The organism is Leifsonia sp. NPDC077715, from assembly GCF_040686855.1.
Taxonomy (GTDB): domain Bacteria; phylum Actinomycetota; class Actinomycetes; order Actinomycetales; family Microbacteriaceae; genus Leifsonia.
On the sequence record NZ_JBFBOG010000002.1, the window covers coordinates 812583 to 867602 of the forward strand.

Consider the following 55020-nt stretch of genomic DNA (forward strand, 5'->3'; position numbering starts at 1 on the left):
GAACCACAGTTCACTTAAGTGCAAGCGGCGCCAGGAGACCCATGACCAGCCAACAACGACCGATGAGGGCGGACGCGGTGCGCAACCGGGCCAGGATCCTCGACGCGGCGCGGTCGCAGATCGCCGAGCACGGACCGGACGCCGGAATGGACGAGATCGCCGCCGCTGCGGGCGTCGCCGTGGGGACCCTCTACCGGCACTTCCCGACCAAGACCGATCTGGTCGCCGCTGTCGTCGCCGAGTACACGGAACAGCTGACGGTCGAGGCGCAAGCGGCCCTCGCGCGCGCCAAGAGCCAGGGGCGCCCTCTGCACGAGCTCACGCGCTTCCTCCTCGAGGTCATCCGGGTCTCGGCCATGAACGAGGCCGTCAAGAGCGCCGCCCCTGCTCTGGGGACCGCGTCCGTCGGCGACGACACGCGTGCCGCTGCAGCACTGAGTGAGCTGATCGCCCTCGGCATCGACGCCGGGACCGTCCGCTCCGACCTCACCGTGGACGACATCTACGCGCTCGTTCTCGCGGCACCGCTCGACCAACCGGACGCCGTCCGCCAGCGATGGGCACAGCTCGTCCTTCCGGGACTGACGGCTATCGCGGCCACCATCGACCTGGATGCCGAATCACCTCTGTGACCCGCGTCAGCCGGCCTACTCCGCCTCGGCCAGGCTCGCCGAGATCCGCGCGTACGACTTCGCGATGTGGTCGAGCATCGCCTGCTCGGCGGAGGCCGGGTCACCGCTGCGCAGCGCCCTCAGCACGGCCTCGTGCTCGCCGGAGGTCTCATCCACCACTCCGTGCTTGAAGTAGATGCGGTACTGGTGCATGTGCGAGCGCAGCCGCGCGATGGCATCCGTGAGCAGCGCGTTGCCCGCGTGCTCGGCGATGAGGCGGTGGAACTCGGCGTCCTGGTTCGCGAAGTCCCGGTAGTCCTTGAAGCGGTCGTCGCCGGACTGCGACGCCTGCCCACTGCGGTGCATGGCCTCGCACAGGTCCTCCAGCTGCTGCAGCGTCTCCGCATCCAGCTCGCCTGCGGCCTTGCCGGTCGCGTACGGCTCCAGCAGACGCCGCATCTCGAACAGCTGGCGGAGGCCGTCGCTGTCGAGCAGTGGAGCGGCGGTGTAGCCCTTCAGCGCCTTCTTGACGACCAGCCCCTCCGACTCCAGCCGCGCGAGCGCTTCGCGCACCGGGGTCGGGGACACGTTCAGCTGGCGGGCGATGCCGTCGATGCTGGCGCGGCTGCCCGGCTCGATCACCTGGTCCATCAGCAGACCGAGCACGGCGTCGTACACGTCGTCCGCCAGGGCGCGCCGCGCCGGCAGGAAGTGCTCGCCGGAGGGGATCGTCATGTGCACATCCTAGGTCTGAGCGGGCCGCTCCAAGAGGATAGAGGATGCAGGATCGCCGTCACGCGAGCAGCCCCTCGGCGGCGAGCTCCGCCCAGACGGCCTCCGGCACGGTCGGCGCCGCCAGCCCCGCGTTCCGCTCGATCTGCTCGGGGGTGTCCGCACCGAGCACGATCGTGGAGACGGCCGGATGGCGGAGCGGGAACTGCACCGCGAGCTGCGGGACGCTCACGCCGTGACGCTCCGCCACCTCCGCGATGCGTTCGACCCGCGCGATCAGCTCGGGCGAGGCCGCGCCGTACTCGAACGTCGCGTCGGCGCGCGGGCGCTCGGTCGCCAGGATGCCCGAGTTGAACACGGCGGCGACCGCGACCGACACCCCGCGCTCCTGCGCCGCGGGCAGCAGGTCGCGCTCGGCGGACGGGTCGAGCAGCGTGTAGCGGTTGGCGCACATCACGATGTCGAGGTCGGTCTCGCGGACGAAGCGCGTCAGCATCCCGGTCTGGTTCATCCCGGCGCCGTAGGAGCGGATGACGCCCTGCGACCGCAACTCGTCGAGCGCCGGGAACGCGCCCTCCAGAGCCTCCCGCTCGAACTCGTCGGGATCGTGGACGAACAGCACGTCGATGCGGTCGACCCCCAGCCGCTCCAGCGAGTCCTCGACCGAGCGGAGGACGCCGTCGCGCGAGTAGTCGCGGCGGCGCCGGCGGATCGTGGGCACATCGAACAGGTTCGCGACGTCGGTCTCGCCCGGCCGGTGGTCCGGGTTCGGCTCGAGGACGCGGCCGACCTTGGTGGAGAGCACGTACTCGTCGCGCGGCACGTCGCGCAGCCCGGCGCCCAGTCGCTCCTCCGCCAGGCCAAGCCCGTAGTGCGGGGCCGTGTCGAAGTACCGGATGCCGGCCTGCCAGGCTGCGGGCACGATGCGCGGCCAGACGTCATCCGGGCGCGCGGCGAACAGGTTGCCCAGCGCCGCGGAGCCGTAGCCGATCGGTCCGACGGTCAGGCCGCCCCGTCCGAAGGGCCGCGTGGTCTGCTCCATCAGGCCACCCGCCGGTCGTCGACCGCGTCCAGGTCCCACTCGATGCCGAGCCCCGGCGTGGAAGGCGCGAGGGCCCGCCCGTCGCGGACCGCCATCTCTGAGCGCGTCACGGCGCGCAGCTGCGGGATGTGCTCCAGGTAGAGCGCGTTGGGCACCGCGCAGCACAGCGATACGTGCAGCTCCATGAGGAAGTGCGGAGCGATGGACACGTTGAACGCCTCAGCGAGGTGCGCCACTTTGAGCCAGGGCGTGATGCCGCCGACGCGGGCGACATCCACCTGGACGATGGACGCGGCCCCGGTCTGCAGGTACTCGCGGAAGTGGCCCACCGAGTAGATCGACTCGCCGACCGCGACCGGCACCGTCGTGGACGACGCCAGCCGCCGGTGCCCCGCGACGTCCTCGGCGGGCAGCGGCTCCTCGAACCAGAAGATGTCCAGCTTCTCGAACAGCGCCGCGCGCCGGATGGCCTCCGCCGCGGTCATCGACTGGTTCGCGTCGACCATGATGTCCATCCGGTCGCCGACGGCCTCGCGGACGGCGAGCAGCCGCTCGTAGTCCTCGTGCGCCCGCGGCTTGCCGACCTTGATCTTCACCCCGCTCAAGCCCCGAGCCTGCGACTCGAGCGCCTGTGCGACGAGCTCGTCCGTCCCGAAGTGCAGCCAGCCGCCCTCCGTGTCGTAGAGCGGGATGCTCGGCTGGGCGCCGCCCGCGGCCACCCAGAGCGGCAGCCCGGCGGCCTTGCATCGCGCGTCCCAGACGGCGGTGTCCACCGCGGCGAGGGCGAGCGACGTGATCAGCCCGACGGTCGTCGCCCGGGTGGAGGAGAACAGCGTGCGCCAGACGTCCTCGGGGCGGTTCACATCCAGTCCGATCAGCACATCGAGCAGCGTCTCACGGAGGAGGCTCAGGACGGCGGCGCCGCCGGTGCCGATCGTGTAGCTGTAGCCGATCCCCTCGACGCCGCCGGCGGTGCGGAGGCGGACGAAGATCGTCTCCTGCTTGAGGAACGACTGCACGGCGTCCGTGCGGACCGTCTCGACCTCCAGGTCGCTGAGCCACGCCTCGGCGCTGAGGATCGTGCCGTCGACGGGTGGGGTGAAGGTCATGGGTCGTCCTGTTTCGTTCGAGCGGGAAAGGGATGCTATTGGCTATAGGATATGGAAAGGGCCTCGCGGGTACAACGCCGCCCGCATGCGTTCGACGACGAAGGGGGACCAGGTGGCCACGATCGACGCGCACCTCCACCTGTGGGATCTGGGGCACGGCACGTACTCCTGGCTGTCCGACGCGGTCGCGCCGATCAACCGCACGTTCGCGTTCGCCGAGGTCGAGCCGCAGCTCGCCGCCGCCGGCGTCGACCGCGTGGTGCTGGTGCAGGCGGCGGATACCGCGGATGACACCGCGGCCATGCTCGCCGTGGCCGCCGCGCAGCCGCGGGTGGCCGGCGTGGTGGGCTGGATCGACCTCCTGCAACCGGACGCGGTCGCGGGCGCGCTGGACCGCTCGGCGGCCGAAGGGCCGCTGGTCGGAATCCGGCACCTCATCCACGACGAGGCGGATCCGGACTGGCTGACGCAGGACGCCGTCCACCGTTCGCTCGCCGTGCTCGCCTCCCGCGGGCTCGCCTTCGACGTGATCGGCGTGCTGCCGCGCCACCTCGAGCACGCGCTCGCGCTCGCCGACGAGCAGCCGGACCTCCGCCTCGTCGTGGACCATCTCGGTACGCCGCCGGTGGGTTCGGAGCCGGGGGAGTGGGCTCGCCTGATCGACGAGCTCGGCCGCCGACCGAACGTCTTCGTGAAGCTGTCCGGCCTCACGACGCTCGGGCCGTCCGGCCGTGCTACCGCGGCGGAGCTGAGCCCGTACGTCGACCGCGCGCTCGCCGCCTTCGGTCCCTCCCGGATGCTGTACGGCGGCGACTGGCCCGTCTCGACCCTCGCCGCCCCGTACGACGACACGATCGCGGTCGCCCGCGACCTCGTCGCGGCCCTCACCCCTGCCGAGCGCGACGACGTCTTCGGGGGCGCCGCCGCTCGCGCCTACCGCCTCCCCTGAGCAGGAGATTCAGGCGCCCGGCGCCCGAAAGTCCGGCACGACCGCCTCCCGTCGGAGTTTGGGCGCCCGATCTCCGACGCTGCGCTTCGCGGCCCCTCGCCCCGCTCCCGCGGGATTCCTGCTGAATGTGCGCTATTCGTGACGAATAGCGTCGATTCGGCACGAATGGCTAGGCACCGGCATGCTCCGCGGGCTCGGTGGCGGTGCTGCGGCGGAGGGGCTGCAGGCGGGTGAGTTGGGTGACGTGGTGCGGGCCGAGTTCGGCGAGGGTGCGCACCTGGAGGAGTTTCATGGTGCGGGTGATCTGGTCGGTGAGGATCTGGATGGTGCGGTCGACACCTTCCCGTCCGCCGGCCATGAGGCCGTAGAGGTAGGCGCGGCCGATGAGGGTGAACTTGGCGCCGAGGGCGTAGGCGGCGATGATGTCGGCGCCGTTCATGATGCCGGTGTCGATCGCGATCTCGGTGTGCTGGCCGACCTCTCGCGCCACCTCGGGGAGCAGGTGGAACGGGATCGGCGCCCGATCCAGTTGCCGGCCGCCGTGGTTCGACAGCACGATCCCATCCACCCCGAGGTCGGTCAGCTTCTTCGCATCGTCGAGGTTCTGCACCCCTTTGATGACCAGTTTCCCGGGCCAGAGGGCGCGGATCTCGGCGAGATCGTCATAGTCGATCGACGGATCCATCGCCGCGTTCAGCAGGTCCCCGACGGTCCCGCCGGTCGCAGAGAGGGACGCGAACTCCAGCTTGGGGGTGGTGAGGAAGTCGTACCACCACCACGGGCGCGGGATCGCGTTCACGATCGTTCCCAACGTGAGCTGGGGTGGGATGGAGAACCCGTTCTTCTTATCCCGCAACCGTGCCCCGGCGACCGGGGTGTCCACGGTGAAGAACAGGGTGTCGAACCCCGCAGCCGCCGCCCGTTCGACCAAGCCGTAGGAGATCTCCTTCTGCCGCATCACATACAGCTGGAACCAGTTCCGCCCGTGCGGGTTCGCCGCCTTCACCCCCTCGATCGAGGTCGTCCCCAGCGTGGACAGGGTGAACGGGATGCCAGCCGCCCCAGCCGCACCGGCACCCGCGGTCTCCCCTTCGGTCTGCATCAACCTCGTGAACCCGGTCGGGGCGATCCCGAACGGCAACGAAGATGGACCACCCCAGATCTCACACGACGTATCCACGGTCGACACGTCATGCAGGATCGACGGGTGGAACTCCACATCCTGGAACGCCTGCCTCGCCCGCGCGAGTGACAACTCGCCCTCCGCGGCCCCTTCGGTGTAGTCGAACGCCGCCTTCGGAGTCCGCCGCCTGGCGATCCGCGCCAGGTCCTCGATCGTCAGCGCCGACTCCAACCGCCGCTTCTTCAGATTCAGCTCCGGCTTCTTGAACTGCATCAACTCCAGCAGCTCGGCCGGGGGCGGCATTTGACGGTCAACCATGAGAACGTCTTACCTCCGCGGCCGCAGCGAGTACATCCCGCCGTCGACCGGCAGGATGACGCCGTTGCTCGACCCGGAGGTGGGCGACGCCAGATACGCGACTGCCTCGGCCACCTCCTCGGGCCGAACGAGGCGCCCGCTCGGCTGGCGAGCCTCGAGGGCGGCGCGCTCCGCGTCCGGGTCGGCCGCCGAGTCGAGCAGCCGGCCCACCCACGGCGTGTCCGCGGTTCCGGGCGCGACCGCGTTCACGCGGATCCCGAGTGGGAGGCAGTCGGCGGCGATGGCGAGCGTCATCGCCGAGATCGCGCCCTTCGACGCCGCGTACAGCACCCGCTGCGGCAGCCCCGCCCAGGCGACGATGGAGCTGGTGAGCACCACCGCGGGCGCGGGCGACTCCCGCAGGTGCGGCATCGCGTGCCGGACCGTACGCGCCGAGCCGATGACGTTCACGTTGAGCACGCGCATCCACTCGTCGTCGTCGTTCGCCTCGATGTCGCCCTGCGCGCCGATGCCCGCGTTCGCGATCACGATGTCGAGGCGGCCGGCCTGCTCCACGACGGACGCGATCGCGTCCCGCACGCTCGCGTCGTCGCCGATGTCGCAGCGGATTCCGGTGTGCGGCGCCGCCACGGCGTCCGGGGCGAGGTCGAGGGCGAACACGCGCGCGCCCTGCGCGGCGAGCTCGTCCGCGATCGCCTTGCCGAGGCCCGATGCGCCGCCCGTGACGGCGGCGACGAGCCCATCGAAGTGCGACATCCTTGTCTCCCTTGCGTTGCGTGAGTGGTCAGAGTGCGGGGCGTACCGTGGAGCGCTGCGCGCCGAGGCCGTCGATCTCGACCTCGACCACGTCGCCCGCCGCGACGTACGGGAAGCGCCCGGACAGGCCGACGCCCTCCGGGGTCCCGGTGTTGATCAGGTCGCCCGGCTCCAGCACGGTGAAACGGCTGAGCCGGTACACGATCTCGGCGACGGAGAAGATGAGGTCGCTCGTGGAGGAGTCCTGCCGGGGCTCGCCGTTGACCCGGGACCGGATGCCCAGTCCCGACCCGTCGCCCACCTCGGCGGCCGGGACCAGCCACGGGCCCAGCGGATTGAAGGTCTCGAAGCTCTTGCCCTTGCTCCACTGCCCGAGCGAGCGCTGCAGCTGGTACTCGCGCTCCGAGACGTCGTTCGCCACCGCGAACCCGGCGATGTGCTCCAGGGCCTGCTCCGGAGACTCCAGGTAGCGGGCGCGCGTGCCGATCACCGCTGCGAGCTCCACCTCCCAGTCGGTGGTGGTGGACCCGGGCGGCAGCAGGATGTCGTCCTCCGGACCCGCGACCGTGTTCGGGTGCTTGTAGAACACGACGATGTCGGTGGGCGGCTCGGAGCCGGACTCGCGCGCGTGCGCCGCGTAGTTCATCCCGATGCAGATGACCGCCTGCGGCCGGGCGATCGGGGCGCCGATGCGGAGGCCCGCGGTGTCCAGCTCGGGCAGCTCTCCCGCGGACGCAGCCGCCTCGGCGCGGTCGAGCCCGTCGGAGGCGAGGAACGCGCCGTCGATGTCGCTGGTCAGCGGGCGGAGATCCCAGGTCGTGGTGCCGTCTCCGACGGCGGGGATCTCGGCGCCGACGTCGCCGAGGCGCATGAATCGCATCGAGGGTCCTTTCGGTCGCGTACCGCGGTCGAGCTTATTGCTATTTCCTATAGGAATTCAATCCACCTCCAGACGCAAGGTGGTGAGTGTGCCTCTAACTGGGGTACAAACCTGTCCGCAAAAAAGGGGACAAACCCAGATTCGCGACGTATCGTGCAGGGAAATGAGCATTGCTCATTCGACTGCTCTGACGATGCGTCCCCGACCGGACGCGAAAGGGGGCGGGGATCGTGGTCTCCTTCGCCATTCATCACTCGGACCGCCCGGACGCGCCGCGCCGCCGCCATTCGCGGTGGTTCGTCGCGCTGGCCGTCTTCGTCGTCGTGCTCGCCGCAGTCGTCGTCACCGCCGTGGGCGGCGGCGCGATCTACGCCGGCTCGGTGGCGTCGACCTTCGACTCGCACGTGTCGCACCTGCAGAAGGCGTTCCCCGCCGACGCGACGCGCCCCGCGGTGTCGCAGACCGGCGCGATGAACATCCTGCTGCTCGGATCGGACTCCCGCGGCGCGCCGACGGGGATCGGCGCGGAAGGCGTGACCGACCAGCGGGCGGACACGATGATGCTCGTCCACATCGACGCCGACCGGCGCAACGTCTACATCATGTCGATCATGCGGGACCTCTGGGTGCCCATCCCGGGCAACGGATCCGCGAAGATCAACGCCGCTCTCGCGTGGGGTGGCACTCCGCTCGTGGTCCAGACGGTCGAGCAGCTGCTCGGCGCCCGCATCGACCATGTCGCCATCGTCGACTTCGGCGGCCTGAAGGCGATGACGAACGCCCTGGGCGGAGTGGATGTGGACAGCCCCGTCGGCTTCACCACCGTCAAGTCGCCCCACTACACGTTCGTGAAGGGGATGAATCACCTCGACGGCGACCAGGCCCTCGCGTTCGCGCGCGAGCGCTACGCCTTCGCGACTGCCGACTATCAGCGTGTCGCCGACCAGCAGGCGCTGATGCGCGCCTTCGGCGCGAAGCTGCTGAACCTCTCGGTGCTCACCGATCCCGGAAAACTAACCGCGTTCGCCTCCGCCGCGGGATGGTCCGTGAAGGTGGACCAGGGCTTCAACCTGCAGGCCATGATCGGGCTGGCGGCGAGCATGAAGGTCTCCGGCATGTCGAGCATCCACACCTTCACCATCCCGACCGCGGGGACCGGGACCTCGGCCGACGGGCAGTCGATCGTGAAGGTCGACCCCGCGGCGACGGCGCGGCTGCGGACAGCGCTGGCGAACGACGCGTTGGCGGGCTTCTCCGGGTAGCGATGTCGGTGGTTGACCCTAGTCTTGGGGACACGGAGAAAAAATCTCGAAAACACTACATGTAGTGGAATGACAATCGTGTCATTCGGGTTATATAGTGGGTGAACACCGCGGGAACCGCGGATCACCGACTTCTCAGGGGAGGCCATCATGGACTACGAAAACGACAGCGTTGGCGGCTACTCGGTTCCCGTCGACCCCATGGACCTGCTGCAGTGCGACAGCTGCCAGTAAGGCGCTAGCACCGAGCACGAAGACCCCGGAGGCCACCTGGCCTCCGGGGTCTTCTGTCTTCCCGGCCGCTTGTTTCGGCCGGTCGGTAGAATCGTCGGGTGCCAGTGAATCCAGAGCTGCAGGGGCGGGAGTTCCCGCCGACCCGGCCGTACCTGGTCGGACGCGAGAAGGTGCGCGAGTTCGCGCGGGCCGTCTTCGCCACCGACCCGGTCAGCTACGACCTCGACGCCGCGCGCGCCGCCGGCCACCGCGACCTGGTGGCGCCGCCCACCTTCCCGGTGGTGGTGCAGGAGTCGACGCTCGCGCAGCTGCTCGCAGAGCCGGACGCCGGCATCGACTTCAGCCGTGTCGTCCACGGCGACCAGCGGTTCTCGTTCAGCCGCCCGGTGTTCGCCGGCGACGAGCTGACCGCCACGCTGCGTGTCACGTCGGTCAAGTCGCTCGGCGCGCACTCGATGGTGACCGCCGAGTCCACGATCGTGGATGCGGACGGCGCCCACGTCGCGACCGCGATCTCCACCCTGGTCGTGCGAGGAGACGAGTGATGGCGTACTTCGAGGCCCCCGGCGCCCCAGAGACCCCCGACTTCGACGCGCTGACCGTCGGCGACGTCGTCGCCGAGCGCACGTTCGACGTGACCCGTGACTCGCTCGTCCGCTACGCGGGCGCGTCCGGCGACTTCAACCCGATCCACTACCGCGACGACATCGCGACGTCGGTCGGCCTCCCCGGCGTGATCGCGCACGGGATGCTCACCATGGGTCTCGCCGTGCAGCCGGTCGTCGAGTGGGCCGGCGACCCTGCGCTCGTCGTCGACTACCAGGTGCGCTTCACGCGTCCGGTCGTGGTCGACCCCTCCGAGGGCGCGACCGTCACCGTCAGCGCGAAGGTCGGCCAGCTGGATGCCGAGGCACGGATCGCCCGCATCGACCTGACGACGACGTTCGGCGGGGAGACGGTGCTCGGTAAGGCGCAGGTCCGCGTCCGGTTCGCATGACCGACGCCACCCCCGCTCTCGCCGACCTGACGACCATCCGCGTCGGAGGCGTGCCGGACGAGTACGTCGCCGCCGACGATCGCGACGCGCTGATCGCGGCGGTCCTCGACGCCCGCGCCTCGGGCGAGGACTGGCTCCTGCTGGGCGGCGGGTCCAACACCGTCGCGAGCGACGACGGGTTCGAGGGGACGGTCATCCACATCCGCACCCGCGGCGTCGAGCGGCTGCCCGCGCCGGAGGGGCGCGTCCGCATCCGGGTTCAGGCGGGGGAGCCGTGGGACGAGCTCGTCGCGCTGACCGTGAGCAACGGCTGGTCGGGCATCGAGGCGCTTTCCGGCATCCCCGGGTCGACCGGCGCGGCGCCGGTGCAGAACATCGGTGCGTACGGGCAGGAGATCGAGTCGTCGCTGGTGGGCGTCGAGTTCCTGGACGACGCGACGGGCGAGGTCGTCTTCCTGAACCGCGCGGAACTCGGGCTCGGCTATCGGACCTCCGTGCTGAAGCGGGGACGGCGCGGCGTCGTGCTGTCCGTGGACCTCGAGCTCTCCGACAACAGCGTCCCCGGAGCCGTGGGTGCGCCCTTGAGCGCGCCGATCGCATACGCGCAGCTGGCGGATGCCCTCGGTGTGCCGCTCGGGTCGCGCGTCCCGGTCGCCGAGCTCCGCCGCGCCGTGCTCGGCCTGCGGTCGTCGAAGGGCATGGTCCTCGACCCGGCCGACCCGGACTCGGTGAGCTCGGGCTCGTTCTTCACCAACCCGATCGTGTCGGAGGGCTTCGCCCGGTCGCTGCCGACGGACGCCCCGCGCTGGCCCCAGGAGCCGGTCGAGCCGGACGCGGTGATCGCGCTGCCGCCCGGCGGCGTGCACCCGCTCGATGTTCCGGCGCTCGCCGCCGGCGAGTACACCGTCAAGCTCAGCGCTGCGTGGCTCATCGAGCACGCCGGGATCCGCCGCGGATTCGCCCTGCCCGGATCGGGCGCGGGCATCTCGTCGAAGCACACGCTCGCGATCGTCAACCGCGGCGGTGGAACGGCGGCGGATGTGGTGCAGCTGGCCGACTTCATCCAGGCCCGGGTGCAGGCCGAGTTCGGCGTGGTTCTGCAGCCGGAGCCCGTGCTCGTGGGCCTGTCGATCTGACGGTGATTTCGCGGCGCCCACAGGGCTGACGTCCGTCGAACTCTGAGAGTATTCTCACGGCGGGCTCCCTAGGCTGAGTCCATCGCGGCGCGCTCGCGCCGGACCCGATCGAAGGGGAAGTCATGGGATTCCTGGACCGCCTGCTCGGACGCGAGGAACCGCGTCCGGAGGGCTCGCAGCAGCAGTATGCCGGTTATCCGGCGCCGGGCGGTCAGCCCCGAGGAGGTCAGCCCCAGGGTGCTCCCGCAGGGCAGGCGCGGAGCGAGGACGAGATCGCGGTCGAACGCTACCGCTACCTCCTGCGCACGGCTCCGCCCGAGACGATCGAGCAGGTCCACGAGGAGGCGTTCGCCAAGCTCACGCCGGACCAGCGCCGTCTGGTGTTCCAGCAGCTCAGCGAGAACGCACCCGCCGGCGAGCAGCCGCGCGGCGACGACCCGCGCTCGCTGGCGCAGTCCGCGACCCGCTCCGAGCTGCGTCAGCCGGGGACGCTCGAGCGCGCGCTCGGCGGCGGCCCCCGCGGCGGTTATGGCGGCGGCTACGGCGGCGGGATGGGGTTCGGCGGCATGTTCGCCAGCTCGCTCCTCGGCAGCGTGGCCGGCTACGTGATCGGCTCGGCCCTCGTCAGCGCTTTCCTGCCGTCCCCGTTCGACAACCAGGCCGGCCAGGGAGCCGACGGACAGAACGGCGACAACCAGAACGCCGGCGACAACAACGACCAGAACGGCGACGGGTCCGGCGGTGACGGCTCCGGCGGTGACGGTTCCGGTGGCGACGGCGGCGCGGGTGACGGCGGCTCGACGGAGGCGGCCGGCTGGGACGGCGGTGGCGGCGACGCCGGCGGCTGGGGTGGCGACACCGGTGGCGGCTGGGGTGATTCCGGTGGCGGCGATGGAGGCTGGGGCGGTTTCGGCGGAGGCGACTTCGGAGGCGGAGACTTCGGCGGAGGCGACTTCGGCGGGGGCGACTTCATCTGACCTGCGGCCGCGCCCGAGGTATCCGCGACCCGGTCTGACCGGCTGCGCGCGGTCTGACCGGGTCCGCGCGGTCAGATCGCCGGGCTCGGACACATCCACCGGCAGATCGTCAGGGCACCCCCTCCCTCAGCTCCGCAGCGCCGCAGCGAACGGGAGCACTGCGGAGGCACCGGCGCGCAGGAGTTCCTGGCCGGCGACCGTGATCGTCCAGCGGCTGTCCACAAGGTCGTCCACGAGGAGGACGGGGGCGCCGGGCGGCAGCTGCAGGCCGTCGGCCGAGAAGTGGTCCCAGACCGCGGCCAGGCGGAAGGCGCTGTTGCCGCCGGGGGCGCCGGACGGCGGCCCTCCGCGCCAGGTGAGCGTTCCGGCGAAGGGGAGGCGGCCGACGGTCGCCAGGCCGCGGGCCAGGGACTCCACGAACTGCGGTCGGCGGCGTGACGGCATCGCGGCGATCGCGGCGGGGCGCGCATCCCAGTCCCAGTCGGCCAGGACACGGACGCAGGCGTCGAGGAGGGGCTGCGGCACCGGCTGATCGGGGGCGTCGTCGGCGAGGAGATCGCGGAGCCGGCCGCCCCAGCCGAGGTCCGTCAGGCGTGCAAGGGCGCGGCCGGGCTGAAGCAGCTGCTCGGGGCGGAGCTTGCCTTTGACCGGCACGCCGAGGCGGTCGGCGCCGGTCGGCCAGAGCTTGCGGGGTTCGATCTCGACGCCCACCTTGTCGAGCAGGGTGCCAACCTGGCCGGCGGCGTCCGCGTCGACGTCCGCCGGGAACCACACGCCGGCGCAGTTGTCGCATCGGCCGCAGGGTCCGGCCGCCGGGTCGTCGAGCGCCCGCTGCAGGAACTCCATGCGGCAGGCCGACGTCGCCTCATATTGGAGCATCGAGCGCTGCTCCGCCTCGCGGGCGGCGGCGATGCGCTCGTAGCGCTCCTCGTCGTACTCCCACGGTGCACCCGTGGCGACCCAGCCGCCGCTCACCCGTCGGACCGCGCCATCCACGTCGAGCACCTTCAGCAGCAGTTCGAGCGTGGACGCGCGCAGGTCGACCTTGCTCTCCAGCACGCGCGTGGACTGCGGCTCGGCGCTGAGGGCGTCGAGCACCGCCGCCGCCTTCTCGCGCGACGGCATGGACGCCGTGGCGAAGTACTGCCAGATGGCGCGGTCCTCCGGGCCGGGCAGCAGGAGCACGTCCGCATTGTCGGTCGCGCGCCCGGCGCGCCCGACCTGCTGGTAGTACGCGACCGGCGAGGACGGCGCGCCGAGGTGCACGACGAAGCCGAGGTCCGGCTTGTCGAACCCCATGCCGAGTGCGCTCGTCGCGACCAGGGCCTTCACCTCGTTGCGCTTGAGCCGGCCCTCGAGCTCTTCCCGCTCGGCGGTGTCGGTCTGGCCGGTGTAGGCGTGCGCCTCGTGCCCGGCGCGACGGAGCACCCGCGCGGTGTCCTCCGCGGCCGAGACCGTGAGCGTGTAGACGATCCCGCTACCGGGTAGGTCGGCGAGGTGCCCGGCGAGCCAGGCCAGCCGCTCTGTGGCATCGGGAAGCGGGAGGACGCCGAGGCGCAGCGAGCGCCGGGCGAGCGGTCCGCGGATGGTCAGCACCTCGGACTCCCGCGCGGTGCCCAGCTGCTCGACCACGTCGGCGACGACGCGCTCATTGGCGGTCGCCGTGGTCGCGAGCACCGGGATCCCGTCGGGGAGGAGAGCGATCAGGTCGCGCAGGCGCCGGTAGTCGGGCCGGAAGTCGTGACCCCAGTCGGAGATGCAGTGGGCCTCGTCGACCACCAGCAGACCGCAGCGTTCCACGAGTGCAGGCAGCTGGGTGTCGCGGAACTCGGGGTTGTTGAGCCGTTCCGGCGACACGAGCAGCACATCGACCGTGTCGTCGCGCAGGCGGGCGGCCACGTCGTCCCACTCGTGCCGGTTGGCGGAGTTGATGGTGACCGCGCGGACGCCGGCCCGCTCGGCCGCCGCCACCTGATCGCGCATGAGGGCGAGGAGCGGCGAGACGAGGATGGTGGGACCCGCCCCTCGCGCCCGCAGCAGCATCGTTGCGACGAAGTAGACCGCCGACTTGCCCCATCCCGTGCGCTGAACGACGAGTGTGCGCCGATGATCGTCGACGAGCGCGGAGATCGCCTCGTACTGCCCGTCATGGAACTCGGCCTCCGGACGCCCGACGAGGGCGCGGAGTCGGAGGAGGGCATCGGTCGCTGTGGTCATGAAGCCATCGTCGCAGGGACGCCCGACGCCGACGCCGAACGGCCGGAAATCTGTGGAGAACGGATTCCCGGCCGCGGGTGTGGAGAGGTTCGCCCTACGGACGCACCCGCCGTCGCTGCGCAGCCCGGATGCCGCCCAGCAGCGCCGAGACGACGATGACCAGGCCCAGGAGGGCGGCGGCCAGCGCCCAGGCGGATCCCGGTGTGAGCGAGCCCAGCCAGACCCCCACCCGATCGGCTCGTTCGGCGGACGACACGATGTAGAGCGTCGCGACCCCGAAGGCGGTCAGCAGGATCCCCCAGACCACCCCGCCCCATCGGATCGGGGCGGCGACGGCCGCGGGCGGCTGAGGCGTGGGAACGGGTGCGGTGGTGCTCTGCTCGGTCATGTCCGGGTCTCCTTCTCGTCGGGCGTTCACTGCTGCAGGAGGACGGGAAGGCCCTCGGTGGTGAGGCGCAGGCCGGCGACGCCGTCCCCTGCGAGGAACAGTGCGGCGCCGGTCAGCACCGCGAGCAGGATCCCGAGGAAGATGAGGAACCCACTTCGTCGGCGGGCGAGGCCGGCGATGAGCACGACCACGCCGACGACCAGGGTCGCTGCGGCGAGCCCGGCCGCGGTCGTGTACCGGGCGACGTCGGTGAGCTGTGGCCAGACGATCGCCACGAGCGATCCGGCGACGAGCGCGAGCCCGACCGTCAGCCAGCCGACCGCCGCCCCGACGCGCGGGTTCGCGGCCCGGTACGCCTCACGGCGCGCAGCGGCCTCGGCGGTCGCGACCGCGACCTGCGACCGGAGCTCGGCCGAGCGCTGCGTCTTGACGGCGCGCATGTCGGCGGCCAGGCGCGCCTTCCAGGCGGCGTGGTCGGCCCGCCACTGCGCCTGGCGCTGCTGCCAGTCGGCGACCTCCTCGGTCGTCGCACCCTGCTGCGGCGCGGGAGGCGGGGTCGGCTCCGCGGCGATGTCCAGCTGCACGGCATCCGGCTCCGCGACCGTCGCGCTCATCGGCACCGTCGGCGCGGACGGGGAGGCGGCCGCGTCCGGCGCCACGGATGCGGCCGTCGGGGCATCCGCCGGAGAGGGCGCAGAAGCCGGCGCGGGGGTGGAGTACGCCGGCATCGTCCCCGCCGCCCGCGCGTCCGCGCGCCGCACCCCCACGACGATCAGCGCGATCACCGCGCCGACCACCACGAGCGTCCAGACGACTCGCCCGACCACGTCACCCCAGGCCGAGACGTCCCAGAACGCGCCGTGCGTCCACCACAGCCCGCTCGTCCACGGCAGCAGCGACAGCAGCACCATGACGCCGATGGCCACGATCGGCGGCTCGAAGTCGCCCTCGAACAGGCTCTGCAGGTGGATGCGGCCGTCCCGGTCGGGCAGGAGCGCCCATGCCGCCGCGTAGAGGAGCAGCACCGGCGCGCCGAGGATGCCCGCCACCACGACGATGCCGCGGACGATGAGCGGGTCGATGCCGAGACGGTAGGCGATCCCGGCGCACACGCCGCCCAGCCAGCCGTCGGCGCGCACGACGCCGAGCCCGCGCATCCAGTCGAAGAAGCGGGTGCCGCGGCCGGCGAACCCGGACTGCGGGCCGCCGTACGGGTTGCCGGGCGTCCCCACCGGCCGGGTCTGATCGTTCTGTGACATGCTCCTCATCCTGGCGGCGCGCCGGCCGCGCCGGTATCGGGGGAAGCCCTGACCGCACCCTGATCCGCGCCGGTTCCCCGTGCGGGGCGCGGGTGGGTCTGGTTGGATACCGGCATGTCCACCAGCGCATCCGCCGGCCCCCGGCCGCCCCTGCGGCGTCCGGCGCTGGAGCGTCCGCGCTCGTGCGTCATAGGCGGCGTCTCGGTGGCGCTGGCGGACCACCTGGGCTGGCCCGTGGCAGCCGTACGCTGGGCGTTCATCGGGCTGACCCTCCTCGGCGGGGGAGGCGTGCTGCTGTATCTCTGGTTCTGGGCGCTGACGCCGCTGCGTGCGCCGTCCGGCGACGACCCGGCGGAGGGCGTGCGCCGGCGCGTCAACGTGCCGTGGGTGCTGGCCGGGGCCGGAGCGGTCTCGGGGATCGCCGCCGTCGTGCTCGCCGGTGGGGGAGCCCTGGGGCCGGGATTCGGGGCCCTGGTCGCGTCGGCCGCACTCCTGGTGGTCGCCGTGGCCTGGGAGCAGCTGACCGACGAGGAGCCCGCCGCCTTCGCGCCGCTCACGCCGACCGTCTTCCGGATCGCGTGCGGCGCCTTCCTGGTCGTCGTGGCCCTCGTGCTGGCCCTCACCCAGGATGCCGGGGGTCCCGGCATCCTGTGGCTCGGCATCCTGATCACCACCCTCGCCGGGGTGGCCGTGCTCGTCGCGCCGTGGGGGCTGCGGCTGTGGCGCGAGCTGATCGCGGAGCGGACGGCGCGCATCAAGGAGGAGCAGCGGGCGGAAATGGCCGCCCACCTGCACGATTCGGTGCTGCAGACGCTGGCCCTCATCCAGAACCGGGCGGGAGCCTCCAGCGAGGTCGGCCGGATCGCGCGGGCGCAGGAGCGCGAGCTGCGCGACTGGCTCTACGCCGACGCCGCGGCGGCCGAGGCGGAGGAGCGCGATCTGGCGGGCGAGCTCCGGGATGTCGCGGCGGCCCTCGAGGTCGACCACGCCGTGCACTTCGACGTGGTCGCGGTCGGCGAGCCGGTGCGGCGCGCGCCCTCCGAGCTGGGAGCGGCGGCGCGCGAGGCGATGCTCAACGCGGCGCGGCACGCCGGCGGCGAGGTCTCGGTCTACATCGAGCACACCGCCGACCGCGCGGACGTCTTCATCCGCGACCGCGGTCCGGGATTCGACGTGAGCGCCCTTCCCGAGGGACGCCTCGGCGTCCGAGAATCGATCATCGGCCGGATGCGGCGCGCGGGCGGCCACGCCACCGTGACGGCGCGCGAGACCGGCACCGAGATCCACCTGAGCATCGACATCCCGAGCGAGAGCGTATGAGCGAGACCGACACCTCCAACCCTGTGACCGTGGTGGTCGTCGACGACCACTCCATCTTCCGCTCGGGCCTGCGCTCCGACCTGGACGAGCGGCTGGAGGTGGTCGGCGAGGCGGCCGATGTGGACGCGGCGGTCGCCACCATCCTCGAGACCCGTCCCGTCGTGGTGCTGCTCGACGTGCACCTGCCCGGGGGAGCCGGCGGCGGGGGAGCCGAGGTCATCCGCCGCGTCGTGCAGGAGGCGCCGTCCGTCCGCTTCCTGGCCCTGAGCGTGTCCGATGCCGCCGAGGATGTGGTGGGCGTCATCCGCGCCGGCGCCCGCGGCTATCTCACGAAGGGCAGTTCGGGCCGGCAGGTGAGCGACGCGGTGCTGGCCGTCGCGGGAGGGGATGCGGTCTTCTCGCCGAAGCTGGCCGGATTCGTCCTCGACGCGTTCGGCGTCGCCGCGGGCGAGCAGGCCGAGTCGACGGACGAGCTCGACCGGCTGTCCGCCCGGGAGCGGGAGGTGATGCGACTCATCGCACGCGGGTACGCTTACAAAGAGGTCGCCGCCGAGCTGTTCATCTCGATCAAGACGGTCGAGAGCCACGTCTCGGCGGTGCTCCGCAAGCTCCAGCTCTCGTCTCGGCACGAGCTGACGGCCTGGGCGCTGGAGCGGAAGCTCCTTTAGGCCGACCGCTTTGCGGGCGGGCATCGGCGTCACGTACACTTGACGCGGTGGTTGAATCTGCCAAGCTTTTCTGCGCCCTTTTTTGTGACGAATGAGTGCGACGTGAGGTTCGGCGATTCGCTTCTTAGGGCGGTAGCTCAATTGGCAGAGCAGCGGTCTCCAAAACCGCAGGTTGCAGGTTCGATTCCTGTCCGCCCTGCAAGTCGGCACTCTGGTGCCGATCCACGAAAGGTGTAACGAGGTGGCCCGAAAGGTAATCGACGAGCCGAGCGAGGAGATCGTCGCCAACGCGAAGAAGGATCGCGCTGCGCGGCGCAACCCCTTCGCTCGGATCGCCCTGTTCATCCGGCAGGTCATCGGAGAGCTCAAGAAGGTCGTCACCCCGACCCGCAAGGAGCTCTTCAGCTACACCGGCGTGGTACTGGTGTTCGTGGTGATCATGATGGCCCTCGTGTCACTCCTTGACTGGGTGTTCGGCATGGGTGTCGTCTGGGTCTTCGGAAACCCGAAGTAGACGACGTCGAACGGAGCGCATCCGCTCCTCCCGACAAGAAATGGAATGAATTCAGTGTCTGAGACGAATCGCGACGACGTGGACTGGGCCCCTGCTGCGGAGCAGTCCTCCGAAGACGACGAGGCGCAGACCGGCAACGTCCTCGCGAGCGAGGACGAGGCGTCCGACGCGGCCGAGCACGAGGCGCTGCACGTCGTCGCCGACGACGGCACCGAGATCGACCTCGACGCGGTGCTGGACGCGATGGCGGAGGCCGTCGACCCCGAGGCCGACCGCGCCGTCGACGAAGCGCTCGAGGTCGACGACGAGGAGGAGGCCGCGGCCGCCCAGCTCGCCGTCGAGGACGAGGAGGAGGAGGCCGTCGCCGACCCCTACGAGGCCTTCCGCACCGAGCTGCGCTCCAAGATCGGCAAGTGGTACGTCATCCACTCGTACGCGGGCTTCGAGCGCCGCGTGAAGTCCAACATCGAGAACCGCATGGTCTCGATGAATATGGAGGACTACATCTTCGAGGTGCAGGTCCCCATGGAGGACGTGGTCGAGATCAAGAACGGCCAGCGCAAGATGGTCAACCGCGTGCGCATCCCGGGCTACGTGCTCGTGCGCATGGACCTCAACGAGGACAGCTGGTCGGTCGTCCGTCACACCCCGGGTGTGACCGGCTTCGTGGGCAACGCCCACAACCCGACGCCGCTGCGCTTCGAGGAGGCCTTCTCGATGCTGAAGAGCCTGGTGCAGGTCGAGGCCGCTCCGGCCAAGGGTGCCGCGAAGGGCCAGAAGGCCGCCGCGCGCGTCATCCCCGCCGAGGTCGACTTCGAGATCGGCGAGACCATCACCATCAAGGAGGGCTCGTTCGCGGGCCTGCCGGGTTCGATCAGCGAGATCAAGCCGGAGAGCGGAAAGCTCACCGTGCTCGTGTCGCTCTTCGAGCGCGAGACGCCGGTCGAGCTCAGCTTCGACCAGGTCACCAAGCTCTAGGGAACATCCAGAGCCTCCCCACTGTTTTAGAGAACACCGGGTCTCGGAAGGGCCGAGAAACCGGGAGAGCGTGCAGGGCTGCGGCCTGAAGGCGCTCGAATACACAAAGAAGGAAGAGACATGGCACCGAAGAAGAAGGTCACCGGTCTGATCAAGCTTCAGATCAACGCCGGCGCCGCCAACCCGGCCCCGCCGATCGGCCCGGCCCTGGGTCAGCACGGCGTGAACATCATGGAGTTCTGCAAGGCGTACAACGCGGCCACCGAGTCGCAGCGCGGCAACGTCATCCCGGTCGAGATCACCGTGTACGAGGACCGCTCGTTCACGTTCGTCCTGAAGACCCCGCCCGCGGCCGAGCTGATCAAGAAGGCGGCCGGCGTCGCCAAGGGCTCCGGCGTCCCGCACACCACCAAGGTCGGCAAGCTGACCCAGGAGCAGGTGCGCCAGATCGCCGAGCAGAAGATGGTCGACCTCAACGCCAACGACATCGACGCGGCGTCGAAGATCATCGCAGGCACCGCCCGTTCGATGGGCATCACGGTCGAGGCGTAAGCCCGACCCCCTCAAGACATCTCGTGGAAGAGCCGGCCAGGCTCGCACCACATTCTCGTTAGGAGAAATCACATGGCACAGAAGTCCAAGGCCTACCGGGCCGCGGCCGAGAAGATCGAGGCCGGAAAGTTCTACACCCCCAGCGAGGCCGTCGCCCTCGCGAAGGAGACCGGCTCCGCGAAGTTCAACTCGACCGTCGAGGTCGCGCTGAAGCTCGGCGTCGACCCCCGCAAGGCGGACCAGATGGTCCGCGGTACCGTCATTCTTCCTCACGGTACGGGCAAGACCGCCCGCGTCATCGTGTTCGCCACCGGTCCCGCGGCCGAGGCGGCCATCGCGGCGGGTGCGGACGAGGTCGGCGGCGCCGACCTGATCGAGAAGGTCGCCGGCGGTTACACCGACTTCGACTCGGCCGTCTCCACCCCGGAGCTCATGGGCCAGGTCGGCCGCCTCGGCAAGGTGCTCGGCCCGCGCGGCCTGATGCCGAACCCGAAGACCGGCACCGTCACCCCGGATGTGGCCAAGGCCGTCTCGGACATCAAGGGCGGAAAGATCGAGTTCCGCGTCGACAAGCACGCCAACGTGCACTTCGTCGTGGGCAAGGCCGGCTTCACCGCCGAGCAGCTGAACGACAACATCAAGACCGCTCTCGAGGAGGTCGTGCGTCTCAAGCCGTCCGCCGCGAAGGGTCGCTACATCCAGAAGGGCGCCGTGTCGACCACGTTCGGCCCGGGCATCCCGCTGGACGTCAACGCCATCTGAGTTCGCTCCGCGAACTCGTCCGACAGGGTCGGGACCGGATCTCCGGTTCCGGCCCTTTCGGCGTTTTCGGGGTCTCGTCAGGATATTTGCCCGATGTTGAAGGTTTACTCAGCTCAACCATCGCAACAGAACTGTCTACCCCCTCTTGTGGCGGTAGAACGGGCGGGTTTAGGGTCGCTCCTGTCGCGCGTCGCGCGGCGGCTCACAGCAGAGCCGGTCCCGATACGAAGGATGACATTCATGGCACTTCGCACCACCCGATCCCTCCACAAGAGGGCTCTCGGGATCATCGCCACCACGTCCGCCGTGGTGGCTTTGTCATTGGCGGGAGCATCCGCGGCCGGCGCAGCCGACCGGGTGACCTACGCCGGCTCCGTCCCCGCATGGGCCACCGCCGCGAACGACACGGGCGCGGCCGCGGCGGACACCACGGTGCAGGGTGAGATCTACCTGCCCCTCCGCGACCAGAAGGGCGCCGAAGCGCTCGCCAAGGCCGTCTCCAACCCGCTCGACCGCGGGTACCGCAAGGCGCTCTCTCCCCAGCAGTGGATCAATCGGTTCTCTCCGACGAAGCCGGACTTCGACGCCGTGGTCAACTTCATCAAGGCGGCCGGCCTGACCATCCAGGGCGTCCCGGACAGCCGGCAGTACGTCGTCTTCCGCGGCACGCCCGCGCAGCTCGGCTCCGTCTTCGGCACCTCGCTCCACACCTTCAAGCACCAGGGCAAGCAGCTGATCGCGCCGGCCTCGGCCCCGTCGGTCCCGGCCGCCCTGGCGAACAAGGTGTCGGCGATCAGCGTGGAGCAGTCGCGCACGACGACCCGCCCCGACTCGATCAAGCAGGGCGACCTCGGCACCACCGCCGCGCCGTTCGCGCAGCGGAAGGCGGCGGCGACGCCCGTCGTCAACGCTCCGTGCTCGCACTACATCGGCGAGCACACCGCGACCATGCCGGCCGCGTACGGGCAGACGCAGTTCAACACCAACATCTGCGGTTACACGCCCAAGCAGCTGCGCACCGCCTACGGCCTCGACGCCCTGGGCGCCAAGGGGGTCAACGGCACCGGCCAGACCGTCGCCATCATCGACGCGTACGCCAGCCCGAGCATCCTGAAGGATGTCAACACCTACTCGCAGCAGAACGGCGAGCCGGGCCTGACGAACTCCAGCTACCAGCAGCTCGTCCCGAGCCCCACCCAGTTCACCGATCAGGACCTCTGCCAGCAGCCGAGCGGATGGCAGGGCGAGCAGACGCTCGACGTCGAGTCGGTCCACGCCATCGCTCCGGGTGCGCGCATCCTGTACGTCGGCGGCACGGACTGCTCCGGCGGCCTGGACATCGCCATGTCGAAGATCCTCGACAACAAGCTCGCGAACATCGTCAGCAACAGCTACGGCAACGTGGGCGAGGCCGTCCCGGCGGACGTGATCCAGGGCGAGGTGAACCTGCAGCTCCAGGCTGCGGGCGAGGGCATCGGCCTGTACTTCTCGAGCGGCGACAACGGCGACGAGACCATCAATCTGGGCTACGCCTCCCCGGACTTCCCGGCGTCCTCGCCGTGGGTCACCTCGGTCGGCGGCACCAGCACGGCGATCGACAAGAACGGCAAGATCGCGTGGGAGACCGGCTGGGGCAACATCCTCGACAAGGTGCAGAAGGCGTCGGACGGCACGCTGAGCTACACGGCTCCGCTGCCCGGCAGCTACTACGGCGGCGGCGCCGGGGGTGGTGTCAGCGCGGTCTTCGCTCAGCCCGACTACCAGCGGGGCATCGTCCCGGCGGCTCTCGCGAACGGCAAGCGCGTCTCGCCGGACGTGGCGGCCCTGGCCGACCCGTACACCGGCTTCCTGATCGGGATCAGCCCGATCGTGGACGACTCCACGCTGACGACCGGCGACTACGAGAACGAGACCTACGGCGGAACGTCGCTGGCCTCGCCCATCGTGGCCGCGCAGATCGCGATCGTCCAGCAGGCCACCCGGGCCACCATCGGGTTCGCGAACCCGACGCTGTACGGCGTGAAGCGCATCCTGCCGAACGCGTACCGCGACGTGGTGCCGCAGCCGAAGCAGCAGGCTCTCGCCTACACCAGCGCCACCAGCGGGAACAGCTACCTCGTGTCGCTCGACCTCGACAGCTCGCTGAAGACGGCGAAGGGATACGACGACGTCACCGGCCTCGGCGGCGTCTCGCTCGACCTGCTCGGCTGGGTCGCCCAGGGTCGGCACTAGCCGCATCCCGCCATCCCGGACCGGCCGTCTTCCTCGCGGAGGCGGCCGGTCCGCTGTGCGGCGGCTGGCTAGGCTGAGGGATGTGACCGTCACCATCCGCCCAGCCGCAGCGGGCGACGAAGCGGCCCTCGCCGCCGTCGCCGCCGCGACCTTCCCGCTCGCCTGCCCGCCGCACACGACGGAGGAGGCGAAGGCGTCGTTCATCGGGGCGGTGCTGTCGGAGGCGCGGTTCGCCGAGTACCTGGCCGACGACGGGCGACGCCTCCTGATCGCCGAGGACGGCGACGGCTCCGCGGTCGGCTACACGATGGTCAACCTGGGGGAGCCGGCGGACGAGGACGTGCGTGGCGCCCTCCGCCTGCGCCCGACCGCCGAGCTCAGCAAGTGCTACGTGCTGCCCGGCCACCACGGCGAGGGCGTCGCGTCCGGTCTGATGGCGGAGAGCCTGGATGCGGCCGTGGCCGCCGGTGCCGAGGGGATGTGGCTCGGCGTCAACCAGGAGAACGCTCGGGCCCAGCGCTTCTACGGCAAGCACGGCTTCGAGCGCGTCGGCACCAAGCGCTTCCTCGTGGGCGACCGCTACGAGGACGACTTCGTGATGGAGCGGGCGCTCTAGCCCTCGGCGATCTTCACCGCGATCTTGCCGCGGGTGTGGCCGCCCTCGATGGCGGTGTGGGCTTCGGCGATCCGGTCGAGCGGGAAGATCTCGTCGACGTGGACGCGGACGTTGCCCGCCTCGAGCAGGCGCGCGATGACCGCGAGGGTGTTGCCGTCCGGTGCCACCTTGTAGTCGGTGCCGCGCACGCCCGCGTTGGCCGCATCCTCCGCGAAGCCGGGCCAGCTGCCGGTCGGGGCGTTGACGATGAGGCCGCCCGGGCGCAGCGCCGCGAGCGAGCGCGTCCCGGTGTCGTCGTGGACATTCCCGACGAGGTCGATCACGACATCCGCGTCATGCACGACGTCCTCGAATCGCGTGGTGCGGTAGTCGATGACCTCGGCGGCGCCCAGCGACCGCAGCCACGACGCCTTCGAGCCGGACGCGGTCGCGATCACGTGCGCGCCGAAGTACGACGCGAACTGCACCGCGAAGTGCCCGACCCCGCCGCTGCCCGCGTGGATGAGCATCCGCTGACCCTCGTGGGCCTTCGCGACCTCGACGACCATCCCCCAGGCGGTGAGCGCCGCCAGCGGCACGGCGGCAGCTTCGATGTGGGACAGCGTGGCGGGCTTCTTGACCACGCTGAGCGCGGGCACCGACACGTACTCGGCGTAGCTGCCCCCGGAGCGCGGAACGGGCACCATCCCGAACACCTCGTCGCCGGGGCGGATGGGATGCGCGCTGTACGGCGACTCCACCACGACACCGCTGAAGTCGTGCCCGAGCACGGCGGGGAAGGAGTGGATGGCGCCGAACACCCCGCGCCCGGCGCGCGTCTTCGCGTCGATCGGGTTGACGCTCGCGGCGACGACCTTGACCAGGAACTCGGCGTTGACCCGGTCCGGGAAGGCCGTCTCGCCGAGCCGGAGGGCGTCCGGCCCGCCCGCGTCATCCAGGAGCGCGGCCCGCATCGTCTTCGGCATCAGTCATCCCCTCGTCGAGATCCGTTCCCCGGTCGGTTCCGCCAGTCAATCCTGCTCGTGGGTCGGGGGTGTTACGTTCGGGTCACCACATGTGAACAATCTGTTTCGGATACCCCCAGGACGTTCCCAGGGGCGCGGCCGTTAGGATGCTGCGACCCGGTTCCGCCTGCCCGAAGACCCGGGGGAAACGCCGGCTCGACCCGAGGAGCAACCCGTGCGACGACTGCTGCGGATCGCCCGCGAGCCCTTCGCCGTCCCCGTGCTGGCGCGCGGCTGGCAGCGCGCCGTCCCCATCCTGCTCGGGATCGGGACGCTGTGCGTGCTGGGCGGGCTGGCCATCATCTGGGCCGCACGGCTGACCGTGCCGTACCCCGTGTACGTGAGCGAGCTGGGCGCTCACGGCGCACCCACTGCCGGGCCGTTCGCGGTGGCGCTGCTGCTCATCGCCGCCGGCGGTTTCGCGATCGCGGTCGCGAGCGGTCACATCCGCTCGTCGGCGCGCTGGCTCGACCGGTGGGCGCCGGCGGTGACGCTCGGGTTCGCGGCGCTGTGCTTCGTGCTCGCGTCCCAGATCACCTGCTCGGCCAACTGCCCGGTGCCGCTCATCGACCCGCGGTCGACGCCGCAAGACCTCATCCACACCGTGTCCGCCGTGATCGGGTTCGCGGCGGCGTGCTACGCGATGCTGCAGGTGGGCTTCAGCCGCCGGCTGCCGCGCGTGTCCTGGATGTCGCGGATGAGCTGCGCCGCGGTCGCGGTCATCACGATCGTCGGCGGCCTGCTCGCGATCGTGCGCGTCGGCGCGGACGTGGGCGCGTGGCTGGAGCTGATCGGGACGACCGTCGCGGTCGGCTGGATCGCGGTCTACGCGGTGGCGCTGACGCGCATCCCGGTCGCCGTCACCGAGAACAGCGTGGGCTCCGGGTCCGGGGCGGTCTCCGGCGGGGCGGGCGTCGTGCTCACGCGCGGGGCCGGCGCGGACGTCGCCTGACGCAGCAGCTCGATCAGGTCGGCGGCGAGCGCGACCAGCTTGTCGATCTCCGCGTCGTCGCGGTCGACCCACCGGCACTCCGGCTCGTCGCGCAGCGGCACGAAACCGTCGTGCTGCTCCCAGACGAACAGCGTGCGCTCGGCGCCGAGGACGTACTGCTGCCACCAGATCTGGCGGAGGTAGTGGCGCGGGATGCTGCGGAGCGGCTTGTTCGTGGTCTTGATCTCGCACAGCTCGATCCGCTCGCCGCTCCGGACGGCGAGGCCGTCCGGCGTCGCGAGATGACGGCGGTCGCGCTCGGCGTGGAATAGCAGGTCCGACGGCTGGATGCCGTGCGTGGCGGCCACCCAGGCGGCGATCTCGGGCTCGCGTGAGCGGCCGTGCTGGGTGAAGACATTGCCGCTGAAGCCGCTGCCGTGCAGCTTGTCGTACATCGCGGCGCGCACCGCCCGCGGCGAGGACAGCTTGGCGACGTCCGTCGCTGTGATGCCGCGGCTGCGGGCACGCAGCCACCCCACGCGATCGGAGGACCGGGCGACGACGCGCGCCAGATGGCCGGTGGCTCCGGGGTCGGCCGGGACGACGGGTGCGGGCGCCGGCCGGGCCGGGCTCAGATCCGCGAGGACGCCCGGCCGGTAGAGGTCGGCCGAACGGTACGGAGCGGAGTCTGGCACCTGTCCATTGTGCCTCGTCCGGCCGACGCTCGCCGTCACTCCACGCGCGTCGCGCCGACCTGCCTCCGTGCCTCGTCGATGGTCGCCAGCGTGTCGACGGCCTCGGCGAGCGGATGCAGCGGCGACTCGGTGCGGCCCTCGGCCACGTAGCGGGCGAGTGCGGCCGCCTCATACGACATCCCGTCGCGGTGCGGGCGCCCGTAGGGGTCGCGCCAGTGCGCCGCGAGCGTGCCGTCCGGTCGGAAGACCTTCAGCCCGCTCGGGCCCCAGAACGGGCTGTCGGTCTCGATGCGCCCCTCGGTGCCGGTGATGGTGGCGAGGGAGGGTGTCCCCGCGAGCAGGCTCGTGCTGAGCAGCGCCTGCCCGCCGGAGGCGGAGGACAGGACCAGGGCGACCTGGTCGTCCACACCGCTCGGGGCGAGCGTGCCGGTCGCGATGATGCCCGCGGGGGCGCCGAGCGCGAAGGAGGCCCACGAGACCGTGTAGACGCCGAGGTCGAGCAGGGCGCCGCCGGCGAGGGCCGGATCCCACAGCCGGCTGCTCGGGTCGTAGGGGACGCGGCCGCCGAAGTCGGCGGTCACGACGCGCACGTCGCCGAGCGCGCCCTGCTCGAGGAGCTGGCGGGCGATGTCGGTCTGCGGCAGGTACCGCGTCCACATCGCCTCCATGGCGAAGACGCCCGCGTCCCGAGCCGCCGCCACGATCCGGCGGGCCTGGTCGGCGGTCACGGCCATCGGCTTCTCGATGAGGACGTGCTTGCCGGCCGCGATGGCGAGCAGGGCGTGCGCGAGGTGTTCGCTGTGCGGGGTGGCGACGTAGACCACATCCACGTCGGGGTCGCCGACCAGGGCCTCGTAGGAGCCGTACGACCGCTCGACGCCGTGCGCCGCCGCGAAGGCGGCCGAGCGCTCGGCGGAGCGCGACCCCGCGGCGACGACGCGCTGCCCGGTGTGCCGGTGCAGGGCGTCGGTGAAGTCGGCCGCGATCCCGCCCGGGCCGAGCACGCCCCACCGCAGGGCGGGGGCGTCGCGCGGGTCGGGATGGCGGGGTTCGGGCAGGGCGGCGAGCAGGTCGGTCACGGTTCCTCCGGGTGGGATCGGACGGTCGGGTCAGACGGGCTGCGGGTTGGAGACCTCGGGGGCCCGGCGCGCGCCCTCCGCGGGCGCCGCCCAGCGCACGCCGTTGGCGAGCACCCGGCGCACCTGCGGGTGGAAATACACGGGGTACTCCTGGTCGCCGGGGCTGAAGTAGAAGATCTTGCCGCGTCCGCGCGTGAACGTCACGCCGGAGCGGAACACCTCCCCTCCGGTGAACGAGCTGATGAACACGAGATCGTCGGGCGTCGGGATGTCGAAGAACTCGCCGTACATCTCCTGCGCGTCGATCACGATCGGCTGCTCGACGCCCGCGGCGATGGGATGGGTCGGGTTCACGTTCCACACGAGCTCGCGCTCGCCGCCCTCCGGGTTGCGCCAGCGCAGCGAGCAGGTCGTGCCGAGCATCCGGATGAAGATCTTCGAGAAGTGACCCGAGTGCAGGACGATCAGCCCCATCCCGCTGAGGACGTGCTGCCGCACCCGCTCGACGACCTCGTCGGAGACCCGATCGTGCGCGATGTGACCCCACCACAGCAGGACGTCGGTGGCGGCGAGGGCTTGCTCGCTCAGGCCGTGCTCCGGGTCGTCGAGGGTGGCCGTGCGCACGGAGACCTCGTCGCCGAGCAGTGCCGTCAGGCCCTCGGCGATAGCGCCGTGGATCCCGTGCGGATAGATGGCGGCGATCTCGGGCTGGGTCGCCTCATGGACGCCCTCGTTCCAGACGGTGACGCGCAGGGTCATGGTCATGCTCCTTCGGTGGCGGGCGCGAGGCGGACCTCGGCGCCGATGCGTGCGGATTCGTAGGCGGCGTCGATGATGCGGGCGCGCTCCAGCGCGAGGCGGCCGTCCCAGTCTGACCACGCGCTCTCGTCGGCGACGTGCTCGAGGAAGGTCTCGACCACCGCCAGGTGGCCGCGGCCGGGGTCGGCGGTGACCGAGATGTCCTCGCTCTGCTCTCCGTCGCCCGTGAAGATGGTCAGCTCGCCGGAGGGGGCGTAGTCGACGACCCGCAGGTCGGCGCCGCCCTCGGTGCCGTACAGGGTGATGCCGAACTCGTCGCCGGCCGGGCGGTATGCCGCCCAGCTGGTCTCGATCACGATCGACCCGCCGCTCTCCAGTCGCAGCAGGAGGCTGGCGAGGTCTTCCACCTCGTACTCCGAGCCGACGTGCTGCTTGGAGGCGGTGGCTCCGCCCCGGCCGCGGACGCCGAGCTCGGAATGCGTCACGGCCGACACGGCCGCCACCTGGGGCTCGCCGAAGAGGTGGAGCGCGTAGTCGAGCACGTGCACGCCGATGTCGATCAGCGGGCCGCCGCCCGCCATCTCGCGGTTCGTGAACCAGCTGCCGAGGGCCGGGATGCCCGCCCGGCGCAGCCAGATCGCGCGCGCGTGGTACGGACGACCGATCTGACCGGCGTCCACCGCGGCCTTGAGCGCTTCGATGTCGCCGCGACGGCGATGGTTGAAGGCGACCTCGAGGACGCGGCCGGCGCGGTGGGCGGCATCCACCATCGTCTGGGCCTCGGCGGCCGTGCGCGCGATCGGCTTCTCGCTGAGCACGTGCAGGCCGGCGTCGAGGGCCCCGACGGCGATCGGCGCGTGCAGGAAGGTGGGGACGGCGACGCTGACGATGTCGAGGTCACCCTCGGCGACCAGGTCCTGCCAATCACGGTGCAGCCGGGTGAGGCCGTATTTCTCGCCGAGCTCGGCACGCGGGCCGTCCTCCATGCCGGCGATGGCCACCAGCTCGACACCGGGCAGCGCGTCGTAGGCGGCCATGTGCTGCTGGCCGGCCCAACCGAGGCCGACGACGCCGGCGCGCAGGGGGCGACCGGGGGAGGTGCTGTTCGTGCTCATGGAGCTCCTTTCGGGGTTCGAATCGATTCGATGATGGTCAGGGGCGGGAGGGTGCACAAGGGAGGCGGGTCAGCGGAAGAGGGAACGCGGTGTCCCGGCGCCGGGGTCGAGCGCCCGCTGCACGACCATGACGGCTGCGCCGATGACACCGCCGGTCTCTCCGGAGCGGGACTGGGTGATGGTCAGGTGCTGCGTCGCCAGGGGCGTGGAACGCTGGTAGACGACCTCCCGCATCCCGGCGAGGAGCTGTTCGCCGACCCGGGAGAGGCTGCCGCCGACGACGATCACCGACGGATTGAGGAGATTGACGCAGGTGGCGACCACAGCGCCCAGGTCGCGGCCCGCCTGGCGGATCGCTTCGAGCACCCGGGGATTGCCCGTGCGGGCGAGCTCGACCACGTCGTCGCTGGTGGACGCGGGGAAGCCGAGCTCGGTCAGCGTCCGCGCGATCGCCGGGCCGCTGACCAGAGCCTCCAGGTCGGCATCCTGCTCGCCGTGGCGAGGGGTGTCGGTGCCGAACGGGACGCGGACGTGCCCGAGGTCTCCGGCCGAGCCGAGCGCCCCGCGCTGCAGCCGCCCGCCGCTGATGATCCCTGCGCCGACTCCGGTCGCCACCTTGACGAACAGCAGGTCGGTCTCCTCGGGCCACATCAGCGTCTGCTCGCCGAGCGCCAGCAGGTTCACGTCGTTGTCGACGAGGACCGGCACGTCGAACACCCGCCGGATATAGCGCGGGATGTCGAACCGGTCCCAGCCGGGCATGATCGGCGGGTTCACGGGAAGGCCGGTCGAATGCTCCACCGGTCCGGGGACGCCGACGCCCACGCCGATGAGCTCTTCCGGGCGACGGCCGGAGGCGGTGTACAGCTCGCAGGCGACTTCGAGCACCCAGTCCAGGATGTCCTCCGGTCCGTCGGCGATCGACAGGCGCTCGGACCGGTTCGCCATGATGTTTCCGGACAGATCCGCGAGCGCGACGACGCCGTGCGTGGCGCCGAGGTCGATCGCGAGGACGACGCGCGACTCCGCGTGGAAGCGGATGCGCGCGGGTGGCCGCCCTCCCGAGGAGGGGTCGTCGCCGGCCGGGACGACCAGGCCGGCCGACGTGAGGAGGTCGATGCGGGATGCGATGGTCGAGCGCGCCATGCCCGTCAGCTCGGCCAGCTGCGCGCGCGTCCGCGGGATGCCGTCGCGCAGGATCGTCAGCAACTCGGCGGCGTCTGCGGCGACGAGCGCAGAATCGCGCGCGCTGTCGGTCATGACGGTATTGAACCACAGTGTCGTCGCACGGCCCAAAGATATGCATTCATCAGTCGACTTTTGATTGACACCCGGCAGAAGTCCCGCTTGAATGGAGTCCGCGCCCTTTCGAGCGCGTCCACCCCGCAACGAACTCGACGAGGAGAACAGTGTCGACGTCCCCAGTCTCCGTGCAGCTCTACACGGTCCGCGAACTCCTGACCGAGGACACGGTCGGAACCCTCAAGCGGATCGCCGACATCGGGTTCACCCAGGTCGAGCCGTTCGCCTTCCTCAGCTTCGGCGACGCGCTCCGCCAGGGCCTCAGCGAGGCCGGCCTCAGCGCCCCCACCACCCACCAGGGCTTCCTCAGCGGCGACCTCGACGAGGTCTTCGGCGCCGCCAAGGAGCTCGGCATCCAGACGGTCATCGACCCGTTCGTCGCGCCCGAGAAGTGGCAGACCGCCGAGGACGTGGCACAGACCGCCGACCAGCTCAACGCGGCGGCCGAGGTGGCCGCCCGCCACGGGATCCGCGTCGGGTACCACAACCACGACCACGAGATCTCCAGCACGATCGAGGGCGTCACGGCGCTCGAGTTCTTCGCCGGGCGCCTTGCGCCCGAGGTCGTGCTCGAGGTCGACACCTACTGGGTCGCCGTCGGCGGCGTCGACCCCGTCGCCTACCTGCCCAAGCTCGGCGACCGCGTCGTCGCCCTCCACATCAAGGACGGCCCCGGCACCCACGACAACAAGGACCAGGTCGCGGTCGGCCAGGGGTCGCTCCCCATCGAGCAGATCATCGCGGCGGCGCCGAACGCGCTGCGCGTCATCGAGCTCGACGACTCGCGCGGGGACCGCTTCCAGGCCGTGGCCGACAGCTTCGCCTTCCTCTCCTCCAAGGGCCTCGCATGAGCGGCGGCGCGGTCGGAGTCGGCGTCATCGGCGCCGGGGTCATCAGCAACGAATACCTCGGGAATCTCACCAGCTTCCCCGACCTCGATGTGCGGTTCGTCGCCGACATCGACGTCGAGCGGGCACGGGCGCAAGCGGAGAAGTACGGCGTTCCCGGATCGGGCACGGTGGAAGAACTGCTCGCCGACGACGCCATCGAGATCGTCGTCAACCTGACCATCCCCAAGGTGCACGTCGAGGTGGCGCTCCAGGCGCTCGCCGCCGGCAAGAACGTCTGGAGCGAGAAGCCGTTCGCCCTCGACCGCGCGAGCGGCCGCGAACTGCTCGAGGCGGGGCACGCGGCGGGCCTGCGCGTCGCCACCGCCCCGGACACCTTCCTCGGATCCGGCATCCAGTCGGCGCGTCGCCTGGTCGAGAACGGCGACATCGGCGCGCCGCTCACCGCGCTCACGCTGCTCCAGAGCCCCGGCCCGGAGTCGTGGCACCCGAATCCCGACTTCCTGTTCCAGGAGGGCGCCGGTCCGCTGTTCGACATCGGCCCGTACTACCTCACCGCGCTGGTGCAGCTGTTCGGTCCGGTCGCCCGCGTGAGCGCGACCGCCTCGAAGGCCCGCGAGTCCCGGGTCATCGGCTCCGGGCCCCGCGCCGGCGAGTCGTTCGCCGTCACCGTGCCGACGCACGTCAGCGCGCTCTACGAGTTCGAGAGCGGCCAGACGGCGCAGTCGGTCTTCAGCTTCGACTCGAAGCTCGGCCGTACCCAGTTCGAGGTCGCCGGACTCGACGGCACTCTCGTCGTGCCCGATCCGAACACCTTCGAGGGCGAGCTCATCGTGCACGGCGCGGACGGCATCGAGACGTACCCGTCGACCGGCACCAAGCTCACGCGTGGAATCGGCGTCGTGGAGCTGGCCCGCGCCATCCGCGCGGGCGTGCCGGAGCGCGCGTCAGGCGAGCAGGCGTACCACGTGCTCGACATCATGGTCTCGACGATCGAGGCGGGGGAGTCCCGCACGCCCGTCGAAGTCCAGAGCACGGTCGAGGTCGCGCCGGCACTCCCGGAGGACTGGGACCCGCGTGCGGCGACCCTGGCGTAAGGCGGGGAGATGACGGACGGAACGGATCCGAACGTCGCCGCGACCAGCGGTGGACTGACGCGGCGCGAGGAGAGCGCGGCAGGGGCACGCCTCCGCGTGGCGATCGTGGGTGGCGGCTTCATGGCCGAGGTGCACTCGCGGGCGGCCCGGGCGGCGCGCGCCGAGCTCGCCGGAATCACGTCCTCGTCGCCGGAGCGCTCGGCGGCCGCGGCGGAACGCCTGGGCATCGCGCGCGCCTACGGCTCGCTCGACGAGCTGCTGGCGGACGACTCGATCGACGTCGTGCACGTGACCACGCCCAATGCGCTCCACGCCGAGCAGGCGTCGGCGGTGCTGGCGTCCGGCAAGGACGTCATCTGCGAGAAGCCGCTGGCGACGACGGTCGCCGACGCCGAGGCACTGGTCGCGGCGGCCGAAGGGCGGACGGCGACGGTTCCGTTCGTCTACCGGTTCCACCCGCTGGTGCGGGAGGCCCGGGCGCGTTTCGCCTCGGGACAGGCCGGCCGGGTGCTTAGCATCAACGCGTCCTACCTCCAGGACTGGCTGCTCGGCGCGGGCGACGACAACTGGCGGGTCGACTCCGACAAGGGCGGCCGATCCCGCGCCTTCGCCGACATCGGCTCCCACCTGGTCGACCTCGTGGAGTTCGTGAGCGGCGACCGGGTGAGCCGGGTGTCCGCCACGAAGCGCACGGTGTTCGCCGAGCGCGCCTCGCACGCGAACATCACCACAGAGGACGCGGTGGCGGTCGTCGTCGAGATGCGCTCGGGCGCGCTCGGCACGCTGCTGGTCTCGCAGGTCGCTCCCGGCCGTAAGAACCGGCTGTGGCTCGAGATCGCCGGCAGCGAGGAGAGCGTCGCGTTCGACCAGGAGCAGCCCGAGACGCTGTGGGTCGGCCGCCGCAAGGGCAGCCTGATCATCCCGCGCGACGCGGACCAGCTGAGCGCCGACGCTGCGCGGTTGTCGTTCGTGCCCTCCGGTCATCCGCAGGGCTACCAGGACGCCTTCAACGCCTTCGTCGCCGACAGCTACTCGGCGGTCGCGGGCGAGAGCCCGGAGGGGCTGCCACGCTTCACCGACGGCCTGCGGGCCGTGCGGATCACGGACGCGGTGATCGACTCCGCCGAGTCGGGCACCTGGATCGAGATGGGAACGGATTCATGACAGACGCCCCCGCAACGGACAGCACCTCGGGTCGCACGCACCCGGTCACCCTGTTCACCGGCCAGTGGGCCGACCTCACCCTCGAGGAGGTCGCGAAGTACGCCTCCGAGTGGGGCTACGACGGACTCGAGATCGCCTGCTCGGGCGAGCACCTGGATGTCTGGCGCGCGGCGGAGGACGACGATTACCTGCAGGGCCGGCTCGACCTCCTCGACCGGTACGGCTTGAAGGTCTGGGCCATCTCCAATCACCTCAAGGGTCAGGCGGTCTGCGACGACCCGATCGACTTCCGCCACCAGGCGATCGTCGGCTCGAAGGTCTGGGGCGACGGCGACCCCGAGGGCGTGCGTCAGCGCGCGGCCGAAGAGCTCAAGCTCACGGCGAAGGTCGCCCGCAAGCTCGGGGTGGACACTGTTGTCGGCTTCACCGGGTCGAGCATCTGGCCGTACGTGGCCCAGTTCCCGCCGGTGCCCGCGTCGGTCATCGACGCCGGCTACCAGGACTTCGCCGACCGCTGGAACCCGATCCTCGACGTGTTCGACGGCGAAGGGGTGCGGTTCGCGCACGAGGTGCACCCGTCCGAGATCGCGTACGACTACTGGACCAGCGTCCGCACCCTCGAGGCGATCGACCACCGCGAGGCCTTCGGGTTCAACTGGGACCCGTCGCACATGATGTGGCAGGACATCGACCCGGTCGGGTTCATCGTCGACTTCCAGGACCGGATCTACCACGTCGACTGCAAGGACACGCGCCTCCGCCCGAAGAACGGTCGCGCCGGCGTGCTCGGCTCCCACCTGCCCTGGGGTGAGCCGCGCCGCGGCTGGGACTTCGTGTCCACCGGCCACGGCGATGTGCCGTGGGAGGACGCCTTCCGCGCGCTCGAGTCCATCGGCTACACCGGCCCGATCTCGATCGAGTGGGAGGACGCCGGCATGGACCGCCTCCACGGCGCGAAGGAGGCGGTGGGCTACATCCGCTCGCTGCTCTGGAAGCAGCCGACGGCGTCGTTCGACGCGGCGTTCAGCAACCAGGACTGACGCTCACCCGCGCCGGAGATCAGGCGACGTCGAGCACCCACGTCACCCCGAAGTGGTCGGTCAGCATCCCGAAGCCGGCCGACCAGGCTGAGGCCGCCAGCGGCTCGACGACGGTCGCGCCCTCGGCCAGCCGGTCCCAGTAGCCGCGGACCTCGGCCAGGCTCGACCCGCGGACGGAGACGAAGAACGGCTGATCGGTCACGGTCGCACCGTTCTCGCGCCGCGTGGTCCCGCTCGCCACCGACCCCTCGGCACCCGGAACGTCGTACGCCATGAGGCGCAGGCCCGCCGGGGAGTCGACGCGGCCGAAGACGACGCGGGTCGCGTCCGGGGCATCGGCGGGCATCCCGAGCTGCGCGTAGGTGGTCACCGTCGCGGTGCCGTCGAACGCGGCGGCGTAGAAGTCGAGCGCCTCACGAGCGCGGCCGTCTGTGAAGTTGAGGTGGGTGCTGGTCTCGATGGTCATGATGTCCTCTCTGTGCCGGGTCCTTCCCGGCTCCGCCAGCCTCACAGCAGAAGAGGACGCAATCGGTCCTCTACTCGCGCGAGAATCAGAGCATGACCACCACCTCGTCTCGGATGCTCGAGATGCTGTCGCTGCTGCAGGCGCGCCGCGATTGGCCGGGTGCGGAGCTCGCCGATCGGCTGGAGGTCACCACCCGCACCGTGCGCCGCGACGTCGAACGGCTCCGCGAACTCGGCTACCGGATCGAGGCGCTGAAGGGGCCCGCCGGCGGCTACCGGCTCGGCGCAGGCTCCGAGCTCCCTCCCCTGCTCTTCGACGAGGAGCAAGCCGTCGCGGTCGCGGTCGCCCTGCAGAACGCCGGTGCGTCCGGCGCGGCCATCGAGGAAGCCGCGGCACGCGCCCTGGCCACCGTGCGGCAGGTCATGCCGTCGCGGCTGCGCCACCGCATCGACGGCCTGCGCTTCGACCGGCCCTCGCTCCCGCAGGAGCCGGTCGCGCCGGAGGTGCTGACGACCGTCAGCGACGCCGTCCGCGAGCGGAGGGTGCTGCGATTCGACTACGCCGACGCCGACGGTCCCGCCCGGCGGGCGGAGCCGCACGGCCTCGTCGCCCGCGACGGCCGCTGGTACCTCGTCGCCTGGGAGCTCGACCGCGACAACTGGCGCATCTTCCGCCTCGACCGCCTGCGCCCGCGCATCCCGGGCGGTGGCCCGTTCCGGGAGCGCCCCATCCCGAACGGCGACGCCGTCCGCTTCGTGGACGCAAAGTTCCGCGGCTCGGACGGCGACGGCTGGCCGCGCACCGGCGTAGCGATCCTGCGGGTGCCGGCGGCGGAGGCGGCCCTCTGGCTGCCCGACGCCATCGTCGAACCGGTGGGGGACGTGTCCTGCCGCGTGATCGCCGGTTCCTGGTCCTGGATGGGCCTGGTCGCGTCGCTCGCCCGCTTCGACGCAGCGTTCGAGATTGTCGGCCCGCCCGAGTTCAGGGAAGCGGCCGCGGCTCTCGCTCGTCGCTCGGCTGCTGCCGCCGCGACCGCCGGTCCAGCACCCACGCCCGCGCCCCCGCGACGATCGACGCCAGGATGACGACCCCGGCGACGATGTACGCGACGGGACGCACGCTCGGGTTCACCGCGGCGAAGTAGCCGATCACGGTGATGAGCACGCCCCAGCTCAGGGCGCCGACGACGTTCGCCGTGAAGAACCGCCAGTACTTCATCGCACTGATGCCGGCGATCGGCGGGATGAACACGCGTCCCCACGGGATGTACCGGCTGATGACCACCGACCACCAGCCGAAGAGCTCGTAGAAGCGCTCCGCCCGGCGCACCCCCGCCTGCACCCACCGGCCGCCGCGCGCCGCGAGGTACGGCCGGCCCAAGCGGCGGCCGAGCCAGAACCCGACCTGGTCGCCGAGCACCGCGGCGATGCCGACGCCGATGGCGAGCACCCAGATGGACAGCTCGGGATGCGTCCCGGTCAGGATGCCCGCGCCGAACAGCAGCGAGTCACCGGTGATGAACGGGATGACGACGCCGACGAACAAGGCCGTGCCGGCGAAGACGAGGCCCCAGACCGCCAGATAGAACACGATCGGGCCCACGTCGCCGAGGAAGTTCGCGAGATCGTGGGCCATGATCCGAGCGTATCGGGCGGCCGCGGATGCGCGTCAGCCGAAGTCGACGTCCGCTGCGTCCACGACCTCCGCCGTGCGTCCGGGCGCCCGGTGGTTCGCCCAGTACAGGTTGGTGTGGGCGATCACGAGGTCGGGCGTCGGCGCGCCCCACTCCGAGAGGTCTTCGGTGGTGTGCGAGTCGCCGACGAGCGTGACGTCGTAGCCGCGCACCAGGCCGCCGTGGATGGTCGAGCGGATGCACTCGTCGGTCTGCGCGCCCGCCACCACCAGCCGGCCGACCCGCGCGTCGGCGAGCACCGACTCCAGGTCGGTGTCCTCGAAGGAGTCGGCGTAGGTCTTGTGGACGACGGCCTCGGCCTCCGCCTGCGTCAGCTCGGGCACGAACTGCCAGCCGTCGCTGCCGATCGGCATGTTCTCGGCGTCGGAGTGCTGGATCCACACCACCGGCACATCCTGTTCGCGCGCCCTGTCGACCAGGCCCGAGATGTTGGCCACCACCTCGTCACGGCGGTGGGCGCCGCCCACCACTCCGTTCTGCACGTCGATCACCAGCAGAGCCGTCGCGGGCCGTTCTTCGAGAGTCGTCATCGCATCCCCCTTCTCCGAGAGGAACGCTACTCCCGGCCACCGACATCGGTCTGCCTGTCTTTTCCCGGTGACGGGCCGGTCGTAGGGTGTCCCGCATGGGCAGGAGCGCGACCACCGCGCACGGGCTCGGCTTCCGCGCGGTCCTGGTGAGACCGGGGGAGCCGGACACCGTCGTCTCGGCGAGCGCCGATCACGGCACCGCCCCTGCTGCCCTCCGCGCCCGCGCGCTGTTCGACGGCCGGGAGGTCTGGGAGATCTTCGTGCTCGATGACGACACCGACTGGCCGCGCGGTGCGACGTACCGTCTGATCGACCTCATGGACGAGGACGGCAACCCGATCGGGCCGTGGCTGGGCGACTAGGCTCGGCTCGTGACGAGCGGCACGGACGGCATCGCGGGTGAGGACTGGTACGGACGCGACCTCGACGGCGTCGAGTATGAGGGCGTGGTCTTCGACGACGTGGACATGACCGAGCTGCGCAGTTCGGGGGCGACCTTCACCGACTGCGTGTTCCGCCGGGTCCGCTTCAATGTCAGCGAGCACAGCGACACCGCGTTCGTGAACTGCCGCTTCGAGTCGTGCAACTTCTTCGACGCGACCTTCCGCCGCTGCAAGCTGACCGGCAGCACCTTCCGCAATTGCGAGTTCGCGCTGCTGAAGGTCGAAGGCGGCAACTGGTCGTTCGCCGGACTGCTCCGGGCGGAGCTGCGCGGCGCATCCTTCGAGGGGGTGCGGCTGCGCGAGGCCGACCTCACGCAGGCGCACGCCCAGGAGGCCCGATTCGAGGGATGCGACCTGAGTGCGGCGCTCCTCACCGGCGCCGACCTCAGCGGTGCGACCCTCGCCGGCAGCGACCTGACCGGCGTCGACCCCGCGGACGTCATCCTCCGCGGCACCATCATCGACGCCCGCCAGGCCGTCGTCCTGGCCGAAGCCCAGGGGATGGTCGTCGTCCCCGGCTAGGCGACCTCGGTCACCTGGCCGTGCTTGATGTGGAGGCGGCGCTGAGCGCGTTTGGCGACCGCGGTGTCGTGGGTGACGATCACGACCGTGAGTCCGCGGTCGCGCCATAGGCCCTCCAGGAGGTCCATGATCTCGTCGCGGGTCTCCTCGTCCAGGTTGCCGGTCGGCTCGTCGGCGAGCAGCACCTCCGGGTTCTTCACCAGGGCGCGAGCGATCGCGACGCGCTGCTGCTGGCCGCCGGAGAGCTCCGACGGGAGGTGGTTGCCGCGGTCGGCCAGCCCGACCGAGGCCAGCGCCTCGGCCGCCCGGCGCTTGCGCTCGGCGGCGCTCACACCGAGGGGCGCGAGCGCGGTCTCCACGTTCTCCTGCGCGGTCAGGGTCGGGATGAGGTTGAAGCCCTGGAAGACGAAGCCGATCTCCTTGGCGCGGATCTTCGCGAGCCTCCCGTCGCGCTGCTTCGAGAGGCTGTCCGCGCCGAGCTCCACCGATCCGGAGGTGGGACGGTCGAGCGCGCCGAGCATCTGCAGCAGCGTGGACTTGCCGCCGCCGGTCGGGCCCTGGATGGCGACAAGCTGCCCGTCGGGGATGGTCAGGCTGACGTCGTTGAGGGCGACGACCTGGCGCTTGGACTGGCTGTACTTCTTTGTGACGTCGGTGAGGGTGTACATCGTGACTCCTTGGGGTCGAAGGGATCGGGCCGGCTCAGGCGACCGAACGGAGGGCCGCAGCGGGGCGCAGGCGCGAAGCCCGCCATCCGCCGATCGCGCCGGCGAGGAGGCCGCCGAGCACCGCGAGCGCGACCGCGCCGACGACGATCCACAGCGTGACCGGGGCGTGCAGTGCGATGTTCGCGGACGTGGTCGCGGCCTCGCGTGCGGCACCGAAGGCACCGCCACCTGAGAACCCGCCGCCGGCGAAGCGGTTCGCGCCCTCGCCGGTGGTCGCACCCGCGCCACCCGTCCCGGTACGACCGGCAGCGTCAGCGAAGCCATGACTGACGCTGCCGGTCAGGGTGGGCGAGATCAGGTTCACGACGAGCACCCCCAGGAGCCCGACCGCGACGCCGATCACGCCGCCGATGACACCCTGGACCACCGACTCGCCCGCGACCTGTCCGACGATGCGGCCGTTGGACCAGCCGATCGCCTTCAGGGTGCCGAATTCGCGGGTGCGGCGGGTGACACCGGAGATGGTGAAGAGGATGGCGATGAGGAACGCCGCCGCCAGCACGATGACCGACAGCCAGGTGCCGAGGTTGGCGATGAGCTCCCCGGCGCTGCCGAGGGAGCCGGAGACCGTCGAGGCGAGGTCCGCCTGCGTGCTGACCGTCGCGCCGGAGACGGCCTTGGTCAGGTCGGTCTTGATCTGGCCGATGTCGCCGGACGACGCGGCCTTGACGTACACCGACGAGATCTTGCCGGTCTGACCGGAGAGCGTCTGCGCCACATCCAGCGGGATGTAGGCGTTCGCGGCCGTGGTCGCGTCCGAGCCGGTCGCCGCGACGATGCCGATCACCGAGAAGTCGGTGCCGCCGATCGTGATGGTGTCGCCGACCGCCTTGCTCGCGGTCTTGGCGTAGCTCGCGTCGAGCACCACGACGTCCTTGCCCTGATCGGCCGAGGTGAAGCTGCGGCCGCCGGTGAGGGTCACGGAGGCGAGCGGTCCGACCGACTTGCCGGCCGGGTCGAGGCCCAGCACCGAGAACGAGTCGACCGTGAACGAGCTGCCGCCCGCGCCGTCGGCGCCGCCGGTCGGGGGAGCGGTGGCCGCGGCCGCCTGGCCGCTCTCGCGCTCCTGCCGCAGCTGCTGGAAGTTCGGGAGGGTGCCGCTGAAGCTGGTGTTGGTGAGCGACAGCACGGCGGCGGCCGAGGCGACGTTGTCCACCTTCTTCACCGTCGTCAGCGTGGATGCGTCCATCACGGTGGCCCCGCGCGTCGGCTCGAGGCGGGACGTGTTGACGCTGCGGCCGGTGCCGGTGTCCGTTCCGGCGTTCGCGCCGAAGTCGAACCGCGGTACGCCGCCCTGGCCCTGCTGCGCCGTCGCGTTCTGCGCGGTCGCCGGCTGGCTGACGGTGATGTCGGTGCCGACACCGTAGACGGACTGCAGGACGCTCTCCTGCGCCTGCCGGACGCCGGCGGAGACGGCGTTGACGATGATGACGAGGGCGATCGCGAGGGCCATGCCGATCGCGATGATGATCGTCTGCTTGCGGCGGCCGCTCAACTCGCGCCGCAGATAGGTCCCGAACATCGGCTTCCAAACTCTCGGGGACGGATGACTACTTGCGGGAGGTTAAGGACCGGCGTTTTCGGGCCGCTATGGCGAACCTATGGATCCGCCGTGTGCGTCGACGGGGAGCTGATGTCACACTCAGGACCCCCGCGGTGTCTCCATGTTCGGAAGCTCACCGACAAGGAGGACATCATGCAGGAGCGGACACGGGTGCTGGTCGTCGGCGGAGGCTACGCCGGGGTCACGGCGGCCAACCGGGTGGCCGGTGGAGACGCCGTCGAGGTCACACTGGTCAACGCACGTCGCGTCTTCGTGGAGCGCATCCGGCTGCACCAGCTGGCCGCCGGATCCGACGACGCGGTCATGGAGTACGACGACCTCCTGGCGCCATCGGTGCGTCTCGTCATCGACACCGTCACGCGGATCGACGCGTCGGAACGCCGGGTGGAGCTCGCGTCCGGCGATGCGCTCGCCTACGACTACCTGGTGTACGCCGTGGGAAGCGGCAGCCCCGTCTCCTCGGTGCCCGGGGCGGCCGAGCACGCGCTCCCGGTCGCCGAGCTCGCCCACGCCGAGCGTCTGAAGGCGGCGCTCGCCGCGGTGGGGCCCCACGCGGCGGTCACGGTGGTCGGCGGTGGGCCCGCCGGCATCGAGACCGCGGCCGAGCTGGCCGAGAGCGGACATCCGGTGACGCTGGTCTGCGGCGGCGAGCTCGGGCCGTCGCTGCACTCTCGGGGCCGACGGTCCGTCGCCCGCGGCCTGGACGCGCTGGGCGTGACCGTCGAGGACGGCCCGGGCTCGCGCGTGGTCGCGGTCGAGCAGGACGCGGTGACGCTCGCCGACGGCCGCGTCGTCCCGAGCGCGATCACCGTCTGGACGACCGGCTTCTCCCTTCCCGCCCTCGCGCGCGACAGCGGGCTCAGCACCGACGCCGATGGCCGGCTGCTCACCGACGAAACGCTCACCAGCGTCGACGACGAGCGCATCGTCGCCGCGGGCGACGCTGCGGCGCCGTCCGGCGTCCCGCTCCGGATGAGCTGCCAGGCGGCCGAGCCGCTCGGCGGGGGAGCGGCCGACACCCTCCTGGCCTGGATGCGCGGCGAGCAGCCGAAGCCCTTCACCATGGGCTTCGTCGGCCTCTGCCTGAGCCTCGGTCGTCGGCAGGGCGTCGTGCAGTTCGCGCACCGCGACGACACGGCGACCCGGGTCTCGGTCGCGGGGCGGTCCGGCGCGCGCATCAAGGAGCTGATCTGCCGCGGCACGGTCTTCTCGCTTCGGCTGGAGGCTCGGCGGCCCGGGGCGACCCGCCTGCCTGCAGCCTTCGGCGACCCCGCCCGGCGTCGTAGTCTGTCATCCGCGGCCGCCCAGCCGGTCGCGAGCGGGGGACGGGGATGACCGAGCGGCCGGCCGATGAGGCGACGGAGGCCTTCGTGGCCGTCCGGAACCTCCTCTTCACCGTCGCCTACGAGCTGCTGGGCTCGGCGGCGGACGCAGAAGACGTGCTCCAGGAGACCTGGCTGCGCTGGTCGGCGGTCGACCTGGCCGAGGTGCGGGATGCGCGTCCCTACCTCGTGCGGATCACGACCCGGCTCGCGCTCAACCGGCTCCGCAGCGCCCAACGTCGGCGCGAGACGTACGTCGGGCCGTGGCTGCCGGAGCCGTTGCTCACGGCTCCGGACGTCTCGGAGGACGCCGAGCTCGCCGAGAGCGTTTCGATGGCGCTCATGGTCGTGCTCGAGACGCTGGGGCCGACCGAGCGGGCGGTGTTCGTGCTGCGCGAGGTGTTCGGGTTCGAGTTCGACGAGATCGCCCGCGCGGTGGACAAGTCCCCGGCCGCGGTGCGCCAGATCGCGCACCGGGCGCGGGCCCACGTCGAGGCGCGGCGTCCGCGGGTGACCGTCTCACCCGGCGAGATGCGGGCCGCCCTCGACACGTTCCGGGTCGCCGTGATGACCGGCGATCCGCAGGCCATGCTCGATGTCCTGGCTCCCGACGTCGTCCTCCTCAGCGATGGTGGAGGGGTCAAGCAGGCAGCGCTGCGGCCGATCATCGGCGCCGAGAAGGTGACCCGGTTCACCGGCGGCGCCATGGGCAAAGCGCCCGGGCTGGTCACGGCGGAGACCGTCGTCGTCAACGGCGCGCCGGCGCTCGCGCTCTCGGTCGACGGCGAGCTCGACGCGGTGGTGTCGGTTCAGGTGAAGGACGGCCTCATCACCGAGATCTACATCGTCCGCAACCCCGCCAAGCTGACCCGCATCGCGGAGGAGACGGAGCTGGCTCTGCGCTGATCCGAATCGCTCAGACAGTTCATAGGTTCCGCAAAGTCAGCATCCAATCGCCTCCTCATAATGAGAAAGGTGACCATCAACACGCGCGCCGCCTCCGGCCCCTCCAGCCAGCCCCGTACCGTTCTGCGCCGCGCGGATGGCAGCTCCATCCGGGTGCTCGTCGTGGACGATGAGTCGACCCTGACCGACCTGCTCGCGATGGCGCTCCACTATGAGGACTGGGACGTCAAGACGGCGTCGAACGGGCAGCAGGCGCTGCAGCTCTCGCGCGAGTTCAAGCCCGACGTCGTGGTGCTCGACATCATGCTCCCGGACATCGACGGGCTGCAGGTGCTGTCCCGGATGCGTGCCGACGGCAACGAGGCGCCCGTGCTGTTCCTCACGGCGAAGGACTCGCTGGACGACCGGATCGCAGGCCTCACCGCCGGCGGCGACGACTACGTCACGAAGCCGTTCAGCCTGGAGGAACTGGTCGCCCGCCTGCGCGGGCTGCTGCGCCGCTCGCGCGCCGCGGTCGCCGACCAGGACGACCCGGTGCTCATCGTCGGCGACCTCGTGCTCGACGAGGACAGCTACGAGGTGCACCGCGACGGCGAGCCCATCCAGCTCACCGCCACCGAGTTCGAGCTCCTGCGCTTCCTCATGCGGAACCCGCGCCGCGTGCTCAGCAAGGCGCAGATCCTCGACCGCGTGTGGAGCTACGACTTCGGCGGCTCCTCCAGCGTGGTCGAGCTGTACATCTCCTACCTGCGCAAGAAGATCGACGCCGGGCGCGCGCCCATGATCCACACCGTCCGCGGCGCCGGGTACATGGTGAAGGCCGCCCAATGACCTCGGCCCGCGTGGCGGGCGCCCCGACCGGTGGTGCGGGCCGACGGCGCCCGCGCCTCCGTCCGTTCCGCTCCTGGACGCTGCGCAGCCGCGTGGTGCTCGTCGTCGTGGCGATGCTCGCGGTGCTCGGCGCCGTGATCGGGACGGTCAGCGTCTTCGCTCTGCAGAACTACCTGATGCAGCGGCTGGACGGGCAGCTCACCTCCGCGCTCGAGCGCGGGCAGCACGCCGCCGACCGGATCTACGGCGACCAGCCGACCGGGCCGGACGTGATCGGCATCGTGCAGACGCCCGGCCAGCAGACCGGCACGTTCGGCGTGGTCCGCAGCGGCGACATGCTGAAGTACCCCGTCATCCTGTCCGAGCGGCCCACCGGAGGCTCCCCGGATCAGCCCGTCGCGCCGCAGCAGGTGCCCATCTCGACCACGGCCCTCCTGTCCCTCCCGTCGGACGGGCGCCCGCGCACGATCGATCTCGGTTCGACCCTGGGCGCGTACCGCGTCGCAGCCGTCGAGCTCACCAACGGCGACAGCGTCATCATCGGCCTGCCGCTCAGCGAGGTCAACGCGACGGTGTCCCAGCTCACGCTGGTCATCGTCCTGGTGACGCTCGCCGGCCTCATCTTCGCCTTCCTCATCGCGAACGTCATCGTGCGCCTGGCGATGCGGCCCCTGGAGCGCGTCGCCGGGACCGCCGAGCAGGTCTCGAAGCTGCCGCTCGACCGCGGCGACGTCGCGCTGTCCGTGCGCGTTCCCGAGACCGACACGGACGAGCACACGGAGGTCGGCCGGGTGGGATCGGCGTTCAACCGGATGCTCGGCCACGTCGCGTCCGCGCTCACGGCCCGACAGGCGAGCGAGCAGAAGGTGCGCCAGTTCGTCGCGGACGCCAGCCACGAGTTGCGGACGCCGCTCGCGTCCATCCGCGGCTACGCCGAGCTGACCCGCCGCGCGCCGCACGAGCTGCCGCCGGACGTCACGCGCTCGCTCGGGCGCATCGAGTCCGAGGCGACCCGGATGACCTCGCTCGTCGAAGACCTCCTGCTCCTCGCGCGCCTCGATGAGGGCCGTGAGCTCGACCGCGATCCGGTCGACCTCACGCTGCTTCTCGTGGATGCGCTCAGCGACGCGCACGCGGCGGGACCCGGCCACGAGTGGGTGCTCGACCTGCCGGAGGAGCCGGTGGAGGTGGTCGGGGACGCTCCGCGCCTGCACCAGGTGCTGATGAACCTCCTCGCGAACGCGCGCGTCCACACGCCGGAGGGCACGAAGGTGACGGCCGGCCTGCGGGCCGAGGGCGACCGTGCGGTGGTCACGGTCGCGGACAACGGCCCCGGCATCCCGGAGGAGCTGCAGGCGACGCTGTTCGAGAGGTTCGCCCGCGGCGACAGCTCGCGCAACCGGGCCACCGGATCCACCGGGCTCGGCCTCGCCATCGTGCAGGCCGTTGTGCAGGCGCACGGGGGAGAGGTGACGGTGGCGAGCGAGCCCGGCAGCACCGTCTTCACCGTCACGCTGCCGCTCGCGCCGGCCGATTTGCCAACGGCCGCGCCCATCCCGTAACCTGTACGGAGCCAAAGACCGCTGGTCGTCGTGCATGCACGACCGAAGATCCACTCAGGTGGGCGCCCGCGCAGGTGTGTGAAGCAAACTCCGCAAGTCTCTTGCGTGTCCAGCTCCGTGCGTCTGCGCCGGAGCTTTTTTCTTTGTCCAGGGGGCTCTGGTCGGCGCACCGCTCCCGCGGTGTGCGACGAAGAAGATTGAGGAGTAGGCCATGGCGAACAAGGAAGCCACGGTTGCCGAGCTCGAGGGACTGTTCGAGAGCTCGACCGCCGTTCTGCTGACCGAGTACCGCGGTCTCACTGTTGCTCAGCTCAAGACGCTGCGCAAGTCCATCAGTGAGCACGCGACGTACGCCGTGGTGAAGAACACGCTGACCAAGATCGCGGCCAACAACAAGGGCATCTCGTCGTTCGACGAGGAGCTCGCTGGTCCGTCCGCGATCGCCTTCGTGCACGGTGACCCGGTCGCCGTCGCGAAGTCGCTGCGTGACTTCGCCAAGGCAAACCCTCTGCTGGTGGTCAAGGGCGGTTACTTCGACGGTAACCCGCTGACCGCAGAAGAGGTAGGCAAGCTCGCCGACCTCGAGTCCCGTGAGGTTCTGCTGGCCAAGCTGGCCGGCGCCTTCAAGGCCTCGCTGTTCGGAGCCGCATATCTGTTCAACGCACCGCTGTCGAAGGCCGTTCGCACGGTCGACGCGCTGCGTGAGAAGCAGGAGTCCGCTGCCTGATCCGTTCCGGATCCTGCACGCGGTGAGTAACCACAGAAACTAAGGAGAGAACAATGGCAAAGCTGTCGACTGACGAGCTGCTGGACGCGTTCAAGGAGCTCACGCTCATCGAGCTCAGCGAGTTCGTGAAGAAGTTCGAGGAGACCTTCGAGGTCACCGCCGCCGCCCCCGTCGCCGTGGCCGCCCCGGCCGCCGGTGGTGCGGGCGCCGCTGCCGAAGAGGTCGAGGAGAAGGACTCCTTCGACGTCGTCCTCGAGGCCGCCGGTGACAAGAAGATCCAGGTCATCAAGGAGGTGCGCGCCCTCACCAGCCTCGGCCTCGGTGAGGCGAAGGCCCTCGTCGATGGCGCGCCGAGCACCGTGCTCGAGGGCGCCAACAAGGAGACCGCCGACAAGGCGAAGGCCCAGCTCGAAGAGGCTGGCGCCACCGTCACCCTCAAGTAATTCGCGCCCCTCGGGGCTCTTCTTACTGACAGGCTGACAGGCTCGTCTACGCGACGCGGACTCCTCGTTTAGAGAGTGTCCGCGTTGTGGAGGGCGTCGCCCCCGACAACGGGGCGACGCCCTCCGTGCGTTAAGCGACGTGCGGACGCGGATGCTCATCCATCCATCGCGTCCGATCGCGCCTGCCCGCGTGCATCGGTGTGCAAGGACGCACAACCGGAAGAAGAACCACCGAATGAATACGAGTTCCTGGCGTACCTACGCCGCCCACCTGCGCGACTTCGGTCACGCACTGCTCCACGGGGACGACCGCGATAGCGGCTGTCACCCGCCGGATCTGTACCGCAGGACCCTCCTCTGGAATCGGTACCTGCGGTGACACCCTGAAGCGCCCCCGGTCACCCGGCCGGGGGCGCTTCGTCGTGTCTGGCTACGATGAGCGCGTGACCGAACCCGACGACGTGACCGAGACCCGCACCGCCTACGACATCGTCGCCGAGGACTACGCCGAGCTGCTGCGCGACGAGCTCGCGCGGAGCGAGTACGACCGGGCGATGCTCGGAGTGTTCGCCGAGCGCGTCGTCCGCGCGGGCGGCGGGCTCGTCGGCGACCTGGGGTGCGGTCCCGGCCGGATCGCCGTCCACCTGGCGGGCCTCGGGCTCGACGTCGTCGGGATCGACCTGTCGCCGCAGATGGTGGAGGTGGCGCGGCGGGACCATCCGGACCTGCGATTCGAGGTCGGGTCGATGGCCGCGCTGCCGTTCGGCGACGGGGAGCTGGCCGGCGCGCTCGCGTGGTATTCGATCATCCACACGCCCGACGAGCGACAGGACGCGCTGTTCGCGGAGTTCGCGCGGGTGACGCGTCCGGGCGGCGCGCTCCTGCTCGCGTTCCAGGTGGGCGCAGAGGTGGTACATCTCACCCACGCGTACGGCCACGACATCGATCTGCGCACGCGCCGTCAGGATCCCGGGCGGGTGAAGCAGCGGCTGGCCGACGCCGGCTTCGCCGAGGCGGCCGAGCTCATCACCCAGCCCGTCCCGCCGCAGAAGTCGCCGCAGGCCTACGTCCTCGCCATTCGACAAATATAGGCAAGCTATATATAATTGTCTCCATGCCCGAGACACCCGAACTCCACCAGATCCTCGGCGACCTCGTCGTCGCCGCACACCGTCTCACCCGGCTCGCCGCCCGCGTCACCGGCAGCACCGAGTCTCCCGCCACGTGGCGCACCATCAGCGTCCTGCAGACGACCGGGCCCATGCGGCTCGGCGAGCTCGCAACGCAGAGCCGGGTCTCGCAGCCGACGATGACCAAGATCGTCCGCAACCTCGTCGAGGCCGAATGGGTGAAGCGCATCGCCGACACCGACGACGCGCGCGCCTGGCAGGTCGCCGTCACCGACAAGGGCGCCGCCGCGTTCCAGGCCTGGCGCGACGAGCTGTCCGCCGCGCTGGTCCCGATGTTCGCCGACCTCAGCGAGGATGAGCTGGCCGCCATGCGCTCCACCGTCGAGATCATCGCGTCGCGGGTCGATCTCTCCAACGCCACCAGCGCCGCGCTCGCCGGCACCCGCTGAGCGCCCGCGACGCCCCCCGAAACCTCACCAGTCACCAAGGAGCCGATTCCCCTCCATGTCCCATGAACGCCCCGCCAGCATCCTCAAGCAGCCGACCGCCGTCTGGGCCGTCGCCTTCGCCTCCGTCATCGCCTTCATGGGCATCGGGCTCGTCGACCCGATCCTCCCGGCGATCGCGAAGAGCCTGCAGGCCACGCCCACGCAGACCGAGATGCTGTTCACGAGCTACCTCCTCATCACCGGCGCCGCCATGTTCTTCACGAGCTGGATCTCCAGCCGCATCGGCGCCAAGAAGACGCTTCTCATCGGCCTCGCGCTGATCGTCGTGTTCGCGCTCGCCGCCGGCCTGTCGCAGAACGTGGAGTCGATCATCGGATTCCGTGCAGGCTGGGGCCTCGGCAACGCGCTCTTCATATCCACCGCTCTCGCGACGATCGTCGGCGCGGCGTCCGGCGGCACCTCGTCCGCGATCATCCTGTACGAGGCGGCGCTCGGTCTCGGCATCGCCATCGGCCCGCTGCTCGGCGGCCTGCTGGGCAGCTGGAGCTGGCGCGGGCCGTTCTTCGGCACCGCGACCCTCATGGCGATCGGCTTCATCGCGATCGTCTCGCTGCTCAAGAACAACGGCGAGAAGCCGCAGCCGACGAAGCTCTCCGCGCCGTTCCGCGCGCTCGGGCGTCCGGCACTCGGCTTCCTCGCCGGCGCCGCCCTGTTCTACAACATCGGCTTCTTCGTGCTCCTGGCCTACACGCCGTTCGCGCTGGTGCCGCTGGGCGTCGAGGATGCGATCAGCCTCGGCCTCATCTTCTTCGGCTGGGGCGTCGCGCTCGCCGTCACCTCGGTCTGGGTCGCCCCGCTCCTCACCGCGCGGATGCCCCGGACGCGCGTCCTCTGGCTGGTCATGCCGCTCCTCGCGCTCGACCTGCTCGCCGCCGGGCTCCTGGTCGGCTCGCTCGTCGCCCTCATCGTGTGCGTGATCGTGGGCGGCCTGCTCCTCGGCATCCTGAACACGGTGCTCACCGAGTGCGTGATGGAGGCGACCGACCTGCCCCGCGCTGTCGCGTCCAGCGCCTACTCGGGCGTCCGCTTCCTCGGCGGCGCCGTGGCCCCGCCCGCGGCGACGCTGCTCGCCGACACCGTCAGCCGTTCGATGCCGTTCTACGCAGGCGCCCTCTCGGTGCTCGTCGCGGCCGCGCTCATCGTGATCGGCCACAAGCACCTGAAGCGCGTGGATGCTCCCCATGAGACGGCGCAGCAGGAGGCCGAGGTGCTGGCGCTCGCCGACGCCGACTGACGAGCACGGAGGGAGCGGGAACGTTCCCACCTATTCGAAGAGCCGCCCTGTCGAAACAGAGCGGCTCTTCCCGTCATGTGGGCCCCGAAAGCCCGACGGGCGACCCCATCAGCACACCGTGCCTACCCGAAAGGCGCGCTCTGCCGGATGATCGCGCATCCATTGTCTCAGACCGTGGGAGCGTTTCCGGCCAGAGAGGCGATTCCGCTCATCCGCGCGCGGCGGGGGGAGCGGTGGACGACCGCACGACCAGGCTCACGGGGGAGCGGACCGACGACGTCCTCGGGTCCGCACCCGCCAGCTCGTCCAGGAGGATGCGCGCGGCGGTCGCGCCCTGCTCGAACGGGTCCTGCGCCATGGTGGTGAGCCCGAAGCCGGCGGCGTAGTCGTGGTCGTCGATGCCGATCACCGACAGATCCTCCGGAACCCGGAGCCCGTGGTCGCCCGCGGCGAGGATGGCGCCGAATGCCATCTCGTCCGACCCGGCGAACACGGCGGTCGGCCGGGGGCCCGGACGTTCCAGCAGGCTGTTCATGGCCGCCCGGCTCTCGGGCAGCGAGAAGCCGCCCGGGATGATCCACTCCGGCCGCACAGGCAGGCCGGCGTCCTTCATCGCCTTCCGGAAGCCGTGCAGCCGCCCGATCGGCACCTGGCTGTTCAGGCCCTCCTCGTCCTCGCCGCCGAGGTGGGCGATGGCGGTGTGGCCGAGCGAGATGAGGTGCGAGGTCGCCGTGTAGGCGGTCGACGGCTCGTCGATGCCCACGCTGCGCAGCCCCTTCACCGGGCCGCCGACCACGATCGTCGGGTGCCCGAGCGTCGCCAGCTGCTCGCGTTCCTCCGTGGTGAAGTCGAGGCAGAGCGCGAGGAGCGCATCCGTCCGCTTGCGCAGGATGCTCCGGTGGAACACCCGCTCGCGGTCGCCGCGGTGGCCACCGAGGTTGAACAGGATCATGTCGTAGCTCGCCGACCGGAGCTCCGCATCCACGCCCTCGAGCACCTGCGTGTAGAACCAGCGGCTCACCGACGGGACGACGACACCCATGGCCAGCGTGCGTCCGCTCGCGAGCCCGGACGCGCTCGACGACGCGACGTAGCCGAGCTCGTCCGCGGCGCGCCGCACGGCCGCCCGCGTCTTGTCCGAGACGTTCGGGAGACCGCGCAGCGCCCGCGAGACGGTGGCCGTCGAGACTCCGGTCGCGCGCGCGACCTCCTCGATCCCCGCCATCGTGGACATCCGATCAGGAGTTCTGGTGCGCGCGCTGCCGCTCCTCGGCCTCCTGCCGCCGCGCGATGATGCGACGACGCAGCTGCAGGAGGCCGACGAAGGCGAGCACGAGCACCAGCAGGGTGATCGCCCAGCCCAATGCGGGCTGACCGGTCAGCTCGCACCAGATGGTGATCGCGAGGAAGACGACCCCGAAGAACCCGACGAAGCCGAGTCCGACGTCGACCGTCTCGCGCGAGTCGTTCCAGCGCATGGGATCAGCCCTTCACGCCGCCGGCCGTCAGACCCGCGACGATGCGGCGCTGGAAGATCAGCACCAGGATGATCAGAGGCACGACCACGATGGTGCCCGCCGCCATGATGGCGGTGTAGGGCTCCTGGTGCGGCTGGGTGCCGGTGAAGGAGGCGATGGCCACGGTGACGGGCTGCGTCCGGTCGCTCGACAGCTGGCTGGAGATCAGGAACTCGTTCCAGGACGAGATGAACGCCAGGATCGCGGTCGTGAACACAGCGGGGGCCGCCAGCGGCAGGATCACCTTGCGGAACGCCTGCGCCTGCGTGCAGCCGTCGATGCGGGCCGCTTCCTCGAGGTCCCACGGCATCTCGCGGAAGAACGACGTCAGCGTGTACACCGTCAGCGGCAGCGCGAACGAGATCTCCGGGATGATCAGCGCCTGGTAGGTGCCCATCCACCCGATGTTCGTGAAGAGCTGGAACAGCGGGGTGATGAGCGCGACGCCCGGGAACATCGACGCCGCCAGGATCACGCCGAGCACGATGCCCTTGAACTTGAAGTCCAGGCGGGCGAGCGCGTACGAGGCGAAGATGCCGACGATGAGCGAGATGACCGTGACGCAGATGCCGATGAACAGCGAGTTCAGCAGCGCGCCCGGCAGGTTGTTGCCGAGCTGCGTGGACAGGGCGGTCGCGTAGTTGTCCCAGGTGAAGTGGGTGAACCACGGGGTGTTGTCGAAGGTGTAGCCCACGTCGCGGAACGACGTGACGACCATCCAGTAGAACGGCAGCAGGCACCACAGGACGATGACGATCGCCTGGATCCCCGTGCGGGCGCTCTGGTTGCGACGGCGGCGCACCGCGGTGCGGCGCTTCGTCCCGGTGCGGGGGAGGCTGTCGGCCTCGGTCGTGGCCGCGGCGGGCCCGGCGACGGCGGTCATCCCTTCGCTCCCTTCTGCTGGTCCTCCTGCGTTCGGACGACGTTCGTGCCCAATATCCGCACGAAGATGAACGCGATCAGGAAGATGATGATGAACGTGATGGTCGACAGGGCCGCTGCGCTGTTGAACCCTTGCCTGATCTGGTCGACCACGAGGATCGACAGCGTGGTCGTCGCATGGCCTGTGCCGCCGCCGCCGCCGGTGAGGATCTGCGGCAGGTCGTAGATGCGGAGCGCGTCGAGCACGCGGAACAGGATGGCGACCATCAGCGCCGGCTTCAGCAGCGGCATGGTCACCCGCCAGAAGCGCTGCCAGGTGCTCGCGCCGTCCATCTTGGCCGCCTCGTAGACGTCCTCCGGGATGAGCTGGAGGCCCGCCAGGATGAGCAGCGCCATGAACGGCGTCGTCTTCCAGGTGTCGGCGATGATGACCGCCCAGCGGGAGGCCCACTCGTCACTGGTCCACAGGATGCGGGCGCCGATCAGGGCGTTGGCGACACCGGCGACCGAGAAGATGAAGAACCACAGCTTCGCGGTGACGGCGGTCGGGATGGCCCACGGGATGAGGATCGCGGCACGGACGAAGCCGCGGCCCCGGAAGGCCCGGTTCATGATGAGCGCGAACCAGAGGCCGAGCAGGGTCTCGAGGATCACCGTGGTCACCGTGAAGAAGAAGGTGACGAACACCGAGCTCCAGAAGGCGGAGCCGAGGTTGCCGGGCGGGCAGGAGATGGTGGTCCCGTTCGGGCCGGCGCACTGCTGGAACAGCCAGTGGGCGTAGTTGTCGAAGCCCGCGAAGCCGCCCTGCACGAAGAGGCCGGTCGCCGGGTCGAGGCCGGCGTCCTTCTGGAAGGACATGACGATCGCCTGGACGACCGGGTAGCCGATCACGACGGCCAGGAGGATCAAAGTCGGGAGGATCAGGTAGAGGGCCCAGCGACTCTGCTGACGGCGGTTGTGCTTCACGCCGGCGCGGACGGGCTTCTTACCGCCGGTGCCGGTCTGGGTGGATGAGGGGGCGACGACGTTCGACGTTGACATGTGTGCCTCCGGAGGGAGTCTCTAGTGGGTGTGGAGCCGGGCGGCGGGAGAGTTCCCGCCGCCCGGCGACCGATTCAGGCCGGGATCAGCCGGCGCTGGCGGTCTGGATGGCGGCCTCCATGTCCTTCAGCGCCTGGTCGACCGTCTTGTCGCCCTTCAGCGCTGCGTACGCGTTGTCCTGAACGGCCTTGGTGATGGCCGGGTAGAACGGCGAGACGGGACGCGGGACCGCGTTCTCGATCGACGTCTTCAGGGTGGACAGGTACGGCAGCTGGCTGTTCAGCGCCGCGTCGTCGTACAGCGACGAGACGACCGGAGCGAGCGAGCCCTGGGTCACGAAGAACTTCTGGGTCTCCTCGCTCTGCAGGAACTTCAGGAACTCGAACGCGGTGGCCTTGTGCTTGGAGTACACGCTGATCGCCGCGTTGTGACCGCCCAGGCTGGAGACGCCCGGCTTGCCCGACTCGACGCCCGGCAGCGGTGCGATCCCGAAGGTGTCCTTCACGGTCGACGAGCCGTCGGTCTTGGCCAGGTTGTACACGTACGGCCAGTTGCGCAGGAACATCAGCTTGCCGGCCTCGAACGCCTGGCGGCCCTGCTCCTCCTGGTAGGTGATGGCCTCAGCCGGGATCTGCCCGTTCTTGAAACCGTCCACCAGGCGGGTCAGACCGGCCTTGGCCTCGGGGCTGTTGACAGTGACCTTCTTGCCGTCCTCGCCGACGATGGTGCCGCCGTTGGTGTTGATCGCCTCGGCGACGTTCACCGTCAGGCCCTCGTACTGGGCGAACTGACCGGCGTAGCAGCCGATGCCCTTCGCCTTGGCGATGTCGCAGTCCTTGAGCATCTCATCCCACGTCTTCGGCGGGGTGGGGACCAGGTCCTTGCGGTAGTACAGGATGCCGCCGTCCGAGGTCTGCGGCGCCGCGTACTGCGTGCCGTTGTAGGTGCCCGACTTGACGGTCGGCTCGAGCAGGGCCGAGTTGTCCATCTTGAACTTGCCGGTCAGCGGTTGGAGCCAGCCCTTCGCGGCGAACTCGCCGGTCCACACCACGTCGACGTCGACGACGTCGTAGTTGGCGTCCTTGGCCTGGAAGTGCTGCACGAGGTCGTCGTGCTGCTGGTCGGCCTGGTCGGTCTGCTCCTTGAAGGTGACCTTCTCGTCCGGGTGGGCCTTGTTCCACTTCTCGATGAGCGGGCGGACGACGTTGGAGTTGTCCTTGCCCTGCACGTAGGTGATCGGGCCCTTGCTGTCAGTACCGGAGTTGGCGTCGCCGCCCCCGCTTCCCGAACCGCCACCGGTGCATCCGGCCAGTGTCAGACCCACCAGGGCCACACCGGCGATCACGGAGAGACGTGCTGCTTTCATTTCACTCCTCGTTGAGCTCTTGGTGCGAGCGCGGGTGCGCCCGGCCAGAGCGTACCCCGCTGCTCGCTCGTCATGCAAGCGTTTACGTCAAGCGCTTGCATCACGGTTCCGTCACGGGCGGCTCGGGCCTCCCTACGCCCTCGGCTTAAGAACCGGACCCACAGCCGCCCCGCCGTTACGCTGATCCCATGAGCGTGATGGGCCAGATTGCCGCCGGGGGCGGCGGCGGTGGCGGCCGTCGGCGCGTGAGCGGCGGGGATGCGGATGCGCAGCGCGCGCTGAACGCCGAGGCGCCCAAGATCCCGCACCTGTTCCGTCGCATCGTGGAGCTGTTCTCGTCGCATAAGGCGGCGATCATCCTCACCATGGTGCTGGTGCTCGCGGGGGCCGCACTGACCGTCATCCCGCCGCTGCTGACCGAGCGCGCGTTCGACGAGGGGCTGTTCCCGAAGTCCGGTCAGCCCAACATCCCGGTGCTCGTCGAGATCGTCGTGCTGATGCTCGTCGTCTACGTCGTCTCGGCGTTGCTCGGCGTCTGGCAGACGTATCTGACGTCCTCGGTCGGCAACAAGGTGATGGGCGCGCTGCGCGTGCGGCTGTTCTCCCACCTGCAGTCGATGGAGCTCAGCTTCTTCACGCACACCAAGACCGGCATCATCCAGTCGCGGCTCCAGAACGACGTCGGCGGGGTCGCCAACGTCCTGACCAACACGATGTCGAGCATCCTGGGCAACACCGTCACCGTCATCGCGGCGCTGGTCGCGATGCTGCTGCTGAACTGGCAGCTGACCATCGTCGCGGTCGTGCTCATGCCCATCCTGGTCATCGCGCAGCGACGGGTCGGCCAGGTGCGCGCCCGGATCGCGACGAAGACGCAGGAGTCGCTGTCGGACATGACCGCGATCACGCAGGAGACGCTGAGCGTGTCCGGCATCCTG

General features: G+C 70.6%; 57 protein-coding genes, 1 tRNA gene and 1 pseudogene (1 of these 59 cut by a window edge). 34 read left to right on the plus strand and 25 right to left on the minus strand.

From position 1 onward, the window contains the following. Positions 1-41: 41 nt before the first annotated feature. Positions 42-632: a helix-turn-helix domain-containing protein gene (locus tag AB0P25_RS10975; protein WP_363807315.1), complete on the plus strand. Its 591-nt coding sequence runs from the start codon at positions 42-44 to the stop codon at positions 630-632. Between the two features lie 15 nt (positions 633-647). Here the strand turns inward: AB0P25_RS10975 and AB0P25_RS10980 are convergent, their stop codons facing one another. The 3 genes from AB0P25_RS10980 to AB0P25_RS10990 are packed head-to-tail and all read right to left on the minus strand — an operon-like array spanning position 648 to position 3494. Beyond that, the gene (locus tag AB0P25_RS10980) at positions 648-1346 is read right to left on the minus strand and encodes a GntR family transcriptional regulator (RefSeq protein WP_363807317.1); all 699 of its coding nucleotides are present in this window, start codon (positions 1344-1346) and stop codon (positions 648-650) included. A gap of 58 nt (positions 1347-1404) precedes the next feature. Next, entirely contained in the window at positions 1405-2385 is a 981-nt protein-coding gene (locus AB0P25_RS10985) for an aldo/keto reductase (protein ID WP_363807320.1), read from the minus strand. Next, positions 2385-3494, minus strand: a complete 1110-nt coding sequence (locus AB0P25_RS10990) for a mandelate racemase/muconate lactonizing enzyme family protein (RefSeq protein ID WP_363807321.1) — start codon at positions 3492-3494, stop codon at positions 2385-2387. Before AB0P25_RS10990 ends, AB0P25_RS10985 begins: the two co-directional genes overlap by 1 nt. Positions 3495-3606: 112 nt before the next feature. Between AB0P25_RS10990 and AB0P25_RS10995 the strand changes: the two genes are divergently transcribed. Beyond that, a complete protein-coding gene (locus AB0P25_RS10995) occupies positions 3607-4443 on the plus strand; it encodes an amidohydrolase family protein (protein WP_363807322.1) in 837 nt (278 codons plus the stop codon). 169 nt (positions 4444-4612) lie between these two features. Here the strand turns inward: AB0P25_RS10995 and AB0P25_RS11000 are convergent, their stop codons facing one another. Genes AB0P25_RS11000 through AB0P25_RS11010 form a run of 3 tightly spaced genes read right to left on the minus strand, consistent with a single transcriptional unit; the run spans position 4613 to position 7520 of the window. After that, positions 4613-5884 (minus strand): alpha-hydroxy acid oxidase, encoded by a 1272-nt coding sequence (locus AB0P25_RS11000; RefSeq protein WP_363807323.1) that lies wholly within the window; start codon positions 5882-5884, stop codon positions 4613-4615. Between the two features lie 9 nt (positions 5885-5893). Beyond that, positions 5894-6640, minus strand: a complete 747-nt coding sequence (locus AB0P25_RS11005) for an SDR family oxidoreductase (protein ID WP_363807325.1) — start codon at positions 6638-6640, stop codon at positions 5894-5896. 28 nt (positions 6641-6668) lie between these two features. Further along, a complete protein-coding gene (locus tag AB0P25_RS11010) occupies positions 6669-7520 on the minus strand; it encodes a fumarylacetoacetate hydrolase family protein (protein WP_363807326.1) in 852 nt (283 codons plus the stop codon). A gap of 230 nt (positions 7521-7750) precedes the next feature. On the opposite strand from AB0P25_RS11010, the gene AB0P25_RS11015 reads away from it, so the two are divergent. The 5 genes from AB0P25_RS11015 (at position 7751) to AB0P25_RS11035 (ending at position 12126) form a co-directional block, all read left to right on the plus strand. Further along, complete coding sequence (locus AB0P25_RS11015) at positions 7751-8782, plus strand: LCP family protein (RefSeq protein WP_363807327.1); 1032 nt, start codon at positions 7751-7753, stop codon at positions 8780-8782. A gap of 332 nt (positions 8783-9114) precedes the next feature. After that, on the plus strand, positions 9115-9561 hold the full coding sequence (locus tag AB0P25_RS11020) for a MaoC family dehydratase N-terminal domain-containing protein (RefSeq protein ID WP_363807328.1): 447 nt from the start codon (positions 9115-9117) through the stop codon (positions 9559-9561). Next, entirely contained in the window at positions 9561-10013 is a 453-nt protein-coding gene (locus tag AB0P25_RS11025; RefSeq protein ID WP_363807329.1) for a MaoC family dehydratase, read from the plus strand. Before AB0P25_RS11020 ends, AB0P25_RS11025 begins: the two co-directional genes overlap by 1 nt. Continuing rightward, a complete protein-coding gene (locus AB0P25_RS11030; RefSeq protein WP_363807330.1) occupies positions 10010-11149 on the plus strand; it encodes a UDP-N-acetylmuramate dehydrogenase in 1140 nt (379 codons plus the stop codon). The genes AB0P25_RS11025 and AB0P25_RS11030 overlap by 4 nt, the downstream gene beginning before the upstream one ends. 122 nt (positions 11150-11271) lie before the next feature. Further along, positions 11272-12126 carry a hypothetical protein gene (locus AB0P25_RS11035; RefSeq protein ID WP_363807331.1) on the plus strand — a complete coding sequence of 285 codons (855 nt, stop codon included), beginning with the start codon at positions 11272-11274 and terminating at the stop codon, positions 12124-12126. Between the two features lie 126 nt (positions 12127-12252). Here the strand turns inward: AB0P25_RS11035 and AB0P25_RS11040 are convergent, their stop codons facing one another. The 3 genes from AB0P25_RS11040 to AB0P25_RS11050 form a co-directional block, all read right to left on the minus strand. After that, positions 12253-14343 (minus strand): RecQ family ATP-dependent DNA helicase, encoded by a 2091-nt coding sequence (locus AB0P25_RS11040; RefSeq protein ID WP_363807332.1) that lies wholly within the window; start codon positions 14341-14343, stop codon positions 12253-12255. Between the two features lie 94 nt (positions 14344-14437). Continuing rightward, entirely contained in the window at positions 14438-14731 is a 294-nt protein-coding gene (locus AB0P25_RS11045) for a hypothetical protein (protein ID WP_363807333.1), read from the minus strand. 26 nt (positions 14732-14757) lie between these two features. After that, positions 14758-15990 (minus strand): PspC domain-containing protein, encoded by a 1233-nt coding sequence (locus tag AB0P25_RS11050; RefSeq protein WP_363807334.1) that lies wholly within the window; start codon positions 15988-15990, stop codon positions 14758-14760. 114 nt (positions 15991-16104) lie between these two features. Between AB0P25_RS11050 and AB0P25_RS11055 the strand changes: the two genes are divergently transcribed. The 9 genes from AB0P25_RS11055 to AB0P25_RS11095 all read left to right on the plus strand — a co-directional run bounded on the left by AB0P25_RS11055 (position 16105) and on the right by AB0P25_RS11095 (position 23632). Then, positions 16105-17310: a PspC domain-containing protein gene (locus AB0P25_RS11055; protein ID WP_363807335.1), complete on the plus strand. Its 1206-nt coding sequence runs from the start codon at positions 16105-16107 to the stop codon at positions 17308-17310. Beyond that, positions 17307-17978, plus strand: a complete 672-nt coding sequence (locus tag AB0P25_RS11060) for a response regulator transcription factor (protein ID WP_363807336.1) — start codon at positions 17307-17309, stop codon at positions 17976-17978. Before AB0P25_RS11055 ends, AB0P25_RS11060 begins: the two co-directional genes overlap by 4 nt. Before the next feature lie 126 nt (positions 17979-18104). Next, positions 18105-18177: transfer RNA gene (locus AB0P25_RS11065), tRNA-Trp, on the plus strand. Positions 18178-18219: 42 nt separating this feature from the next. Then, positions 18220-18492, plus strand: a complete 273-nt coding sequence (gene secE / locus AB0P25_RS11070; protein ID WP_018189749.1) for a preprotein translocase subunit SecE — start codon at positions 18220-18222, stop codon at positions 18490-18492. 54 nt (positions 18493-18546) lie between these two features. Beyond that, positions 18547-19470, plus strand: coding sequence for a transcription termination/antitermination protein NusG (gene nusG, locus AB0P25_RS11075; RefSeq protein ID WP_064110974.1), 924 nt, complete (start codon positions 18547-18549; stop codon positions 19468-19470). A 120-nt stretch (positions 19471-19590) separates the two neighbouring features. Further along, on the plus strand, positions 19591-20022 hold the full coding sequence (rplK, locus tag AB0P25_RS11080) for a 50S ribosomal protein L11 (protein ID WP_064110975.1): 432 nt from the start codon (positions 19591-19593) through the stop codon (positions 20020-20022). Positions 20023-20094: 72 nt separating this feature from the next. Then, entirely contained in the window at positions 20095-20784 is a 690-nt protein-coding gene (gene rplA / locus AB0P25_RS11085; protein ID WP_064110976.1) for a 50S ribosomal protein L1, read from the plus strand. 240 nt (positions 20785-21024) lie between these two features. Next, on the plus strand, positions 21025-23016 hold the full coding sequence (locus tag AB0P25_RS11090) for a S53 family peptidase (RefSeq protein WP_363807338.1): 1992 nt from the start codon (positions 21025-21027) through the stop codon (positions 23014-23016). An 82-nt stretch (positions 23017-23098) separates the two neighbouring features. Beyond that, entirely contained in the window at positions 23099-23632 is a 534-nt protein-coding gene (locus AB0P25_RS11095; protein ID WP_363807339.1) for a GNAT family N-acetyltransferase, read from the plus strand. On the opposite strand, the gene AB0P25_RS11100 is transcribed toward AB0P25_RS11095, so the two are convergent. Then, positions 23629-24597: an NADP-dependent oxidoreductase gene (locus AB0P25_RS11100; protein WP_363807340.1), complete on the minus strand. Its 969-nt coding sequence runs from the start codon at positions 24595-24597 to the stop codon at positions 23629-23631. The genes AB0P25_RS11095 and AB0P25_RS11100 overlap by 4 nt on opposite strands. Positions 24598-24976: 379 nt before the next feature. On the opposite strand from AB0P25_RS11100, the pseudogene AB0P25_RS11105 reads away from it, so the two are divergent. After that, positions 24977-25411: pseudogene (locus tag AB0P25_RS11105) on the plus strand (DUF998 domain-containing protein); the annotation flags it as partial. A 50-nt stretch (positions 25412-25461) separates the two neighbouring features. Here AB0P25_RS11105 and AB0P25_RS11110 read toward each other — a convergent pair. The 5 genes from AB0P25_RS11110 to AB0P25_RS11130 all read right to left on the minus strand — a co-directional run bounded on the left by AB0P25_RS11110 (position 25462) and on the right by AB0P25_RS11130 (position 30475). Continuing rightward, a complete protein-coding gene (locus AB0P25_RS11110) occupies positions 25462-26301 on the minus strand; it encodes a YqaJ viral recombinase family protein (RefSeq protein ID WP_363807341.1) in 840 nt (279 codons plus the stop codon). After that, positions 26298-27341 (minus strand): Gfo/Idh/MocA family oxidoreductase, encoded by a 1044-nt coding sequence (locus tag AB0P25_RS11115; RefSeq protein WP_363807342.1) that lies wholly within the window; start codon positions 27339-27341, stop codon positions 26298-26300. Before AB0P25_RS11115 ends, AB0P25_RS11110 begins: the two co-directional genes overlap by 4 nt. A gap of 30 nt (positions 27342-27371) precedes the next feature. After that, positions 27372-28106: a ThuA domain-containing protein gene (locus AB0P25_RS11120; protein WP_363807343.1), complete on the minus strand. Its 735-nt coding sequence runs from the start codon at positions 28104-28106 to the stop codon at positions 27372-27374. Next, entirely contained in the window at positions 28103-29215 is a 1113-nt protein-coding gene (locus AB0P25_RS11125; protein WP_363807344.1) for a Gfo/Idh/MocA family oxidoreductase, read from the minus strand. Before AB0P25_RS11125 ends, AB0P25_RS11120 begins: the two co-directional genes overlap by 4 nt. A 69-nt stretch (positions 29216-29284) precedes the next feature. Next, positions 29285-30475 carry an ROK family transcriptional regulator gene (locus AB0P25_RS11130; protein ID WP_363807346.1) on the minus strand — a complete coding sequence of 397 codons (1191 nt, stop codon included), beginning with the start codon at positions 30473-30475 and terminating at the stop codon, positions 29285-29287. 170 nt (positions 30476-30645) lie between these two features. Between AB0P25_RS11130 and AB0P25_RS11135 the strand changes: the two genes are divergently transcribed. From AB0P25_RS11135 to AB0P25_RS11150, 4 genes are read left to right on the plus strand one after another with little or no spacing between them, the layout of a single operon-like run. Next, on the plus strand, positions 30646-31368 hold the full coding sequence (locus tag AB0P25_RS11135; RefSeq protein ID WP_363808052.1) for a sugar phosphate isomerase/epimerase: 723 nt from the start codon (positions 30646-30648) through the stop codon (positions 31366-31368). After that, positions 31365-32462, plus strand: a complete 1098-nt coding sequence (locus tag AB0P25_RS11140) for a Gfo/Idh/MocA family oxidoreductase (RefSeq protein ID WP_363807347.1) — start codon at positions 31365-31367, stop codon at positions 32460-32462. The genes AB0P25_RS11135 and AB0P25_RS11140 overlap by 4 nt, the downstream gene beginning before the upstream one ends. A 9-nt stretch (positions 32463-32471) precedes the next feature. Then, positions 32472-33626, plus strand: coding sequence for a Gfo/Idh/MocA family oxidoreductase (locus tag AB0P25_RS11145; protein ID WP_363807348.1), 1155 nt, complete (start codon positions 32472-32474; stop codon positions 33624-33626). Then, on the plus strand, positions 33623-34666 hold the full coding sequence (locus AB0P25_RS11150) for a sugar phosphate isomerase/epimerase family protein (protein ID WP_363807350.1): 1044 nt from the start codon (positions 33623-33625) through the stop codon (positions 34664-34666). The genes AB0P25_RS11145 and AB0P25_RS11150 overlap by 4 nt, the downstream gene beginning before the upstream one ends. 19 nt (positions 34667-34685) lie before the next feature. Here AB0P25_RS11150 and AB0P25_RS11155 read toward each other — a convergent pair whose 3' ends face one another. Beyond that, positions 34686-35132, minus strand: coding sequence for a VOC family protein (locus tag AB0P25_RS11155; protein WP_363807352.1), 447 nt, complete (start codon positions 35130-35132; stop codon positions 34686-34688). A 92-nt stretch (positions 35133-35224) separates the two neighbouring features. Between AB0P25_RS11155 and AB0P25_RS11160 the strand changes: the two genes are divergently transcribed. Further along, positions 35225-36217 (plus strand): WYL domain-containing protein, encoded by a 993-nt coding sequence (locus tag AB0P25_RS11160; protein ID WP_363807353.1) that lies wholly within the window; start codon positions 35225-35227, stop codon positions 36215-36217. Here AB0P25_RS11160 and AB0P25_RS11165 read toward each other — a convergent pair. Further along, positions 36114-36767 (minus strand): DedA family protein, encoded by a 654-nt coding sequence (locus AB0P25_RS11165; protein WP_363807354.1) that lies wholly within the window; start codon positions 36765-36767, stop codon positions 36114-36116. The two genes, AB0P25_RS11160 and AB0P25_RS11165, sit on opposite strands and share 104 nt — an antisense overlap. A 33-nt stretch (positions 36768-36800) precedes the next feature. After that, a complete protein-coding gene (locus tag AB0P25_RS11170) occupies positions 36801-37355 on the minus strand; it encodes an isochorismatase family protein (protein ID WP_363807355.1) in 555 nt (184 codons plus the stop codon). A 95-nt stretch (positions 37356-37450) separates the two neighbouring features. On the opposite strand from AB0P25_RS11170, the gene AB0P25_RS11175 reads away from it, so the two are divergent. After that, positions 37451-37717, plus strand: coding sequence for a hypothetical protein (locus AB0P25_RS11175; RefSeq protein WP_363807356.1), 267 nt, complete (start codon positions 37451-37453; stop codon positions 37715-37717). Positions 37718-37726: 9 nt separating this feature from the next. After that, entirely contained in the window at positions 37727-38320 is a 594-nt protein-coding gene (locus AB0P25_RS11180) for a pentapeptide repeat-containing protein (protein ID WP_363807357.1), read from the plus strand. On the opposite strand, the gene AB0P25_RS11185 is transcribed toward AB0P25_RS11180, so the two are convergent. Continuing rightward, positions 38317-38988 carry an ABC transporter ATP-binding protein gene (locus AB0P25_RS11185; RefSeq protein WP_363807358.1) on the minus strand — a complete coding sequence of 224 codons (672 nt, stop codon included), beginning with the start codon at positions 38986-38988 and terminating at the stop codon, positions 38317-38319. The two genes, AB0P25_RS11180 and AB0P25_RS11185, sit on opposite strands and share 4 nt — an antisense overlap. 34 nt (positions 38989-39022) lie before the next feature. After that, positions 39023-40570, minus strand: a complete 1548-nt coding sequence (locus AB0P25_RS11190; RefSeq protein ID WP_363807359.1) for an ABC transporter permease — start codon at positions 40568-40570, stop codon at positions 39023-39025. A gap of 174 nt (positions 40571-40744) precedes the next feature. Between AB0P25_RS11190 and AB0P25_RS11195 the strand changes: the two genes are divergently transcribed. From AB0P25_RS11195 to AB0P25_RS11235, 9 genes are all read left to right on the plus strand, one after another. Then, positions 40745-41947: an FAD-dependent oxidoreductase gene (locus AB0P25_RS11195; RefSeq protein WP_363807360.1), complete on the plus strand. Its 1203-nt coding sequence runs from the start codon at positions 40745-40747 to the stop codon at positions 41945-41947. Next, a complete protein-coding gene (locus AB0P25_RS11200) occupies positions 41944-42840 on the plus strand; it encodes an RNA polymerase sigma-70 factor (RefSeq protein WP_363807362.1) in 897 nt (298 codons plus the stop codon). Before AB0P25_RS11195 ends, AB0P25_RS11200 begins: the two co-directional genes overlap by 4 nt. A 60-nt stretch (positions 42841-42900) precedes the next feature. Beyond that, positions 42901-43671: a response regulator transcription factor gene (locus AB0P25_RS11205; protein WP_363807363.1), complete on the plus strand. Its 771-nt coding sequence runs from the start codon at positions 42901-42903 to the stop codon at positions 43669-43671. Beyond that, complete coding sequence (locus AB0P25_RS11210; RefSeq protein WP_363807365.1) at positions 43668-45233, plus strand: HAMP domain-containing sensor histidine kinase; 1566 nt, start codon at positions 43668-43670, stop codon at positions 45231-45233. Before AB0P25_RS11205 ends, AB0P25_RS11210 begins: the two co-directional genes overlap by 4 nt. 211 nt (positions 45234-45444) lie before the next feature. Further along, positions 45445-45960, plus strand: coding sequence for a 50S ribosomal protein L10 (gene rplJ, locus AB0P25_RS11215; RefSeq protein WP_064110996.1), 516 nt, complete (start codon positions 45445-45447; stop codon positions 45958-45960). 53 nt (positions 45961-46013) lie between these two features. Then, a complete protein-coding gene (gene rplL / locus AB0P25_RS11220; protein ID WP_064110997.1) occupies positions 46014-46403 on the plus strand; it encodes a 50S ribosomal protein L7/L12 in 390 nt (129 codons plus the stop codon). Positions 46404-46846: 443 nt separating this feature from the next. Next, positions 46847-47494, plus strand: a complete 648-nt coding sequence (locus AB0P25_RS11225) for a methyltransferase domain-containing protein (protein ID WP_363807366.1) — start codon at positions 46847-46849, stop codon at positions 47492-47494. A 23-nt stretch (positions 47495-47517) separates the two neighbouring features. Beyond that, positions 47518-47982, plus strand: a complete 465-nt coding sequence (locus AB0P25_RS11230; protein ID WP_363807367.1) for a MarR family transcriptional regulator — start codon at positions 47518-47520, stop codon at positions 47980-47982. Positions 47983-48037: 55 nt separating this feature from the next. After that, complete coding sequence (locus tag AB0P25_RS11235) at positions 48038-49276, plus strand: MFS transporter (protein WP_363807368.1); 1239 nt, start codon at positions 48038-48040, stop codon at positions 49274-49276. 208 nt (positions 49277-49484) lie between these two features. Here the strand turns inward: AB0P25_RS11235 and AB0P25_RS11240 are convergent, their stop codons facing one another. The 5 genes from AB0P25_RS11240 to AB0P25_RS11260 form a co-directional block, all read right to left on the minus strand. Beyond that, the gene (locus tag AB0P25_RS11240; RefSeq protein ID WP_363807370.1) at positions 49485-50501 is read right to left on the minus strand and encodes a LacI family DNA-binding transcriptional regulator; all 1017 of its coding nucleotides are present in this window, start codon (positions 50499-50501) and stop codon (positions 49485-49487) included. A 13-nt stretch (positions 50502-50514) separates the two neighbouring features. Continuing rightward, positions 50515-50754 carry a hypothetical protein gene (locus AB0P25_RS11245; RefSeq protein ID WP_363807371.1) on the minus strand — a complete coding sequence of 80 codons (240 nt, stop codon included), beginning with the start codon at positions 50752-50754 and terminating at the stop codon, positions 50515-50517. Positions 50755-50758: 4 nt separating this feature from the next. After that, complete coding sequence (locus AB0P25_RS11250; RefSeq protein WP_363807372.1) at positions 50759-51676, minus strand: carbohydrate ABC transporter permease; 918 nt, start codon at positions 51674-51676, stop codon at positions 50759-50761. Continuing rightward, entirely contained in the window at positions 51673-52716 is a 1044-nt protein-coding gene (locus AB0P25_RS11255) for a sugar ABC transporter permease (protein ID WP_064111003.1), read from the minus strand. Before AB0P25_RS11255 ends, AB0P25_RS11250 begins: the two co-directional genes overlap by 4 nt. A gap of 85 nt (positions 52717-52801) precedes the next feature. Then, positions 52802-54082, minus strand: coding sequence for an ABC transporter substrate-binding protein (locus AB0P25_RS11260; protein ID WP_363807373.1), 1281 nt, complete (start codon positions 54080-54082; stop codon positions 52802-52804). A gap of 197 nt (positions 54083-54279) precedes the next feature. Between AB0P25_RS11260 and AB0P25_RS11265 the strand changes: the two genes are divergently transcribed. Continuing rightward, a protein-coding gene (locus AB0P25_RS11265) for an ABC transporter ATP-binding protein (RefSeq protein WP_363808054.1) crosses the window boundary here: on the plus strand, positions 54280-55020 show its start. 1143 nt of this gene lie beyond the right edge of the window; the window shows 741 of its 1884 coding nt (coding positions 1-741); its start codon is at positions 54280-54282; its stop codon lies beyond the right edge, outside the window.

Bases quoted from the DNA above. Each gene is read 5' to 3' on its own strand.
- AB0P25_RS10975 (WP_363807315.1), top strand. From the start codon at position 42: ATGACCAGCCAACAACGACCGATGAGGGCGGACGCGGTGCGCAACCGG.
- AB0P25_RS10980 (WP_363807317.1), bottom strand. From the start codon at position 1,346: ATGACGATCCCCTCCGGCGAGCACTTCCTGCCGGCGCGGCGCGCCCTG.
- AB0P25_RS10985 (WP_363807320.1), bottom strand. From the start codon at position 2,385: ATGGAGCAGACCACGCGGCCCTTCGGACGGGGCGGCCTGACCGTCGGA.
- AB0P25_RS10990 (WP_363807321.1), bottom strand. From the start codon at position 3,494: ATGACCTTCACCCCACCCGTCGACGGCACGATCCTCAGCGCCGAGGCG.
- AB0P25_RS11000 (WP_363807323.1), bottom strand. From the start codon at position 5,884: ATGGTTGACCGTCAAATGCCGCCCCCGGCCGAGCTGCTGGAGTTGATG.
- AB0P25_RS11005 (WP_363807325.1), bottom strand. From the start codon at position 6,640: ATGTCGCACTTCGATGGGCTCGTCGCCGCCGTCACGGGCGGCGCATCG.
- AB0P25_RS11010 (WP_363807326.1), bottom strand. From the start codon at position 7,520: ATGCGATTCATGCGCCTCGGCGACGTCGGCGCCGAGATCCCCGCCGTC.
- AB0P25_RS11025 (WP_363807329.1), top strand. From the start codon at position 9,561: ATGGCGTACTTCGAGGCCCCCGGCGCCCCAGAGACCCCCGACTTCGAC.
- AB0P25_RS11030 (WP_363807330.1), top strand. From the start codon at position 10,010: ATGACCGACGCCACCCCCGCTCTCGCCGACCTGACGACCATCCGCGTC.
- AB0P25_RS11035 (WP_363807331.1), top strand. From the start codon at position 11,272: ATGGGATTCCTGGACCGCCTGCTCGGACGCGAGGAACCGCGTCCGGAG.
- AB0P25_RS11040 (WP_363807332.1), bottom strand. From the start codon at position 14,343: ATGACCACAGCGACCGATGCCCTCCTCCGACTCCGCGCCCTCGTCGGG.
- AB0P25_RS11045 (WP_363807333.1), bottom strand. From the start codon at position 14,731: ATGACCGAGCAGAGCACCACCGCACCCGTTCCCACGCCTCAGCCGCCC.
- AB0P25_RS11050 (WP_363807334.1), bottom strand. From the start codon at position 15,990: ATGTCACAGAACGATCAGACCCGGCCGGTGGGGACGCCCGGCAACCCG.
- AB0P25_RS11055 (WP_363807335.1), top strand. From the start codon at position 16,105: ATGTCCACCAGCGCATCCGCCGGCCCCCGGCCGCCCCTGCGGCGTCCG.
- AB0P25_RS11060 (WP_363807336.1), top strand. From the start codon at position 17,307: ATGAGCGAGACCGACACCTCCAACCCTGTGACCGTGGTGGTCGTCGAC.
- rplK (WP_064110975.1), top strand. From the start codon at position 19,591: ATGGCACCGAAGAAGAAGGTCACCGGTCTGATCAAGCTTCAGATCAAC.
- rplA (WP_064110976.1), top strand. From the start codon at position 20,095: ATGGCACAGAAGTCCAAGGCCTACCGGGCCGCGGCCGAGAAGATCGAG.
- AB0P25_RS11090 (WP_363807338.1), top strand. From the start codon at position 21,025: ATGGCACTTCGCACCACCCGATCCCTCCACAAGAGGGCTCTCGGGATC.
- AB0P25_RS11100 (WP_363807340.1), bottom strand. From the start codon at position 24,597: ATGCCGAAGACGATGCGGGCCGCGCTCCTGGATGACGCGGGCGGGCCG.
- AB0P25_RS11120 (WP_363807343.1), bottom strand. From the start codon at position 28,106: ATGACCATGACCCTGCGCGTCACCGTCTGGAACGAGGGCGTCCATGAG.
- AB0P25_RS11125 (WP_363807344.1), bottom strand. From the start codon at position 29,215: ATGAGCACGAACAGCACCTCCCCCGGTCGCCCCCTGCGCGCCGGCGTC.
- AB0P25_RS11130 (WP_363807346.1), bottom strand. From the start codon at position 30,475: ATGACCGACAGCGCGCGCGATTCTGCGCTCGTCGCCGCAGACGCCGCC.
- AB0P25_RS11140 (WP_363807347.1), top strand. From the start codon at position 31,365: ATGAGCGGCGGCGCGGTCGGAGTCGGCGTCATCGGCGCCGGGGTCATC.
- AB0P25_RS11145 (WP_363807348.1), top strand. From the start codon at position 32,472: ATGACGGACGGAACGGATCCGAACGTCGCCGCGACCAGCGGTGGACTG.
- AB0P25_RS11150 (WP_363807350.1), top strand. From the start codon at position 33,623: ATGACAGACGCCCCCGCAACGGACAGCACCTCGGGTCGCACGCACCCG.
- AB0P25_RS11155 (WP_363807352.1), bottom strand. From the start codon at position 35,132: ATGACCATCGAGACCAGCACCCACCTCAACTTCACAGACGGCCGCGCT.
- AB0P25_RS11160 (WP_363807353.1), top strand. From the start codon at position 35,225: ATGACCACCACCTCGTCTCGGATGCTCGAGATGCTGTCGCTGCTGCAG.
- AB0P25_RS11165 (WP_363807354.1), bottom strand. From the start codon at position 36,767: ATGGCCCACGATCTCGCGAACTTCCTCGGCGACGTGGGCCCGATCGTG.
- AB0P25_RS11170 (WP_363807355.1), bottom strand. From the start codon at position 37,355: ATGACGACTCTCGAAGAACGGCCCGCGACGGCTCTGCTGGTGATCGAC.
- AB0P25_RS11175 (WP_363807356.1), top strand. From the start codon at position 37,451: ATGGGCAGGAGCGCGACCACCGCGCACGGGCTCGGCTTCCGCGCGGTC.
- AB0P25_RS11185 (WP_363807358.1), bottom strand. From the start codon at position 38,988: ATGTACACCCTCACCGACGTCACAAAGAAGTACAGCCAGTCCAAGCGC.
- AB0P25_RS11190 (WP_363807359.1), bottom strand. From the start codon at position 40,570: ATGTTCGGGACCTATCTGCGGCGCGAGTTGAGCGGCCGCCGCAAGCAG.
- AB0P25_RS11195 (WP_363807360.1), top strand. From the start codon at position 40,745: ATGCAGGAGCGGACACGGGTGCTGGTCGTCGGCGGAGGCTACGCCGGG.
- AB0P25_RS11200 (WP_363807362.1), top strand. From the start codon at position 41,944: ATGACCGAGCGGCCGGCCGATGAGGCGACGGAGGCCTTCGTGGCCGTC.
- AB0P25_RS11205 (WP_363807363.1), top strand. From the start codon at position 42,901: ATGAGAAAGGTGACCATCAACACGCGCGCCGCCTCCGGCCCCTCCAGC.
- AB0P25_RS11210 (WP_363807365.1), top strand. From the start codon at position 43,668: ATGACCTCGGCCCGCGTGGCGGGCGCCCCGACCGGTGGTGCGGGCCGA.
- rplJ (WP_064110996.1), top strand. From the start codon at position 45,445: ATGGCGAACAAGGAAGCCACGGTTGCCGAGCTCGAGGGACTGTTCGAG.
- rplL (WP_064110997.1), top strand. From the start codon at position 46,014: ATGGCAAAGCTGTCGACTGACGAGCTGCTGGACGCGTTCAAGGAGCTC.
- AB0P25_RS11230 (WP_363807367.1), top strand. From the start codon at position 47,518: ATGCCCGAGACACCCGAACTCCACCAGATCCTCGGCGACCTCGTCGTC.
- AB0P25_RS11235 (WP_363807368.1), top strand. From the start codon at position 48,038: ATGTCCCATGAACGCCCCGCCAGCATCCTCAAGCAGCCGACCGCCGTC.
- AB0P25_RS11240 (WP_363807370.1), bottom strand. From the start codon at position 50,501: ATGGCGGGGATCGAGGAGGTCGCGCGCGCGACCGGAGTCTCGACGGCC.
- AB0P25_RS11245 (WP_363807371.1), bottom strand. From the start codon at position 50,754: ATGCGCTGGAACGACTCGCGCGAGACGGTCGACGTCGGACTCGGCTTC.
- AB0P25_RS11250 (WP_363807372.1), bottom strand. From the start codon at position 51,676: ATGACCGCCGTCGCCGGGCCCGCCGCGGCCACGACCGAGGCCGACAGC.
- AB0P25_RS11255 (WP_064111003.1), bottom strand. From the start codon at position 52,716: ATGTCAACGTCGAACGTCGTCGCCCCCTCATCCACCCAGACCGGCACC.
- AB0P25_RS11260 (WP_363807373.1), bottom strand. From the start codon at position 54,082: ATGAAAGCAGCACGTCTCTCCGTGATCGCCGGTGTGGCCCTGGTGGGT.